The following is a 55,911-nucleotide window of genomic DNA, read 5'->3' on the forward strand; positions in this document are numbered from 1 at the left end:
CCGCGTCGACGCGGGCGGCCTCGAGGTCGGCGGCGGCCGGCTCGTCGTCGACGTGGCCTTCGAGGTTGCCGAGGCGGATCTTCAGCGCGGTCAGCGGGTTGCGCAGCTGGTGGGACGCGTCGGCGACAAACGCGCGCTGCGCGGCCAGCGCGCCGGACACGCTCTCGGCCATCCGGTCGAAAGAACGGCCGAGCTGACGCAGCTCCGGCGGCCCGCCGCTCTCCCCCACCGGCTCGGCCTCCCGGCCGCCGATCACCGACGCCACCAGCGCGCCGGTCGCGTCGTCGAGCCGCTGCACCGGCCGCAGGATCCACCGGACCACCGGGATCGCCACGGCCAGCGCGAGCGTGAAAGCGAGGATCCCGCCCGCGGCGAGCAGCAGCCACCACCACAGCACGTCGGCCCGCTCGGACCCGGTATCGGACACCGTGAGCACCGCGCCGTGCACCTCGCCGTCGGCGAGCACCGGTTCGGCGAGCACCAGCGGCGTCGAATCCCACGGCATCAGTACGCCGTCCGGCTGGGACCGGCGACCGGCGAGCGCCTCGTGGACCGGCTCGCTGATCCGCTCGTCCTCGAGGTGGATCCGCGCGGCGGACGGCCCGAGCGACGAGGCGAACAGCCTGCCGTCCTGGTCGACGACCGCCACCTGGACGCCGTACACCTCGTTGTAGCGCATCAGTTCCGGGTCGATCAGCCCCGGCTTGTTGTCCAGCAGCGGCCGCTGCGCCAGCGACGCGAACCGCGCGGTGTCGGTCAGCCGGTCGAGGAACAGGTCCTGCTGCGCGCCGGCGGCGATGCTCCTGGCCAGCGGGATGCCCAGGCCGAACACCAGCAACGCGACCAGCGTCAGCACGATGCCCTGCAGCCGGACGCGCACGTCCCCTCAGCTCCGGGCGACCTGGCCGCCGAGCCGGTAGCCGACCCCGCGGACCGTCTCGATCAGCGCCGGGCGGCCCAGCTTCGTCCGCAGCGTCGCGACGTGGACGTCCAGCGAACGGCTCTCCGCCGGGCCCCGGTGGCCCCACACCTCGGTGAGCACGTGCTCGCGCGAGCACACCGCGCCGCGGGCCCCCGCGACCAGCGCCAGCACCTGGAACTCCTTGCGGGACAGGGCGACCGCCTTCCCGCCGACGAGCACCTCGTGCCGGGATAGGTCGACGCTGACGTCGCCCACCCGGATCACCACCGGCTCGCTCGCCGGGTGCTCCCCCCGGCGGCGGCGCACGGCCTCGACGCGGGCGAGCAGCTCCTCGACGTCGTAGGGCTTGACGAGGTAGTCGTCGGCGCCCGCGCGCAGGCCCTGGATGCGGTCGTCGACCTCGCCGCGCGCCGAAACGACGATGATCGCGACATCGCTGACCGCGCGGATCTGACGACAGAGCGTCACGCCGTCGATGTCCGGCAGGCCGAGGTCGAGCAGGATGACGTCGACCTCGTGCACCCGGTCGAGCACCCCGGCGCCGGTGGCCAGCCGGGCGATCGCCAGGCCGCGGCGGGTCAGCGCCGGGATGAGCGCACCCGCGACCCGGTCGTCGTCCTCCACCAGCAGCACCCGCACCCGTCCGCCTCCCATGGTGACCTGCTTCACCGGCCGGTAGCGACGAACTCTAGGACGTCCGGGCCGGACCCGCACCGGCCACCCGAACGGTCACTCCCCGTGACCGGCGGGTGGACACCCCCAAAAGGGACATCGATACTCAGTTGAAACCCTAAGTATTGCTCAAGCGGCCTTGCCAGCCGGTGCAGCAACGGTAGGTTCTCGCCATCGCGTGGTGACCCATGCCCGATTTGCACGAACGACCCGGGAGGCCAGATGACCGCGGAGGTGGCGGCGCCGATGATCAAGGCGTCCGCCGTGAACAAGTACTTCGGCGACCTGCACGTGCTCAGGGAGATCACGCTCGAGGTGCCTCGCGGCCAGGTCGTCGTGGTGCTGGGCCCGTCGGGGTCGGGCAAGTCGACCCTGTGCCGGGCGATCAACCGGCTGGAGCCGATCAACTCGGGCGAGATCGCCGTCGACGGCGTCCCGCTGCCCGCCGAGGGCAAGGCCCTGGCCGCGCTGCGGGCCGACGTCGGCATGGTGTTCCAGTCGTTCAACCTGTTCGCGCACAAGACCATCGTCGAAAACGTCATGCTCGCCCCGGTGAAGGTCCGCAAGGTCGGCCAGGCCGAGGCCCGCAAGACGGCGATGGAGCTGCTGGAGCGCGTCGGCATCGCCAACCAGGCCGACAAGTACCCGGCGCAGCTCTCGGGCGGCCAGCAGCAGCGCGTCGCCATCGCGCGGGCGCTGGCGATGCGACCCAAGGTCATGCTGTTCGACGAGCCGACCTCGGCGCTGGACCCGGAGATGGTCCAGGAGGTCCTCGACGTGATGACGGGCCTGGCCAAGGACGGCATGACGATGGTCGTCGTCACCCACGAGATGGGCTTCGCCCGGCGGGCAGCCGATCGGGTGATCTTCATGGCCGACGGCGAGATCGTCGAGGACACGACGCCGGAAGCGTTCTTCACCGCGCCGAAGAGCGAGCGCGCGAAGGACTTCCTCGGCAAGATCCTTACCCACTGAGAAAACGTTCCGCGGCGCCGCTGGCGTCCCGGGTGACGACACACAGGAGAGATTCACATGAGGATCCGCACCCTCGCGGTGGGACTGCTCGCCGGTGGGCTGGCGCTGACCACGCTGACCGCCTGCGGCAAGGAAGGCACCCCGACCACGCCGGGCTCGGGTGAGCAGAGCGGCACGAACGCCGCGGCCCTGCCGACCTACCCGGTCGCGCAAGGCGTCGACCTGGCCGGCTCGCCGGTGTTCGCGAAGATGAAGTCGGCGGGCGCGCTGACCGTCGGCGCGAAGGACGACCAGCCCGGCCTGGGCCAGAAGGACCCGACGACCGGCAAGTTCGGCGGCTTCGACATCGAGATCGCGAAGCTCGTCTCGGCCGGCCTCGGCTTCGACCCGGAGAAGATCACCTTCCGCACGGTCGACTCCGGCGCCCGCGAGCAGACGATCGCGAACGGCGACGTGAACTACTACGTCGGCACGTACTCGATCACCGACAAGCGCAAGGGGCTCGTCTCCTTCGCCGGCCCGTACTTCGTGGCCGGCCAGGACCTGCTCGTGCGCAAGGACGACAGCTCGATCACCGGCAAGGACACCCTCAAGGGCAAGAAGGTCTGCTCGGTCACCGGCTCGACCCCGATCCAGAAGGTCCGCCAGGAGAACCTGACCGAACCGGGCAACATCGTCGAGTTCCAGAAGTACTCGCAGTGCGTCGAGAAGCTGCTGTCGAAGGACGTCGACGCGGTCACGACCGACGACGCGATCCTCAAGGGCTTCGCGTCCCAGGACCCGGACAACCTGAAGGTCATCGGCCAGACGTTCTCCACGGAGAAGTACGGCATCGGCCTGAACAAGGACGACAAGGTCCTGCGCGACAAGGTCAACGAGATCCTGCAGAAGGCGCTGGACGACGGCACCTGGGACAAGATCTACGCCGCGACGCTCGGCAAGTCCGGTTCGCCGGCCAAGAAGCCGACCCTCGAGAAGTACTGACGTTCGCGTGACGGCCGGTGGATCGGGCTTCCCGATCCACCGGCCTTCTCCATCCACCACCTGACCACGGACGCGGGGAAGGCTCCATGGACGTCCTGCTCAACAACCTGGACCTGTTCGGTCCGTTCTTCCTCACCACGATCGAACTGTTCCTGCTCTCGGCCGTCGGCAGCCTGGTCTGGGGCACGATCCTGGCCATGCTGCGGGTGAGCCCGGTCCCCGTCTTCCGCGCCGTCGGCACGGCGTACGTGACGATCGCCCGGAACACCCCCCTCACCTTGGTGTTCGCGTTCTTCGTGTTCGCGTACCCGCTGCTCGACATCGTCAAGCTCGACTACTTCCCGGCCGCCGTGACCGCGCTGACCGTGTACACCTCGGCGTTCATCTGCGAGGTCGTGCGCTCGGGCATCAACACCGTGCCGGTCGGCCAGGCCGAGGCGGGCCGGGCCCTGGGGCTGACCTTCGCCCAGATCCTCGGCCAGGTCGTGCTGCCGCAGGCACTGCGCTCGGTCGTGCCGCCGCTGATCAGCACCCTGATCGCGCTGCTGAAGAACACCACCATCGCCGCCGGTTTCTCCGTCGCGGAGGCCGGCGCGATCCGCTCGTACCTGTCCGAACGCGGGGAGAACCAGCTGATCGGGCTGCTGTGGGTCGCGCTCGGCTTCATCATCCTGGTCGCCGTGCTGTCGTTCGCCCAACGCAGCCTGGAGAAGCGCTGGAGCGTGGCCCGATGAGCAACGTCCTGTTCGACGTGCCGGGCCCGAAGGCCCGGCTGCGGTACCGCACGTACGCCGTGGTCGGCACGATCGTGGTCCTCGCGTTCGTCGGCTACATCGGGTGGCGGTTCTACGACAGCGGCCAGTTCACCGCCCGCAAGTGGGAGTGGCTGCAGTACACGCAGGTCCAGCAGGACCTCGCCAACGCGGTCCTGCAGACCCTCCAGGCGTTCGCCGCCGCCGCCGTGCTGGCCTTGGTCTTCGGCGCGATCTTCGCGGCGGGCCGGCTGTCCGACCACGCCTGGATCCGCAGGATCGCCGGGTTCGTCGTCGAGTTCTTCCGCGCCATCCCCGCGCTGATCCTGATGTTCCTGTTCTACTTCGGCCTGCCGACGGCCGGCGTGCCGACGACCCCGTTCCTCGGCGTGGTCCTCGGCCTGACGCTGTACAACGGCTCGGTGCTCGCGGAGGTCTTCCGCGCGGGCATCCAGTCGCTGCCGAAGGGGCAGAGCGAAGCCGCGTACGCGCTGGGCATGCGCAAGACGCAGGTGATGTTCCTGGTCCTGCTGCCGCAGGCGATCCGGGCGATGCTGCCGACGATCATCAGCCAGCTGGTCGTGCTGCTGAAGGACACCGCGCTCGGCTTCATCATCACGTTCCAGGAACTGCTGTACTACGCGCGCTACATCGGCTCGCAGGGCTCGTTCGGGCGGCCGATCGTGCCGTCGACGATCGTGGCGACCGGCATCTACGTCGTGATGTGCCTGCTGCTGACGGCGCTGGCGACGTACCTGGAGCGGCGCAACCGGCGCAACAAGAAGGTCGTGGCGGCCCCGCCCGCCGCGGCCGACGACCTCGTGGCCGCGTCGGCCTGAGTCACCCGTTCGAGGCCCCCGGGACACGTCCCGGGGGCCTTGTCGTGTCCCGGGCCGTCCCCTAGCGTCGGGCGCATGGGTGTCGCACTGGTGACCGGCAGTTCACGGGGCCTCGGGCGGGTGATCGCCAGGAGGCTCGCCCGCGACGGGTTCGCCGTCGCGGTCAACGGCGTCCACGACGACGCCGACCTCAAGACCGCCGCGGAGGGCATCCTCGCCGAAGGGGGCCGCGCGGCGGCGTTCGCCGCGGACGTGACCGACCGGCGCCAGGTCGGCGAGCTGGTCGACGCCGTCACGGCGTTGCTGGGCCCGATCGGGGTGCTGGTGCTCAACGCGACCGGCCCGCAGCCGGAAGCACCGCTGTCGGCCGTGGACTGGCCGGAACACCTGGCCCAGCTGGACTTCTTCGTGCGGTCGCCGGTGCTGCTCGGGCACGCGGTGCTGCCGGGGATGCGCGCCCGCCGTCACGGCCGCATCGTGCACGTGGATTCGGAGGTCGCGGACCGCCCGCCCCCCGGCCGCTCGGCGTACGCGACGGCGAAGAGCGCACAGATCGGCCTGGCCCGCGCGTGGGCGCGCGAACTGGCACCGGACGGCATCACGGTCAACACGGTGGCCCCCGGGTTCGTCCCGGTGGAACGGCACGCGGAGGTCCCGGCGGCCGAGCGGGAGCAGTACCGGGCATCGGTCCCGGCGGGCCGGTTGGGCACCCCGGAGGACGTGGCGGCGGCGGTGAGCTTCTTCGCGTCGGAGGAGGCGGGCTTCGTCACCGGCCAGCGCCTGCTGGTGGACGGCGGCCGCGCACTCGGCTGAGCCGTCCCGTGAGGTGGGGGACCCTACCGGCGCAGGACGCGGACTTCGCCCACTCGCCGCCGAGCGCGGGATGCGGCCGGTGCGGGCAGGGCGCGGCACCATCCCCGTCGCCGCCGCTCGGAGGCCGTGTCGGGGCACGGGGGTTGGCTGCTTTGCCGGTGCTCGGGTCGCTGACCGCCGTGCTCGTCCACGCAGGACTGTGGGCGAAACGGTGACACGCCTGGAAACGGAGATCACCCACAATGCAGGTAGCCGTTCCGGTTGGGATTTCGCTTCCCGTCGCATTCTTCCCGGACCAGTCGACCCATTAACTGCGATACCATATATCGTTTAAGAAAGCGCGAAGCGCCTTCACCGCGCGAAGCGGCTTCATAGCGCTTCGCGGTCGGATTCCATTGTCACACAGGCGGAACAGCGACCTCCTTGCGGTGAATCCCGCGCGCGGCGCCCGCCGTTTTGTCGGAGGTCCCCTCTACCGTCCGTGGCATGACCGAAAAAAGCACGGTGCGCACGCGGGAAATGGCCTTCGAACTGAAGGGCCAGCGCGAGCTGAAACGGCTGACCCTGCGCGAGCTGGCCCGCCGCGCGGACTGGTCGGCGTCCAGGGTGTCGGCCTGGGAGAACGGCCGCCGCATCTCGGCGATCGACGCGGCGATCTACCTCGCCCACTGCGGCACCAAGGCCGCCGAACGCGCGCGGCTCCTCGAGCTGACCAAGCCGCCCAGCGACCTCTACTGGGTGCGTCCCTACTTCGACAAGCTCGTCGACCCGATGAAATCGCTCATCGTCCAGGAGAACCTCGCCGACACCATCGTCTCGCACAGCCCGACCGCCATCCCGGGCATGCTGCAGACCGAGGACTACGTCAAGGAATTGCACGAACTGACCGGGCGCTACACCGCGGACCGCCTCAAGCTCCTCGTGCAGGCCCGGATCGACCGGCAGCAGCTCCTGCAGCGGCGGAATCCGCCGCGCTGCCTCTACTTCATCTACGAACGCAGTCTCCGGACCATCGTCCGCGATCCGGCGCTGATGCACGAACAGCTGCAGTACCTGGTGCTGTCGACCAACCTGCCGCACTGCTCCATCCGGATCTTGCCGGAGTCCGCGCTGCCCTACCACCTCGTGGGCAGCCGGTTCACCATCATGGAGTTCCCCGAACACCCACCGGTCGTCTACGAGGAAACCTACGCGGCCGGCCTGTTCATCGACGACCGGGTCGCGGTCGAGGCGTTCTACGTCCTGGCCACGAGGCTGGAACAAGCGGCCCTTTCCGAGGGACAATCGAGGGAGGTGCTCATCCGGCTGGCGGATGAGTTCGAGCGCATGAAGGAGTGACCGATGGCGGGCCGCGAGCAGAAGTGGTTCAAGAGCACTCACAGCGATGCCGACACCGAACACAGCACCTGCGTCGAAGTGGCACTCGACACCGGAACCACCGCGGTCCGCGACTCGAAGGCACCCGCCGCCGGGCAGCTGACCGTCCCCCACCCCGCGTGGAACGCCCTGCTCGGTTCGCTGCGATGCTGAGCTGATCGATACTGATCCGACCACAGTCACGGCCGTGCGGCTTCGTAGCAACGGGTGCGGAGCGGCCTATTTTCCGGCCGGATCGGTAACGCGGTTCCCGTCGTGCCAGACGGCCCGGATCCGCCCGGGCAGATCGGTCACGTCGAGCTCCGCGCCGTCCAGCAGCACCAGATCGGCGCGCAGGCCCGGCTCGATGCGGCCGCGGTCGTCGTCGAGGCGGAGCAGGCGAGCCGCTTCGGAGGTGGCCGCCTTCAGGGCGGCCACCTCGCCGAGCACCGCGGCCAGCAGCCGCAGCTCGGTCGTCAAGTCGACATGGGGACGCGGGGCGAGGTCGGAGCCCGCAGCGATGCGGACACCCGCCTCCACCGCGAGGCGCAGCGAGCGGCGGTGCGTCTCGGCGTGCTCGCTGTCGCTGATCGGCGAGAGCGTCGGCACGTACCAGGCGTCGGCCATGGCGGTGACCGCCGAGTCGTCGAGGAACGTGCCGTGCTCGATGCTGCGCGCTCCGGCGCGGGCCGCCGAGACGACCGCGGCGGAGGTGTGCGCGTGGGCCAGGACGTCCCGGCCGCAGCGGCGGGCCTCGTCGACCAGTGCGGCGAGCTCGTCGTCGGTCGGCCGGACGTCGGCACCCGAGCGCACCGCCCGCATGGCCCCGCTCGCGCCGACCTTGATCCAGTCGGCGCCCGCGCGGACCATCCGGCGGACGGCCGCGCGCGCCGCGTCCGGCCCGTCGAACAGCGGGTCGGGCAGCGACGGGTCGCCGTAGTGGTCAACGGCGCCCGCGGGTGGCTCCCAGCTGTCGCCGAGCCCGCCGGTCGGGCCCAGCTGACGCAGGCTGAGCAGCAGGTCGGGCCCGGTGATCCAGCCGGCGCGCAGGGCGTGCCGGAAGCCGGCGTCGGCGCCCCAGGCGTCGCGCACGGTGGTGATCCCGCGCGCCAGCAGCCCGCGCAGCACGGGCACGGCTTCGAGGATCCGCGCACTGCGCGGCAGCGGCTCGGGCCGCGGGAAGGCGACGTGCACGTGGCAGTCGATGAGCCCGGGAATCAGCAGGCCCCCGGAACAGTCGACGCGCTCGCCGTCGAGCCCCGCCCCGACCTCGGCGATCCGGTCGCCGTCCAGCCGGACGTCCGCGCGGGCGGTCTCCCCGGTCTCGGGGTCGAACACCAGCGCTCCGGCGAGCACCGTCACCCGAGGTCCTTGCGGTAGACGACGAAGTCGCACGGCGTGGCCAGCGCCGGCGCGAGGTGCGGGTAATCCCCGGCGAAGTCGGCGCGGTGCGTGACGCGGTAGCCGAGCCGTTCGTACCACCCGGCCAGGAACTGCTTCGACGGATGCACCCAGTCCCGCGGCACCAGCAGTTCGAGCTGCATCTCCCGGCACCCCGCGTCCCGGCTCGCCTCCTCGGCGAACCGCACGAGGTCCCGCCCGACGCCGAGGCCCCGGCACGCCGGATCGGCGGCGAGCATGCCGAACTCGCCGGTGCGGTCGTCGAGCCGCTGGATCCGCACCGCGCCGGCGAGCGCACCCTCGACGCGGGCGACGGCGACCTCCCCGTCCCGCACGAACCCGGCGACCTCCCCGGCGGACGTCCGGTCGGTGCTTTCCCGCCAGAGCCCCTTCTCGGACTCGGCGTAGACCTGGTTGACCAGCGCCGTGACCCGTGCGATCACGGCGTGGTCAACCGACGGGGGCAGCAGTTCGAGCTCCATGCCCCCACCATGCCAGGTGGGGCCCGTCACTTGTCCCGGCGGAAGAGCTTGTTGCCCAGCCACACGATCGGGTCGTACTTGCGGTCCGCGACGCGCTCCTTCATCGGGATCAGCGCGTTGTCGGTGATGTGGATGCCCTCCGGGCACACCTCGGAACAGCACTTGGTGATGTTGCAGTACCCGAGGCCGTGCTCGTCCTGCGCGGCGTCACGGCGGTCCGCGACGTCGAGCGGGTGCATCTCCAGCTCGGCGATGCGCATCAGGTACCGCGGCCCGGCGAACGCTTCCTTGTTCTCCTCGTGGTCGCGCACCACGTGGCAGGTGTTCTGGCACAGGAAGCACTCGATGCACTTGCGGAATTCCTGCGACCGCTCGACGTCCACCTGCTGCATCCGGTACTCGCCCGGCTTGAGGTCCGCCGGCGGGGTGAACGACGGGATCTCGCGTGCCTTCGTGTAGTTGAACGACACGTCGGTGACGAGGTCGCGGATCACCGGGAACGTCCGCATCGGCGTCACCGTGATGACCTCTTCCTCGGTGAACGTCGACATCCGCGTCATGCACAGCAGGCGCGGGCGGCCGTTGATCTCCGCCGAGCACGAGCCGCACTTGCCCGCCTTGCAGTTCCACCGCACGGCGAGGTCCGACGCCTGGGTGGCCTGCAGCCGGTGGATGATGTCGAGGACGACCTCGCCCTCGTTCACCTCCACGGTGAAGTCCTGCAGCCCACCGCCGGTGTCGTCGCCGCGCCAGACGCGGAAACTCGCCTTGTAGCTCATGCCTTGCTCCCGGGGTGCGTCTCGAGCTCCGGATCGGTGTAGTACTTCCCGAGTTCACCGAACTCGAACAGCTCCAGCAGGTCCTGCCGCAGCGGCACCTGCTCCTTCACCTCGACGCCGACGTCCGGCACCACCGGGTTTTCGCCCGGGGAGGCCGAACACACGAGGAGCTTGTTGCGCCACTGGGCGTCCAGGCCCGGGTAGTCGTCCCGGGTGTGCCCGCCGCGGCTTTCGGTCCGCATCAGCGCGGCCTTCGCGACGCATTCGCTGACCATCAGCATGTTGCGCAGGTCGATCGCGAGGTGCCAGCCGGGGTTGAACTGCCGGTGCCCTTCGACGGTGACGCGCAGGATCCGCTGGCGCAGCTCGGCCAGCTTCGTCAGCGCCTGCTCGATCTCCCCGGCCTTGCGGATGATGCCGACCAGGTCGTTCATCGACTGCTGCAGCTCGGTGTGCAGGGTGTACGGGTTCTCGGCCGTGGTGCCCTCGGGCGGGTCGAACGGCGCGAGCGCCATCTTCGCCGCGGCGTCCACATCGGACTCGAGCACGACGGGCCTGCCGTCCAGGCCCTGCACGTACTCGGCGGCGCCGAGGCCGGCGCGGCGGCCGAACACCAGCAGGTCGGACAGCGAGTTGCCGCCGAGCCGGTTGGAGCCGTGCATGCCGCCCGAGCACTCGCCGGCCGCGAACAGGCCGGGCACGCTCGCCGCGGCCGTGTCCGGGTCGACCTCGATGCCGCCCATGACGTAGTGGCAGGTCGGGCCGACTTCCATCGGCTCCGCGGTGATGTCGACGTCCGCCAGCTCCTTGAACTGGTGGTACATCGACGGCAGCCGCTTGCGGATCTCCTCGGCGGGCAGCCGGCTGGCGATGTCGAGGAAGACGCCGCCATGCGGGGAGCCGCGGCCCTCCTTGACCTCGGAGTTGATCGCGCGGGCCACCTCGTCGCGGGGCAGCAGGTCCGGCGTGCGCCGGTTGTTGTCCGCGTCGGTGTACCAGCGGTCGGCTTCCTCTTCGCTTTCGGCGTACTGGCCCTTGAAGACCTCGGGCACGTACTCGAACATGAACCGCTTGCCGTCGGAGTTCTTGAGCACGCCACCGTCACCGCGCACACCCTCGGTGACGAGGATGCCCTTGACGCTCGGCGGCCAGACCATCCCGGTCGGGTGGAACTGGACGAACTCCATGTTGATCAGCTTCGCGCCCGCCCGCAGGGCCAGCGCGTGGCCGTCACCGGTGTACTCCCACGAGTTCGACGTGACCTTGAACGACTTGCCGATGCCGCCGGTGGCGAGCACGACCGCGGGCGCCTCGAAGAGGATGAACCGCCCGCTTTCGCGCCAGTAGCCGAACGCGCCGGCGATCTTCCCCTCGGTGGTGAGCAGCTCGGTGACCGTGCACTCGGCGAAGACCTTGATCTTCGCCTCGTAGTCGCCGGTCTCGGCGAAGTCCTCCTGCTGCAGCGAAACGATCTTCTGCTGCATCGTGCGGATGAGCTCGAGCCCGGTGCGGTCGCCGACGTGCGCCAGCCGCGGGTAGGTGTGCCCGCCGAAGTTGCGCTGGCTGATCCGGCCGTCGGCGGTGCGGTCGAACAGCGCGCCGTACGTCTCGAGCTCCCAGACGCGGTCCGGTGCCTCCTTGGCGTGCAGCTCCGCCATCCGCCAGTTGTTGAGGAACTTCCCGCCGCGCATGGTGTCGCGGAAGTGGACCTGCCAGTTGTCGTTCGAGTTCGCGTTGCCCATCGAGGCGGCGCACCCGCCCTCGGCCATCACCGTGTGCGCCTTGCCGAACAGGGACTTGCACACGACGGCGACGCGGAAGCCGCGTTCGCGGGCTTCGATCACGGCGCGCAGACCGGCGCCACCGGCACCGATCACCACCACGTCGTAGCTGTGCCGTTCGACCTCGGTCATGAAGAGATTCCACCTCGGAACTGGGGACGTCTGTTGTTGGGAGAGCGGGGCGCTAGTTGACGAATCTCAGGTCCGAGATCGCGCCACTGGCCACGAGCATGACGTAGAAGTCGGTCAGCACCAGCGTGCCGAGCGTCGTCCAGGCCAGCGTCATGTGGCGGGTGTTGAGTTTCGTGACCTGCGTCCAGATCCAGTAGCGCACCGGATGCTTGGAGAAGTGCTTCAGCCTGCCGCCGGTCACGTGCCGGCAGGAGTGGCAGGACAGCGTGTAGGCCCAGAGCAGGATCACGTTGGCGAGCAGGATGATGTTGCCCAGCCCGAAGCCGAATCCGCCGGTCTTGCCGTGGAACGCCGTGATCGCGTCGTAGGTGTTGACCAGCGAGACGATCAGCGCCACGTAGAAGAAGTAGCGGTGGACGTTCTGGATGATCAGCGGCAGCCGCGTCTCGCCGGTGTACTTGGCGTGCGGTTCCGCGACGGCGCAGGCGGGCGGGGAGAACCACACCGACCGGTAGTAGGCCTTGCGGTAGTAGTAGCAGGTCAGGCGGAACCCGAGGAGGAACGGCAGCACGACGAAGCCGAGCGGGACGAACCCGGGCAGGTCGCCGAACCAGTGGCCGAAGTGGCTCGAGCCCTCGACGCAGGACGTGGACAGGCACGGCGAGTAGAACGGCGTCAGGTAGTGGTAGTCGGGCACCCAGTACGCGGTGCGCACGAACGACCGGACCGTCGCGTAGACGATGAACGCCGTCAGTCCGAGCACGGTCAGCAGCGGCTGGAGCCACCACCGGTCCGTGCGGAGGGTGCGCTCGGCGATCCGGGCCCGCTTGGGGGCCCGGACGCCGGTGCCGACGCCGTTGTCAGCGGGTGCGCTCACCGCTGGTCGCGCTTGTAGCCGCCGACGCCTTCGTCGTCGGCGCCGTGCCAGAGCGCCGGGTCGTAGGGCGTGTCGGGAACGGGGACGCGTTCCGCGGCCTTCGCCTGGGCGGGCACCGCGAGGGGCACGCCGTCGAGGTCCGCGAGGTCGATGTCGAGGCGCTCGACGTCGTTGGCGAGCCGGCGCACCGCCGACGCGTCGCCGTAGCGGGAGCGCAGTGCGCCGACGCACTGCCGGAGCTGGCCGATGGTTCGCCGCAGCTCGGCGATTTCGGAGGTGGACATCATGCCTCCCGGGTCGGTGGGGGCCGGCGGGGCCGGCCGGCGATCAACTCGCCAGTACCGACTCTGCCGCGCGTAGTGCAGTGTGACAAGTAGCACATTAGCCAAGGAGAAGCGTGACCGGGCTCACGGGGGACGATCTTCTGAATCGATTTTGATTCGCAGTTCGCGGCAGGTAGTGTGGCCAGAGTCACGACCCAGAGGCGCCAGCGCTGCCGTCCCGCGGACCACCACACACCAGTGATCCGGAGCCGGACATGAGCACCGTCCCCACCCCATCGTTGCACCCGGTCGTCGCCGAAGTCACCGCCCGCATCGCCGCGCGCAGTGCCGCCGCGCGCACGGCCTACCTCGACCGCACGGCCGCCGCGCACGCCGAAGGCCCGGTCCGCCGCGGCCTCGCGTGCAGCAACCTCGCCCACGGTTTCGCCGCGATGGACGGCGTCGACAAGGAAGCGCTGCGGGCCGCGCGCGCCCCCGGCGTCGCGATCGTGTCGTCCTACAACGACCTGCTCTCGGCGCACCAGCCGATGCAGGAGTACCCGGCGTGGCTGAAGAAGTCCGTGCGCTCGGCCGGGGGTGTCGCCCAGTTCGCCGGCGGCGTCCCGGCCATGTGCGACGGCATCACGCAGGGCCGCGCGGGGATGGAGCTGTCGCTGTTCAGCCGCGAGGTCATCGCGATGTCGACGGCGATCGCGCTGTCGCACGACATGTTCGACGCGTCGCTGCTGCTCGGGGTGTGCGACAAGATCGTGCCCGGGCTGCTGATCGGCGCCCTGTCGTTCGGGCACCTCCCGGCCATCCTCGTGCCCGCGGGGCCGATGAACTCCGGGCTGCCGAACAAGGAGAAGGCCCGCATCCGGCAGCTGTACGCCGAAGGCCTCGCGACCCGCGAAGACCTCCTCGACGCCGAAGCGGCGTCGTACCACTCGGCCGGCACCTGCACCTTCTACGGCACCGCCAACTCCAACCAGATGGTCGTCGAGGTGATGGGCCTGCACCTGCCGGGCGCCAGCTTCGTCCAGCCGGGATCGCCGTTGCGGCGCGCGCTGACCGAAGAAGCCGGGCGGCGGGCCGTCGCGTTGTCCCGCGGCGAGGAGTACACGCCGGTCTCGCGGATCCTCGACGAGAAGGCGTTCGTCAACGGTGTCGTCGCGCTGCTCGCCACGGGCGGCTCGACCAACCACACGATGCACCTGGTCGCCATCGCCGCGGCCGCGGGCATCCAGCTGACCTGGGACGACTTCTCCGACCTCTCGGCCGTCGTGCCGCTGCTGGCGCGGGTCTACCCGAACGGCAGCGCGGACATCAACCACTTCCACGCCGCCGGCGGCATCCAGTTCCTGGTCGGCACGCTGCTCGACGCGGGGCTGCTGCACGAAGACGTCCACACGGTGGCCGGGTTCGGGCTGCACCGCTACCGCGCCGAGCCGATCCTCTCCGACGGCGAGCTGGTCTGGCGGGACGTGCCCACCCGCAGCCTCGACGAAGACGTCCTGCGCCCGGCGTGGCGGCCGTTCGCCGCGGACGGCGGCCTGCGGATGGTCGAGGGCAACCTCGGCCGCGCGGTGGTCAAGGTGTCCGCGGTGGCGCCCGAGCACCGCGTCGTCCAGGCGCCGGCGCGGGTGTTCACCACGCAGGAGGGCTTCACGGCCGCGTTCAAGGCCGGCGAGCTGGACCGCGACGTCGTCGTGGTGATCCGGCAGCAGGGCCCGCAGGCCAACGGCATGCCCGAGCTGCACGGCCTGACGCCGGCGCTGGGCGTGCTGATGGACCGCGGGCACCGGGTGGCGCTGCTCACCGACGGCCGGATGTCGGGCGCGTCGGGCAAGATCCCGGCCGCGATCCAGGTGACGCCGGAAGCCGCGGCGGGCGGCCCGATCGCCCGCGTTGCGGACGGCGACGTCGTCCGGCTCGATGCGGCCGCGGGCACCGTCGACGTGTTCGTCGGTGACGAAGAACTCGCCCGCCGTGCGCTTGTGGACGCACCCCCGTCCGAAGCATCCTGGACCGGCACCGGCCGGGAGCTGTTCGCCGCGTTGCGCCGTGCCGTCGGCCCCGCCGACCAGGGCGCATCGGTGTTCGGCGGGCTCACTCCGGAGCACTTCGGTATCCCTACGCACTCGTTGGAAACCCAGGAGGTTGGTCAGTGACCACCGGTCAGGACCTGCTCGAGCTGTCCCCCGTGATGCCCGTCGTGGTGATCGACGACGCCGACGACGCGGTGCCCACGGCCCGGGCCCTGCTCGCCGGCGGGATCGGGGTCATCGAGCTGACCCTGCGCACCCCGGCGGCGCTGGCGGCGATCGAACGCGTCGCCGCGGAGGTGCCGGACATCGTCATCGGCGCCGGCACCGTCACTTCGCCGGACCAGGCGAAGCAGGCGGCCGACGCGGGCGCGAAGTTCCTCGTGACGCCGGGCTGCACGGACGCGGTCGTCGACGCGTGCTTCGAGTCCGGGCTGCCGTTCCTGCCCGGCGCGAGCACCGTGTCCGAGGCGATGCGGCTGGCCGAGCGCGGGCTTTCGGCGTTGAAGTTCTTCCCGGCCGAGGCCAGCGGCGGGGTGGCGTACCTGAAGTCGATCGCGGGTCCGCTGCCGTCGCTGCGCTTCTGCCCCACCGGCGGGATCACGGTCGCCTCGGCGCCTTCGTACCTGGCCCTGCCGAACGTCGGCTGCATCGGCGGCTCGTGGCTGACGGCCCCGCTCGCCACCCGCGACTTCGCGACGATCGAGAAGCTGGCCGCCGAGGCCGCGGCGCTGTAGCGGAGATCACCCCAAGTCGGTGCCGCACCCGAACGGCGGAATAGGCGTCCGCATTCCGGGAGCACCGTTCCAGTGCGCTGGAACGGTGCTCCGAGCGGGTGTGGCGGCGGTCATGGGAACCGACGCCGTCCGCTGAATGGCGCAACCGGCCGTCCGGGTGGGTTGTTTACCGGCCTGTTATCGTTCCCCCTCGCTATTCCAGCGAGGAGAATTCGTGTCCCTGACCAGCGTGGTCGCGCCCAGTCCTGCGCCCGAGACGGTTGCCGCACTCGTCGGCGAAGATCTACTTCCTGAACCGCGCGCGACATTCCTTTCACGCGATCTATATCGGCGAAGAGATCCTCGGCGTCGGGGAAGAACGCGTGCGCGCCGAGATCGACGCGCACAACAAAATCTTCTCCCACGCACCGGACCGCCGGTTCATGCTCGGCATTCCCGCCCGGCATCCGCAGATGCTTTTGCTGGAGACGGTCGAGGTCGACATGATGCCGGTCGACCCGTCGCTGCCGCTGCTGTTCAAGCCGGCCAACCAGCTGCAGGAGCGAATCGTCTCGTGCAGCTGCGCCCCTATCCGGCCTGACTTCCCGGGAGACACACGATCATGCTGGGCCTCCGTCTGCCCGCGAAACCCGACGTCCAGCGCGCCGTCCGGCTGACCTACGGGTTCCAGTTCTTCTTCGGCCTGCTGCTGTGGGTGCCGATCTTCTACTCCTACCAGAAGCTCATCGGGCTGTCCGACGGCGAGATCTTCGGCATTCAGAGCATCTACTACCTCGTGTTCTGCCTGCTGGAAATCCCGACCGGGATGATCGCCGACCGCTTCGACTACCGCACCTCGCTCGCGGCGGGCGCCGGCGTGCTGGTGGCGGCGAACCTGGTGCCGGTGTTCCTGGGCTCGTACACCGGTTTCCTGGTGCACTTCGTCCTGATCGCCTTGGCCCGCTCGCTGGTGTCCGGCGCGCAGAGTGCGTACCTGTACGAGTACCTGCACGCTTCCGGGGCGGGGGAACACTACCTGCGCGTGGAAGGCGTCGGCCGCGCGTACAGCCTGGTCGGCAAGATCGGGCTCTGGCCGGTCATCGGCCTGCTGATGGCGTGGAGCTTCCCTTCCCCGTACTGGCTGACGGCGATCAACGCGGGTATCGCGCTCATGTTCGCGTGCCGGCTCCCGCCGATCCCCGGTGGCCGCCGCGTGACCGGCAAGACGGCGTCGCTGCTCGCGGGAGTCGGCGGCGCGCTGTCGGCGCTGCGGTCGTCCCGGTGGCTGGCGCTGCTGATGGTGCAGGGCATCGCGATGGTCACGCTGGTGCGGATCTGCCAGGTGAACCTGTTCCAGCCGATCCTGGAGGCGAAGGCGCTGTCGGTGAACTGGTACGGCGCCGTCCTGGCCGCGATGGCGGTCTTCGAAGCACTGGGCGCGGCCCGCCCCCATCGGCTCCGCCGCGCGATCGGCCCGGTGGGTTCGGTGTTCACGCTGACGATCGTGATGGCGCTGTGCCTCGGGGTGATCGTGTTCGTCGGCTCCTTCCCGGCGGTGGTGCTGCTGTGCGTGTTCGCGGTGGCGACGGGGATCGCGTTCCCGGTCCAGAAGCAGCTGCTGAACGACTCCATCCCGGATTCCCGGTACCGTGCGACCCTCCTGTCCATGGAGTCCATTGTGGACCGAGCGGTGTGCGCCGTGGTCGCGGTGGCACTGGGCGCGTACCTGGCAGCCGGGCAGCTGAACGCGTTCCTGGTGCTGACGGCCATCGTGACGTGTGTGGTGATGGCGCTGCTCGCGGTGTTGTTGCTGGCCGTCCGCAAGCACCGCTCGGACCGCCGGGTGCCCACCGCCCGCCGTCCCGGCGCGGGCTTCCCACCGGCCGGCCTGGAACGCCGCACGCGGCGCCAGGTGGGCGAAGTCCGCCACTGACCGGCTTCGCACCCCGGCCCACGCGGCCGGGGAAGGCGGGCGCCGGTCAGTCGATGACGGCGTCGTCGAGCAGGGTGGACTCCGCGCCGTACTCGCGGAGTTCCTCCCTGATCACGGTGTACGCCAGCCCCTGCGGGTAGCCCTTGCGCGCCAGGAAGCCGAGCAGCCGCCGCAGGGCTGTCTGCTCGTCGACGTTGCCGAGCGAGCCGAGGCGCTTGCGGACCAGTTCCCTGGCCATCTGCTCCTCGGACTCGCGGTCGACCTCGCCCGCGGCCTGCACGGCGACCTCGTCGTCGACGCCTTTGCGCCGCAGCTCGGCCACCAGCGCGGTGCGGGACAGGCCCTGGTTCGCGTGGCGGGACTTGACCCACAGTTCCGCGAACTCCGCGTCGTTGACCAGCCCCGCCCGGTCGAGCTTGCCGAGCAGGGTCTGGCTGGTTTCCTCGTCGAACCCCTTGCGGTGCAGCGCCTGCCGCAGCTCTTCCCGGGTGCGCGGACGAGCGGCCAGGAGATCGAAGCAGATCTCCTTGGCCTTCTTGTACCGCTCCTCAGGAGGAAGCTCGGCCGGCGGCACCTTCGGCGCCCTGGCCACCTGAGTCACTCCTCGTTCGTCACGAACCCGCCACGATCACGCGGGCTCCGGATCTCAGAAGTCGACCGGCGCCGGCACGGCCTCGACGGCATCCGCGTCGAGCTGCGGGCCGATGCCGAGCTTCTCCTTGATCCGCTTCTCGATCTCGTTGGCGATGTCCGGGTTGTCGCGCATGAACTTCCGCGCGTTCTCCTTGCCCTGGCCGAGCTGGTCGCCCTCGTAGGTGTACCAGGCGCCGGACTTGCGCAGGATGCCCTGTTCGACCCCCATGTCGATGAGCGAACCCTCGCGGGAGATGCCGTGGCCGTACAGGATGTCGAACTCGGCCTGCTTGAAGGGCGGGGCCATCTTGTTCTTGACGACCTTGACGCGGGTGCGGTTGCCGACCGCCTCGCCGCCGTCCTTCATCGTCTCGATGCGGCGCACGTCCAGGCGGACCGACGCGTAGAACTTCAGCGCCTTGCCACCGGTGGTGGTCTCCGGGGAGCCGAACATGACGCCGATCTTCTCGCGCAGCTGGTTGATGAAGATCGCGGTGGTGCCGGAGTTGTTCATCGCACCGGTCATCTTGCGCAGCGCCTGGCTCATCAGCCGGGCCTGGAGGCCGACGTGCGAGTCACCCATCTCGCCCTCGATCTCGGCGCGGGGCACGAGCGCGGCCACGGAGTCGATGACCAGGATGTCGAGCGCGCCGGAGCGGATCAGCATGTCCGCGATCTCCAGCGCCTGCTCACCGGTGTCCGGCTGGGAGACGAGCAGCGCGTCGGTGTCGACGCCGAGCTTCTGGGCGTAGTCCGGGTCCAGCGCGTGCTCCGCGTCGATGAACGCCGCGATGCCGCCGTTGCGCTGCGCGTTCGCCACCGCGTGCAGGGCGACCGTGGTCTTACCGGAAGACTCCGGCCCGTAGACCTCGATGACCCGGCCGCGGGGCAGCCCGCCGATGCCGAGGGCGACGTCGAGGGCGATCGAGCCGGTGGGGATCACGGCGATGGGTGGCCGGGTGTCCTCGCCGAGGCGCATCACCGAGCCCTTGCCGTACTGCTTGTCGATCTGCGCGAGCGCGAGCTCGAGCGCCTTGTCCTTGTCGGGTGCTGCAGGCATGGAAGTCCACCTCGCTGGTCGGAGCCCCGTCGAGGGCTCTCTGTGTCGGTTCTTCAGCTGTCCGGTCCGACGCTAGCGGCGGGGACCGACAATTCCAGGCGCGGCGCCCAATCTGTGGATCGCTGGACCCGATGTGGACAACACCTTAGACGAACACCTGTTCGAGGCCGGCAGCGACACACCCTTGCGGTAGGGTTTTCGCCCGCCCGAGTCGGCGCCGCCGGTGTTGCCGCAGGTCAGCGGCGTTCCGCCGGGACGTCGAAGGCGTCGCAGACCTCGCGCCAGATCTCCTTCGCCGGAATTCCCGCGGTCAGCGCCTGGTCGATGGTGCGCCCGCCGAGCCCGCTCAGGACGTGGTCCCTGGCCAGCACCTGGGCCCGCCCGGGGCCGAACTCGTCGGCCATCAGCCGCCGGAAAACCGTGATCCGCATCGGGCCCACTCTAACCGGCGGGCGCGAACGGCCCGTTCGCTACTCCCCGGGCTGGACGCTCGCCTCGAAGTAGTCGGCCAGCGTGCCCGGCGTCGTCACCTGGGCCTGGTCGCTCGTGTTCAGCTGGTAGATGAACCCCGCCAGCGGCCGGTCCGCCACCGTGAACACGAGCACCGCCGACGTTTTGCCCGCCGCCGAGGAGTAGCGCCCCTTGAGGCCGTTGCCGCCCCAGTCGGCCTCGGTGCGGTCGCCGCCCGCCGAGGCGAGCAGGCCGTCGGTGTACTGCTTGAGCGCGTCGGCGTCGTCCCCGTGGACGTAGGTCACCTGGGTGCCCGCCCGGCCCGGCGCGGAGCAGGTCGAGGCGGCACCGAGGCGTTGCGCCGGCGCCGCCGGGCCGTTGCCCATGCCCGGCTTGCAGTCGCCGGTGTCGGCGATCTTCCCGGCGAGCTGGCGCAGGCAGCCGGTGAGGCCCTTGGCGTCGGCCTGGCCCGGCGTCTTGCACTGGTCCGCGGTGTAGGTCGGCACCGAGGACGACGACGTGAGGAAGACGGTCAGGCCCGCCGCGAGCACCACGACGACCGCGGCCGCGATCCCGATCAGCAGCTTCTTCTTGCCGCCCGCCTTCGGCTCGGCCTTCTCCGGCGCGGGCGAATAGGAGGGGAAGTTCGACGGCACCGGCTGCGGTCCGCTGGGCGGGAAGTTCGACGGCGCGTACCCCGGGTACTGCGGCGGCGGTGGCGGCGCGTACTGCGGGCGGTGCGGGGCCCCCGCGGCCACCGCCCCTTCGACGTGCTGCGTCCGCGCGCCCAGGCCGTCGCGGGCCACGTGCTGCGCGCCGAGCGCGACGGCGGTCTCCGGCTGGTCGAGGCTGCCCGGCACGACACCGAGCTTCTCCGCGATCATGGTGCCGACCAGCGGCAGCCTGCTCGACCCGCCGACGAGGTAGATGCCGGCCAGCCGGTCCGGGGTCAGCCCGGACGAGCGCAGCGTCCGCGCCAGCAGTTCGACGCTGCGCAGCATCGCCGGCCGGACCAGGCCTTCCAGCTCGCCGCGGGTGACCAGGACGTCCTTGAACGGCTCGGGCATCGGCACCTCGGTCTGCGGGTGCCGCGACAGCGCCTCCTTGGCCGCCTTGACGTCTTCCTGCAGCGCGCGCCGGGTGCGCCGGTCGGCGGTGGACTCCGGGCGCAGCAGCCGCTGCCAGCGCTGCGGGTCGGAGTGCGAGACCTCGCGCCCGACGTGCACCATCAGCGCCTGGTCGACGTCGAGGCCGCCGAGGTCGGGCAGGCCGTCCTCGGCAAGCACGGTGAACCCGTTCTGCGTGGCGCCGACGACGGCGACGTCGAAGGTGCCCGCGCCGAGGTCGTAGACGGCGAGCGCCTGCCCGGGCGCGAGGGACTTGCCGGGGAACGACGCGAAGTGCGCCGCCGCGGCGACCGGCTCGGGCACCAGCAGGATGTTCGGGCCCATCCCGGCGAGCCGCGCGGCGGACATCAGCACGTTGCGGCGGGTCTGGCCCCACTGCGCGGGGTGGGTCAGCCGGACTTCGTCGGGCTGTTCGCCGCCGAGCTGGCGGGAGGTCTCTTCCAGCACGCGGCGCAGGATGGCGGCCAGCGCGTCGGTGACCGGGACGACGTCGGTGCCGAGCAGCAGGGTCTGCTCGTCGATGCGGCGCTTGGGGTTCGGCTCGAAGCGCGTCGGGTCGAGCCGGGCGCGGCGCTCGGCGTCGCGGCCGACCATGATCGTGCCCTCTTCGGTGGCGAACACCGCCGACGGCATGTTGGCCGAGCCGTCCACCTCGACGACCCGGGGCGGCCTCCCGTGCGCCGAAAGCACGGCGACGGTGTTGGACGTCCCGAGGTCCACGGACAGGATCCGCACAGCACTCCGCCTTTCGCGCGAACACGCCTCGACGGCGCTCGCGGTGATGCTGCCATGCGCACGGTCACCGTGCGTGCAGACCCGGGAAAGTCACTGCTCCTTGACGCGGGCGGTGATCAAGGTGCACGATAGTTGCACAGTTCGGTCAACTCAGTTGCTCGAATCACGCAGGAAGGGAGGGTCGGTGCCGAAGCTGCTCGTCCTCGGGAACGACCTGACCGGCAGCAATGCGACCGGCGCGCTGTACGCCCGCTTCGGGCTGCGCGCGGTTTCCGTGAACGCGCTGGCGGTGAACGTGGGTACCCGGCACGCCTCGCCACCACACGCCACCCGGGCGGTGCGGGAGGCCGTCGAGCTCGTAGGAGGCCGCCCGGCTGGTGCTCGGCACCCACCGGATCGGCGGGCTCTACGCCACCGGCGGCGAGTACTGCCCCTGGCGGTCACCGGCCGTCTGTCCGGCGGCCCGCACGCCGGGCTGCCCTTCGCCACGAAGGGCAGCCTGATCGGCGGGCGCGACGGCGCGGTCGCCCGCCTGGAACACCTCGACACGTCCTGGCCACCGGAAGGAATCCGAATGACCGTGCCAAGCCGCCGGGGTAACAGCGGGCGGCGCACCGCAGCAAATCCGCATCGGCGGCCCGGGGCTTCCAGGACGGCAAGGCCGCCGTTCCTCTGAGCCACCGCGCGGCGAAGAACCCATCAGCCACCTCCCCTCGACCCGGACCCCAATCCCGGACACCAGCCACCGGAAGGAAGAACCCGTGAGCGACCTCCCCGTCCTCGCCGTCACCCTCGGCGACCCCGTGGGCATCGGCCCGGAGATCACCCTGAAGACCCTCGCCGAGCCCGAAGCCCTGCAGATGGCGCACGGGGTGGCGGTGGGCGACGCGATCGTGCTGGAACGCCTGGTCCGGCACCTGGGCCTGCACCTGGAGATCAACCCGATCGCCACGGTCGCCGACGCGCGCTTCACCACCGGCGTGATCGACGTGCTCAACCTCGGCGTCGTCACCGAAGACCTGCCGTGGGGCGAGGTCAACGCGACCGCGGGCGCCGCGGCGGTCGGCGCGATCGAGGTCGCCACCCGGCTGGCGCTGGCCGGCGAGGTCGACGCGATCGTGACCGCGCCGATCAACAAGGAGGCCATCTGGGAGGCGGGCTCGCAGCACCTCGGGCACACCGAGATGCTCGGCGAGCTGACCGGGTCGACCCGGTTCAACACGATGTTCTGGGTCTCCGGGCTGAAGATCTTCTTCGCCACGCGGCACCTTTCCCTGCGCGAAGCGATCAACCAGATCACCCGGGAGAACATCGAATACGCGATCCGAGAGGCCTACACCGCGCTGGAGGTGTTCGGCACGGAAAAACCGAGGCTGGCCGTGGCAGCGCTCAACCCGCACGGCGGGGAAAACGGCAAGTTCGGCGACGAGGAGATCATCGCGATCGCCCCGGCGGTCGCCGCCGCGCGGGTGGCCGGGCTGGACGTGGTCGGCCCGATCCCCGCGGATTCCGTGTTCCACCAAGGGATCCAGGGCCGGTTCGACGGGGTCCTCTCGCTCTACCACGACCAGGGGCACATCGCGTCGAAGACGTACGACTTCGACGGCACGGTGTCGGTGACGGTCGGCCTGCCGATCCTGCGCACCTCGGTCGACCACGGCACGGCGTTCGACATCGCCGGCACCGGCCGGGCGTCGCACGGCACCATGCGGGCGGCGTTCAAAGCGGCGGCGAACCTGGCTCCGTACGCGCGGAAACTGCCCGCCATCTACCCACCGGGGGTCCGGTGATCCCCGGCAAGCGCTGGGCGTACGTCATCCCGGTCGCGGTGGTCATGTACATGCTGGCCTACCTCGACCGCACGAACGTCGCGGTGATCCTGCCCTACATCGGCGACGACTTCCCCTTGTCCGCCGGCGCGAAGGGGCTGGCGAGCGGCATCTTCTTCGTCGGCTACCTGGTGCTGCAGATCCCCGCGGCGGTGCTGGCGGCGAAGTGGAGCGCCCGCAAGACGGTGGTGCTGCTGATGATCGCCTGGGCGGTCGCGGCCGTCCTCTGCGGCTTGGTGCGGAACGAGACCGAGCTGCACCTGGCCCGGCTGCTGCTGGGGCTGTTCGAGGGCGGGGTCTGGCCGGCGGTGCTGATCCTGCTGGCGTCGTGGTTCCCGCAGGCGGAACGAGCCCGGGCCAACGCGTTGTGGATGACGTGCCTGCCGATTTCGGCGATCCTCATGTCGCCGCTGTCCGGGTTCATGCTCGACCACATGTCCTGGCGCTGGGTGTTCGTCCTGCAGGGGCTGCCGCCGCTGCTGTGGGCGGTCGTCTGGTGGTTCGCGGTGGCCGACCGGCCGGCGCAGGCCCGGTGGATCTCCGCGGCCGAACGCGAGTACCTCGAATCCACCCTGCAAGCCGAAGAAGACGCGAAGCCGGCCTTCGCCGAGCAGGGCTGTGACAACCGGGGCTTCGCCTCGGGCCGGGGGCTTCGCCACCCGGACCCCCGAAAAACGGGCTACCGGCAGGCGCTGGCGAACCGCCAGGTGCTGCTGCTGGTCGGCGTCTACTTCTTCTGGATCACCGGCTTCTACGGCTTCTCCTTGTGGCTGCCGAGCGTCGTGAAGACGATGACGGGCGGCTCGGCGACGTCCGTCGGCTTCCTGTCGGCCATCCCGTACGTGCTGGCGCTGGCCGGGATGGTCGCGTGCGCGCACTGGTCGGACCGGACCGGCAACCGGCGGCTCGCGGTCACGGTGCCGCTGCTCGTCGCGATCGCCGGGCTGCTGCTGGGCAACCTCGTGCACTGGCCGGCGGTCGGGCAGCTGGTGCTGCTCTGCGTCGTGGCCACCGGCGTCTACATGCCGTACGGGCCGTTCTGGGCCATCCCCAGCCGGGTCCTCGGCCTCGAGGTGGTGGCCGTGGCGATGGGCCTGATCAACGCGCTGGGCAACCTCGGCGGCTTCGCCGGCCCCTACCTGGTGGGCTGGCTCACCGACGTCACCGGCACCACGACCACCGGGTTCGTCGTGCTGGCCGCGTTCCTCGCCGTGGCCGCCGGGCTGGCGTTCTTCGGGCTGAAACCCTTCACTGTGGAAGGCTTGGCGCATGTCCCAGCCGCGACCAGGAACCCGTGACCGGCGGGCGATGCTGCTCGAAGCCGTCCGCGACGGCTCGGGTGGCATCGCGGAGCTCGCCGAGGAGTTCGGCGTCTCGGAGTCGACGATCCGCCGCGACCTCGCGTCGCTCGCCGGCGCCGGGCACGTCGTCCGCACCTACGGCGGCGCGCTCGACACCGAACGCAGCCCGCTCGAGAAGGACCGCGAGCACGCGGCGGCGAAGGACGCCATCGCCCGGGAAGCCGCCACGCTCGTCCAGGACGGCGAAGTGGTGCTGCTCGACGCCGGCACGATCACCGGCAGGCTGGCCCGCCACCTCGCCCACCGCGAGGGGCTGACCGTGGTCACGAACGGCGTCAACGCGATCCGCGAGCTCGCCGGGTTCGCCGGCATCGACCTGATCGTCCTCGGCGGCCGGCTGCGGCACCCGGACGAAGCGATCCTCGGCGAGAGCGTGCTCGCGCAACTGCGGCACATCTCACCCGATCGGGTGTTCTTGGGCGCGGACGGCCTGGTGGCCGGGCGCGGGCTGTGCTGCCCGTCACTGGAGCAGTCGGTGGTCAAGCACGCCATGCTCCACGCGGGCGCCGAGGCGTACGTGCTGGCCGACCATTCCCAGCTGGGCCAGGCACCTTTTCCCTACTGGACGCCGCTGGACCGCGAGTTCCGGCTGGTCACCGACCGCACGGGAGTCGACGTCCAGTTCGCGCCGTTCGCCGAGAGCGGAGGCGTGCTGCTCGCCGGAGCGCCGGAAACTGTCGGGGGTGCCGCGCATCATGGACGACGTGGCAACTGACGTTCTCGACCTCTTCTCGCCCGCGACCCGGGACTGGTTCGCGGGGGCCTTCGCCGCGCCCACCGCGGCTCAGGAAGGGGCTTGGCGGGCGGCGCACGCGGGTGAGCACGCCCTCGTCGTCGCGCCGACCGGGTCCGGCAAGACGCTGTCTGCGTTCCTCTGGGCGCTGGACCGGCTCTCGGTGGAGCCACCGCCGGCGGAAGCGACGAAACGCTGCCGGATCCTCTACGTCTCGCCGCTGAAGGCCCTGGCGGTCGACGTCCAGCGGAACCTGCGGGCCCCGCTCGCCGGCATCTCGCAGGCCAGCCGCCGGCTCGGGCTGCCGGTGCCCGGGATCGAAGTGGGCATGCGCACCGGCGACACCACCGCGGCCGAGCGCCGCGCGTTCGGCAAGACCCCGCCGGACGTGCTGGTGACCACCCCGGAGTCGCTGTTCCTGATCCTCACGTCGTCGGCGCGGGAGTCGCTGCGCGGCGTCGAGACCGTGATCGTCGACGAGGTGCACGCGGTCGCCGGCGGCAAGCGCGGCGCGCACCTGGCGCTCTCGCTGGAGCGGCTGGACTCACTGTTGCCGAAGCCCGCGCAGCGGATCGGCCTGTCGGCGACGGTCCGCCCGATCGACGAGGTGAGCGCGTTCCTGGCCGGCGGCCGCCCGGTGCGCGTGGTCCAGCCGAAGCTGGCGAAGACCATCGAGGTGCGGGTCGAGGTCCCGGTCGACGACATGAGCAACCTCGACGCCCCCCGCAGGGGTCCGGCGCCGAGCCCGCTGGACGCGCTGGAGTCGCTGAAGTCGCTGGATCCCCTGGATTCACTGGAGTCGTTGACCGAGGCGTTCCCGCCGGGAGACTCCGACCCCGGTTCGGGAGAGACGGCCGGCAACCCGGTGCAGCGGCCGTCGATCTGGCCGGCGGTCGAGGAGCGGGTGCTGACCCTGATCCGCGCGCACCGCTCGACCATCGTCTTCGCCAACTCGCGCCGGCTCACCGAGCGGCTCACGGCTCGGCTGAACGAGCTGGCCGCCGAGCAGACGGAGCTCGCCCCGGCCGACGCGTTCCCGGCGGAGGCCGTCGGGCAGTCGGGGGTGACCACCGGCGCGGCGCCGGTGATCGCCCGGGCCCACCACGGGTCGATGTCGCGGGAGCAGCGCACGCACGTCGAAGAGGCGCTCAAGTCCGGGCAGCTGCCGTGTGTGGTGGCCACCTCGTCGCTGGAGCTGGGCATCGACATGGGCGCGGTCGACCTGGTGGTGCAGATCGAGGCACCGCCGACGGTGGCCTCCGGGCTCCAGCGGGTCGGCCGGGCCGGGCACCAGGTCGGCGCGATCTCGTCCGGGGTGATGTTCCCGAAGTTCCGGGGGGACCTCGTCTCCTGCGCGGTCGTCGCGGAACGGATGGCGAGCGGGGCGATCGAGGCGGTCCGCTACCCGCGCAACCCCCTGGACGTCCTGGCGCAGCACGTCGTCGCCATGGTGGCGCTGGAGCCGTGGACGGTGCCGGACCTGGCGTCGCTGGTCCGGCGGGCGGCCCCCTTCGCCGCGCTGCCGGACGACGCCCTGCACGCGGTGCTCGACATGCTCGCGGGCCGCTACCCGAGCGAGGAGTTCGGCGAGCTGCGGGCGCGGATCACGTGGGACCGCATCAGCGGCGAGCTGCGCGGGCGGCCCGGCTCGCAGCGGCTGGCCGTGACCTCCGGTGGCACGATCCCGGACCGCGGCCTGTTCACCGTGATGACGCCGGGCGCGGACGACAAGCCCGGTTCGCGCGTCGGCGAGTTCGACGAGGAGATGGTGTACGAGTCGCGGGTCGGCGACACCATCCTGCTCGGCACGTCGTCGTGGCGGATCACCGACATCACGCACGACCGCGTCATCGTGGTGCCCGCCCCGGGCGAGCCGGCGCGGATGCCGTTCTGGAAGGGCGACGCCCCGGGCCGCCCGCTGGAACTCGGCCGGGCGCTGGGGAAGTTCGTCCGCGAACTGTCCACTTCGGACGACACGAAGGCGCGAGAGCGGGCCGAGGCCGCCGGGCTGGACGAGCGGGCGTGCGACAACCTCCTCGCCTACCTGGCCGAGCAGAAGGCCGCCACCCGGCACGTCCCGAACGACCGGACGATCCTGCTGGAGCGCTACCGCGACGAGCTCGGCGATTGGCGGATCATCGTGCACTCGCCGTTCGGCGCGCAGGTGAACGCGCCGTGGGCCCTCGCGATCGCCGCGCGGCTGCGGGAAAACCGCGGGGTGGACGCGCAGGTGGCGCACTCCGACGACGGCATCGTCCTGCGGCTGCCGGACGCGCTGGACGCCGACGGCGGTGACATCACGATCGGCGCGGACGACATCCTGCTCGATCCCGAAGAGGTGGAGCAGCTGATCGTCGCCGAGGTCGGCGGCTCGGCCGTGTTCTCGGCACGGTTCCGGGAGTGCGCGGCGCGGTCGCTGCTGCTGCCGCGCCGGGACCCGCGGCGCCGGACTCCGTTGTGGCAGCAGCGGCAACGCGCGTCACAGCTGCTGTCGGTCGCGGCGAAGTACGAGCGGTTCCCGGTCGTGCTCGAGGCGATGCGAGAGGTCCTGCAGGACGTCTACGACGTCAGCGGCCTGCGCGAGCTGATGGCCGACGTCCGGGCCCGCAAGGTCCGGCTGGTGGAGGTCGAGACGCCGACGGCGTCGCCGTTCGCGCGCAGCCTGCTCTTCGGCTACATCGGGATGTTCCTGTACGAGACGGACGCACCGCTGGCCGAGCGGCGGGCGGCGGCGCTGTCGCTGGACTCGACGCTGCTGGCCGAGCTGCTGGGCACCGAGGCGATCCGGGAGCTGCTGGATCCCGAAGCCGTCGCCGAGGTCACCCGGTCGCTGCAGCGGCTCGACCCCGACCGGCACGCGCGATCGGCCGAGGACGCCGCCGACCTGCTGCGGTTCCTCGGCGACCTGACCGTCGAGGAGGCCGCGGAGCGCGGGATCCAGGCCGGCTGGCTCACCGAGCTGGAAGCGGCCCGGCGGGCGATCCGGGTGCGGATCGGCGGCACGGAACGGTTCCTGGCGATCGAGGACGCCGGCCGGGTGCGCGACGCGCTGGGCACCGCGCTGCCGGTGGGTGTGCCCGAGGCGTTCACCGAACCGGTGGCGGACCCGCTCGGGGACCTGCTGTCGCGGTACGCCCGCAGCCGGGGCCCGTTCGCGGCGGCGGACGCGGCCGCGCGGTTCGGGCTCGGCACGGCGGTCGTCACCGGGGTGCTCGACCGGATGACCGGGGAAGGCCGTCTGGTGCGCGGCGAGCTGAGCCCCGTCGGGCACCCGGACACCCACGGCGCCGGGGTCGAGTACTGCGATTCGGCCGTGCTGCGGCGGCTGCGGCGGGCGTCGCTGGCGAAGCTGCGGGCCGAAGTCGAGCCGGTCGAACCGGCGGCGCTGGGCCGGTTCCTGCCGTCGTGGCACGGGTTCGGCGGACGCGTCCGGGCGGCTCCGACGGCGGACGACGTGCTGTCGGTGGTCGAGCAGCTCGCCGGGGCACCGTTGCCGGCGAGTGCGGTGGAGTCGCTGATCCTGCCCGGGCGGCTGCCGGGCTACTCCCCCGCCCTGCTGGACGAGCTGACGACGGCGGGCGAGGTCACGTGGGCGGGTTGCGGCGCGCTGTCCGGTGGCGACGGCTGGATCGCGCTCGCGCCGACCGACGTGGCCGACCTCCTGCTGCCCGAAGTCGTCGAGGACATCCCGACCGGTCCGCTGCACGACGCAATCGTGTCCACTTTGGAGGGTGGCGCGTTGTTCTTCCGCCAGCTGGTGGACCGCGCGACCGTGCTGGTGGACAAGGCTCCCGGCGACGCCGAAGTGGTGGCGGCGCTGTGGGACCTGGTCTGGGCGGGGCTGGTCACGGGCGACACGCTGGGGCCGTTGCGGGCCCAGGTCGCCGGGCACGGGGCGCACAAAACCCGGCGTCAGGCGCCCCGCGGCCGCTACGCGCGGCTGCGGGCGGGGCGGCCGCAGATGCCGTCGCGGTCCGGGCCGCCGACGGTCGCGGGCCGGTGGGCGCTGACCCCGCCCCGCGAAACCGACGCGACCCGCCGCGCCCACGCGCGGACGGAGGCGTTCCTGGAACGCCACGGCGTCCTGACCCGCGGCGCGCTCGACACCGAGCGCGTCACCGGCGGGTTCTCCGGGATCTACAAGGTGCTCCGCGGCATGGAGGACACGGGCCAGGTGATCCGCGGCTACGTGGTGGAGGGCCTCGGTGCGGCCCAGTTCGCGGCGAAGGGCGCGGTGGACCGCCTGCGCGCGCTGTCGGGCCCCGGCCGCCCGGCGCCGGGCCGGGCGGTGGTCCTGGCGGCGGCGGACCCGGCCCAGCCCTACGGCGCGGCCCTCCCCTGGCCGGCGGCGACGGGTGACACAAAACACCGTCCGGCCCGCAAGGCCGGCGCATTGGCCGTTCTGGTCGACGGGGTACCGGCACTTTATGTGGAACGAGGAGGCCGATCACTGCTGAGCTTCACCGAAGAACGTCCGGCGTTGTCGGAGGCGGCCAAGGCCCTGTCGGCCGCGGTCCGCGAGGGCTGGCTGGGTCAGCTGTCGGTCCAGCGCGCGGACGGCGAGCAGGCGCTGACCTCGGAGCTCGCGGAAGTGCTGCAGGAGGCGGGCTTCCGGGCCACGCCCTCGGGCCTGCGCTTGCGGGCTTGAGGCGCAGCCTCGTCACGGACGGGTCCGATCGGGCCGGCGCACCTCGCGGAAACCTCGCGCTCGGAACCGGGATCGGGAGCCCGGGCGGTTCCCCGGCAGCACCCGCGGCTCAGCCCGCCCGGCGGCGGAAGCGGTTCGCCGGCAGCGCCCGCGGCTCCACCCGCCCGGCGGCGGAAGCGGTTCGCCGACAGCACCCGCGGCTCCACCCGCCCGGCAGCGGAAGCGGTTCGCCGAGCCGGGTTGCCGATTCCCGCGCAGCGGCGTTCGGGGCTGGCCTAAGCTGCCAGTCCACACGCACGAAGGATGTTCTGCTCATGGCGATGCGCGAACTGCGCTATTTCGGCGATCCGATCCTCAAGTCCGTCTGCGATCCGGTCACCGTGTTCGACGAGAAGCTCGAGGCGCTCGTGCGGGACCTGGTCGACTCGGTGAAACCCGCCGGGCGGGCCGGGCTGGCCGCCCCGCAGATCGGGGTGGGGCTTCGCGTTTTCAGCTACGACGTCGCCGGGCTGACCGGGTACGTCGTCAACCCCGAGATCGTCGAGCTGTCCGAAGAGACGCACGAGATCAACGAAGGCTGCCTGTCGGTGCCGGAGCTGTGGTTCCCCACCAAGCGGGCGAAGCACGCGAAGGTCCGGGGCGTCGACGTCCACAACGAGCCGATCGAGGTCGAAGGCGAGGACGTGCTGGCCCAATGCCTGCAGCACGAGACCGACCACCTCGACGGTGTTCTCTACCTCGACCGGCTCACCGCCGAGCGCAAGAAGTCCGCCCTGCGTGAAGCGCGCGAGAAAGACTGGTTCTGGAAGCGCTGAGCTCAAGCGGGCAGGAACAGCCTCAGCCGGGCGCCGTCCTCGACGCTGCGTTCCGTGCGCAGGCCGGCGCGGGCGGCGGTGCGGGGCAGGATGTCGTCGCCCGCGAGGCAGTCGGCGAACAGCTCCGTGATGCCCTGGGCCTCCGCGAGCACCGCGAGCCGCGCCAGCAACGCCGTGCCGATTCCCTGCTGCTGCCAGTCGTCCTCCACCAGCAGTGAGATCTCGGCGCCGCCCGAGAGCAGCGGGATCAGCTGGGCCAGGCCGATCACGTCGCGGCCGAAGACGGCGAGCACGCTCGTGCCGCGCGGGGGCACCAGCAGCCGGTGCAGCCGGCGGCGCGGCACCGTCCGCACGCCCGTGTGGTAGCGGCGGAACAGCGTGGCCATCGAGCAGCGGCGGTGCAGTTCGGCCACCGCGTCGGCGTCGCCGGGGACGCCCTTGCGCAGGACGATCGCCGCGCCGTCCGGGCGGTCGAGGACCACGGGGCCGGCCGCGTTGCGGGCCGCCGCCGCGAGCAACGTCACCAGCGCTTCGGCGCGGGTCAGCTCCAGCTGCACGAACGGCGCCCACCGGCGGCGCGCCACCAGCGCGCTGCCGCCGCCCAGCGCGAACACCGCGCGGTGCCCGCTTTCCGTGCGCGCCGGGTTCGCCTCGGCGGCGGGGACGAGCGTGACGACGTCCGCGGCCAGCACGTCCTTCAGCACTTCGGCGAGGCGGGCCGGGTCGTCGACCGCGCGGCGGGCCGCGAGCAGCGTCGACGCGGACGGGTCGACCAGCTCGTGGACGTCGGCGTCGATGATCGCGGTGCATTCGCAGCCCTCGGCGCGGATGGCGTCGGCCAGGTGCCGCCGGGGCAGGCCGGTCGCCGGACGCAGCACGATCTCGTCGAGCACCCCGCCGGGCACCGGCAGCACGGACAGCCCGAGGATGTTGCACTCGAGGTCGGCGAGCCGGATCGCGATGCGGGCGAGGGTGCCCGGGTGGTCGTGCATCCGGATCCGCACCCGCCAGGCCGACGGCGTGGCCGGCTCCTCGACGACGGCCGTCCGGCTCTGCTGGGTCAACGCTCGGGAGGTCTCCATGCCTCCACGGTGCCCCGGGGTTGTTGCCTCGCCAGGACGCCGGTGTTTCGCGCAGGTCAGCGTTCGACGCGCCCCGGCAACGCCGGCGAAACACTCGGCCGGACCACCGCTCGTCACCGGCCGTCCGCGAAGCCCGGCGGCGAGCCGCTGACCGGCGGGATCCGCGCGCCCCCGAGGGGACGGTTCATGATCAGCACACCACTGCGTGCGGGGTCAGCGTGGGGTCAGCACGCAGAACTCGTTGCCCTCCGGGTCCGTCAGCACGCGCCACGGGACCGCGGGACCGCCCGGATCCACCGGCGCCGCACCGGCCGCGACGACCTCCGCCACCGCCGCGGCGTGCCCGGCGCCCGCCGGCGGCGCGACGTCGAGGTGCACGCGGTTTTTGACTCGCTTGACGTCGTCGTTGCGGAGGAACTCCAGCCACGGCCCCCGCCCGGACGGCGCGCGCAGCCCCACCAGGACACCGCCTTTGCGGTCCTGGACCGGCCAGCCGGTGATCCGCGCCCAGAAGTCCGCCAGGACTTCCGGGGCGTGGGCGTCGACCAGGATCGACGCGACCGCGCCGGTGTCCGCGTACCGCTCGCGGGGTTCGAGGACGCAGAACTCGTTGCCCTCCGGGTCGGCCAGCACCGCCCACGGCACCGCGCCCTGCCCCAAGTCGACCCGGCGGCCGCCCAGCTCCAAGGCGCGCGCCACCAGCTCGGCCTGGTGCGCGCGGGTCTTGCTCGCCAGGTCCAGGTGGATGCGGTTTTTGCCCTCCTTGGGTTCGGGTACCGGCACAAAAACGAGGTCGAGGTCCCAGCCGTCGGTTCCCGGGGCGCGCACGTCGACCTCGCCGGGCTCCTCGACGGCGACGTGCCAGCCGAGCAGGGCGGCCCAGAAGTCCGCCAGGACCCTCGGCCGCGCTGCGTCGATCACCAGGTTCACCAGCCGTGCAGACATGTGCCGCAGGCTAACCGCCACCTCCGACGATTCCGGTTCGGCTTCCCCACCGGCCGGGTCATCGGGTCGCGAGCCGCAGCAGCGCCCAGAGCTGGGCCGCCTGGTCGTGCACGCCGCGCACGGTCACCGAGGTCAGGGACGCCCGGCCCCAGAGCCACAGGTAGATCTGCGCGGGTCCGGCCGTGACGACGTCGTCCGCGGCCTCGGCCTCCTCGGCCGAACAGCGCCAGGCGTCCGTGGTGACGGGTCCGGCCCGCGCGATCCAGCTGTGCGCGCCGGCCCGGACGCCGACCGAGCCCGCTTTGGTGCCGGTCAGGCCGAGCATCGGCAGCTTCTGCCCGAACCACAGGGTCAGGACCTCGTCGATGCCGTCGATCGCGACGTCGTCGGGCACGCCACGCGGTTCGGCGCCTGCCGCCTGTTCGACGTCCACCCGGTGGACGACGGTCTCGTGCAGCATCCGCCGTCGCCAGAACCCGTAGGTCCGGTCCGCGGGCCACCAGGTGTCGGCGCGCTCCTCCGGATCGTGCGCGGCGAGCTCGTCGAGCAGTTCGGTCAGGCCCGTTTCCAGGAATGCCTGCAGGCTCTGGCCCGGCTCGGGGTCGCGGGGCCAGTCGTCGGGGCTCCGGCCGTCGGTCAGCCGGCGCCGGACCATCCGGTAGAGGCTCCCGACGTGCCGGGCGACCTCGCCGAGCGACCAGCCGGGGCAGGCGGGCACCGGCGCTTCGGTCGGCGCCGCGTGCACGGCCTCGGCCAGCAGCCTGCCTTCGATTCCCAACGCCGTGAGCAACCGCCCCTGGTCGACCGGGCCGTGCTCACGCGACATGGGCTTCCCCGGTGATCGGCAGGCCGTGCACGAGACGGCGGACGAGCTCGAGGAACGACGTGGCGGCCCGGAGGAGCCCCTCGGCCGACTCGGCGGTGACTTTCCCGGTGATCCCGGCCTGCGCGGCGGCGCGCGCGGCCGAATTGCTGGCGAAGAAGGCAGACCATTCCCGCAGTTCGGGGGCCACGGAGTCGAGCAGCACCCAGGTGCTGGCGGGCCGGGCCCGCCCCCGGTGCGGCCGCCCCCGCGCGGCCAGCACGGCAGCGGCTCCCCGAAGGGCGGCGAGGTAGGCGCCGATGAAGCGTTCGGCGGGCCGGGATTCCCGCTCGGCCTCGGCCAGCCCGCGCCGCGCCTGGCCGAGCAGCCCGGCAGCGGCCGGAGACGCGGGAGGCCGGAGCGACATGGGCAGCTGCGACTGTGCGGAGTCCGCACCGGGCGGGCGCAGCGCCATCGGCAGCGCGGAGCCGGCTTCGGCGGCCGAAGCCGGGGACGGGCTCGGCTCGGACGAGCTGGACTGCGCGGGGATGGGCAGCTCGGGCTCACCGGAGCCGGTGTCGGCAACCGCAGGCCGGGACTGCTCCTGAGCCGGAACCGACACACGCGGCGGAATCGGCAGCTCGGACTCGCCGGAGCCGGTGTCGGCAGCCCGAGCCACAGACGGCAGGGGCCGACTGGAGTCCGCAGCGATCGGCAGGTCCAAGCTCCCCGCCACCACGGGCCGGGACTGCGGCGCGTCCGCACCGGCTGCCGCCGGCCGGGACTCCGGCGGTTCTGCCGCGACCGGGGTCGAGGTGCACAGGGAAATCGGCAGCTGGGGCTGCCGGGAGTCCGTCCCCGAGGCCGATGAACGCTGGCGGGGCTCCGCTCCGGCCGTCAGGCACTGCCGGGACCGCCCGCGGTGCGTGCCGGCCGGGGCCGGCTGCGGGCGCAGCGACATGGGCAGCTCGGGCTGCCCGGGATCCGTGGGGGACACGACCTTGACGGACATGACGACCCTCCTCCTGCGCGGGGTGAGCCCGATCAAGGGCCCGGTGCCGAGACGCTTCCCCCGTCCCGGTACCGGGCACCCGACCGGTGCGCGCTCACCAGATGTCGAACGCTTGTTCGAACAATTTCCAGAGTAACCCCGGACCCGGTGCGCGCTCAACCCCGGGGAGCAATCCCCGGACGTGGTACGGGACACCAGGTCGGTGGCGTGATCTCATAGGTTCATGAGTTCGCTGGAGCACCCCGCCGTCGCCAAGGTGGCGGCCGCGCTGGCCGAAGCCGGGCAGCACGCCGCCGCCGAGGGCATCCGTGTCCTGCCCGCCGAGGTCCGGACCGCCGCTCAGGCGGCCGATGCGCTCGGCGTGCCCGTCGGGGCCATCGCCAACAGCCTCATCTTCCGCCTGGGGTCCGACAAAAAAGCGCTCCTCGCGCTGACGTCCGGTGCCCACCGCGCCGATCCGGCCACCCTCGAACGGCTGGCCGGCGGCGAAATCGGCAAGGCCGACGCCGATTTTGTGCGGGCGCACACCGGGCAGCCGATCGGCGGGGTCGCCCCCGTCGGGCACCCCGAACCGCTGCCCACCCTCGTCGACACCGCGTTGCGCGCCCACGACGTCGTGTGGGCGGCGGCCGGGCACCCGAAGGCCGTGTCCCCCACGACCTTCGCCGGGCTGGTGGCGTTGACCGGGGGCACCCCGGGCGCGCTCGCCGGCGCGGAGGAAGATGGACAGCCGTGACCGCGATGCCCGCCGGCTGCTCCCGTTACGTGCAGCTCTCCTCGGACGAGTTCCGCGCCCGCCTGCCCGAAGCGCTCGACATCTACGTGCGGGCGATGCGGTACCCGGCGGGCACCGCCGAGCAGCGCGCGCCGATGTGGCTCACCCACGCGCTGCGCGAGGGCTGGCGCTGCATGGCCGCGCTCGACGCCGACGGCGTCCTGCTCGGCGTGGCGTACGGCTACCGCGGCCGGGCCGGGCAGTGGTGGCACGAGCAGGTGCGCCACGGCCTGAGCCGCCGGTCCGGGGCCGCCGAGGCCGACCGCTGGCTGTCGGACTACTTCGAGCTGACCGAGATCCACGTCCGGCCGGAGAACCAGGGCCACCAGATCGGCGAAGACCTGCTGCGCAGCCTGCTGGACGGCGTCCCGAGCGCGAACGTGCTGCTGTCGACCCCCGAGGGCACCAGCCGGGCGTGGAAGCTCTACCGCCGCACCGGGTTCGTCGACGTCCTGCGCGATTACCACTTCGCCGGCGACCCGCGGCCGTTCGCGATCCTGGGGCGTGCGCTGCCCCTCGACCCGCGCTGAGCCGAGGGGCAGCGGCCGTCACCGCGGTTCCGGGCGCCAGTAGCCGACGACCAGCGCCGCGACCAGCACGGCGGCCCCGCACCACGCCGTGACGCTCAGCCGTTCCCCGAGCAGCAGGGCGGACAGCACCGCGGCCGTCAGCGGCTCGAGCACCGCCGACAGCGCGCCGAGCACCGGGTGCGCGTCCGCCAGCCCGCGCAGGTACGCGGCGTAGGCGAGCGCAGTCGGGATCGCGCCGAGGTAGCAGACGAGCGCGAGCACGTCCGCGTGCAGCGGGATCGCCATGCCGGACCAGCTCGCGGCCGGCAGGAGCAGCAGGCCGCCGGTGAGGCAGCCGAACGCCGTCGTCGACAGCGGCTCGAGGCCTTCGACGGGCTTCGCGGTGACCAGGGTGAGGGTCGCGAAGCCGGCCGCCGCGAGCAGGGCGAAGCCGAGGCCGCCGAACGAAATCGCTTCGCCCGGTGACCACTGGAGCAGCACCAGGCCGGCGAGGGTGCCCGTCACGGAGACCACCGTCCAGCGACGGAGTTTCCGCACCGACGCGAGGGTGACGATGACGGGCGCGGCGCCGATCGTGGTCATGGTGGCGACACTGACCGAGCTGAGCGCGACGGCGGCGAAGTAGCTCGCTTGGAAGAGGGCGAAGAGACCGCCGACGGCGAGGATGCGCTTCACCGCTTCGGGCGTCCGAGGGAGGGTGCCGCGTTTCAGGAAGGCGATCCCGACGGCCCCGCCGACGAGCAGCCGGTAGTCGGCGACGGCGAGCGGGTGGAGGCCGGCCAGCCGGCCGAGCAGCGAGCCGGCGAGGCCACCGGTGCCCCAGAGGACACCGGCAAGGATCAGCGCGGCCGACGAGCGGGCGCGCGTGGGAAGGACGAGGGACATGAACGCTCCTGCGTCTGCGTCGAAGGAAAGGGAGTTCGACGAACGCGGGGCGGTGCGCAAGCCAAATCAGCCGCGGGCTGCAAAAGCCACGCGGCGAGGGACCACCCCGCTCAGCCGCGGGGCGGTGGGGTGACGAAGAGGATCCGGCGCACGAGCGGAACCTATCGGGGAGACGCGAAGCGGGGCCACCGGTTTTCCGGTGACCCCGCCCACGTACTCAGTCCAGGTGGGACAGCTGCTCCCGCAGCGTGTCCAGCCCCATGCCGCCCATCTTCAACGCCTCCGTGTGGAACCGCTTGATGTCGAACCCCGCTCCCGCGCGGGCCTGGGCCTCCGACCGGGCCGCCAGCCAAAGGCGCTCGCCGATCTTGTACGCCGGGGCCTGGCCCGGCCAGCCCAGGTACCGGTCGATCTCGTCGCGGATGTGCGCCTGGTCGGTGATCGTGCGGGTCAGCATGAACTCCAGGCCCAGCTCCGGGGTCCACCGCGCACCCTCGTGGAAGCCCGTTCCGGCCGGGATCGGCAGCTCCAGGTGCATGCCGAGGTCGACCACCACGCGGGCCGCGCGGAACAGCTGCTCCGACAGCATTCCCAGCAGGTCTCCGTCGTCGGACAGGTAGCCCAGTTCCTCCATCAGGCGCTCGGCGTACAGGGCCCAGCCCTCCGCGTGGCCGGACGTGAACGCCATCAGGCGCTGGTACTTGTTCAACCCGCTCGATTGGTCCACCGCCGTCGCGATCTGGAGGTGGTGGCCCGGAGCTCCCTCGTGGTACACCGTGCTCGTTTCGCGCCACGTGCTGAACTCGTCGCGGCCCGCCGGCAGGGACCACCACATGCGGCCCGGACGGGCGAAGTCCTCGCTGGGCGCCGTGTAGTACGCGCCGACGCCGCCGCCCGGCGGGGCGATCTTGCACTCCAACGCCATCACGCGGTCGGAAATCTCGAAGTGCTTGCCGCGCAACGACTTCAGGGCGTCGTCGGACAGGCGCTGCATCCACGCCTCGAACTCGGCCCGGCCGCGGACGCGGTAGCGGGGGTCGGCGTCCAGGACCGCCGCGGCCTCCGACGGTGTCGAACCCGCCTTGATCCGGTGGGCGACCGCGCGCATTTCGGCCTCGATCCGGGCGAACTCCGCCCAGCCCCACTCGTAGGCCTCCCGCAGGTCCAGCGCCGCGCCGACGAAGTACCGCGACCACAGGCGGTAGCCGTCCTCGCCGACGGCGTCCTTGACCGGTGCCTTCGGCGCCAGCTCGGCGCGCAGGAACCCGGCGAACTCCGCGAACGCCTCTTCCGCGGCCCGCGCGCCGCGCCCGAGGTCGGACACCAGCGCTGAACCCTGCGCAGCCGCGCCGCCGACGAGCTCGGTGAAGAAGCCCTTCTCTTCCTTGAGACCCGCCCACGTCTCGCACTGCTCCGCCACCTTCGCGACCTGCCGCAGCGCCGCGACGTGCCCCGCGTCGGACGCCGACAGCAGGCCGCTGCGGAGGCCCGCGAGCGCGCGCGGGACCTCGCCGATGCGAGCCGAGACGACCGACCAGTCGTGCTCGGTGTCCAGCGGCATCAGGTCGAACGCCATCCGCAGGTCCTGCACCGGGCTGGCGATGACGTTGAGGCTCGCCACGTCCAAACCGGCCTCGTGGATCTCCAGCTCCAGGCCGATGCGCTCGGTGAACACGGCCTTCGCCGCGCGTTCGGCGGCGTCGCGCGGTTCGGCGGCGGTGACGGCGGCGTGCGCCCGCGCGGCCAGCCCGGCGCGCTCGGCGAAGCCGTCCGCCGAGTAGTCGGTCAGCCGGTGGTCGTGGCCGACGACGCCGTGGACGGTCGCCGAGACCGGGTCCGCGGCCACGTAGTCGTCGACGTAGCGGTCACAGATCTCGTGCACGCCTTCGGAAGGAGTAGAAGCCATGCGCCGCACGCTACCGGGCCGCACGTACCCGGTGGTACGTACTTAAGCACGGGCCGGGACGAGTCCCAGGCGGGCGATCACCTCGCGGGTCGCCTTCGAGCGGTTGAACGTGTAGAAGTGCAGGTTCGGCACGCCCTCGGCGATCAGCTTCTCGCACAGCTCGGTGATCACGTCGATGCCCGCCGCGCGGAACGCCTTCGGGTCGTCGGCCAGCGGTTCGAGCCGGTCCAGGAGCTTCCGGGGGGCCGGGGCGCCGGACAGCTTGATCGTCGTCTGCAGCGTCCGCCACGTCGTCAGCGGCATCACGCCGGGCAGCACCGGGACGTCGCAGCCGGTCGCGGCCACCCGGTCGCGCAGGCGCAGGAAGTCCCCGGCGTCGTGGAACAGCTGCGCGATCGCGAAGTCCGCGCCCGCCCGCAGCTTGCGGACCAGGTACTTCGTGTCGGTCTCGAGGTCGGGCGAGCGCGGGTGGCCGTAGGTGGACGCCGACACGCCGACGCAGAAGTCGCCCAGCTCGCGGACCAGCTGCACCAGTTCCTCGGCGTAGTTGAGGCCCTCCGGGTGCGGGATCCACTCGCCGTAGACGTCGCCGGGCGGGTCGCCGCGCAGCGCGAGGATGTTGCGGACGCCGACCGAGGCGTACCAGCCGATGACGTTGCGCAGCTCGGCGACGGAGTGGTTGACCGCGGTCAGGTGGGCCATCGGCACCAGCGTCGTCTCGGTCGCGACGCGGGCGATGCTGCGGATCGTGCCGTCGCGGCTGGAGCCGCCGGCCCCGTAGGTGATCGACATGTAGGCCGGGTCGTACGGCTCGAGCTCCCGGATCGCCTTCCAGAGGACGGCCTCGTCCGCCGTGTCCCGGGGCGGGAAGAACTCGATGGAGAACTTGGGCCCGTCTCCGCGCAACCGCTCGATCACCGACGTCATACCCGCATGTTAAGGGCCGCCGCCCGGTATCCGGGAGCCCCTGTCCGCGTCGCGAGACAGTCATTCGAGTCACCTTCGAGGCCTAGACTGGGGCGGTGCGGGACGACGACGCGAGCTGGGACGAGGACGTGCGCCTCGCGGTCTACCGCGCCTTCGCCCGCCACGGCCGCGCGCCGGCGGCGCCGGAGCTGGCCGACGCCGCGGGCGGGTCGCTCGCCGTCGCCAAGCAGGCCCTGCACCGCCTCGCCGACGCCCGCCACCTGGTGCTCGACGAGTGCGAGCACGTCGTGCTGGCCCACCCGTTCGCCGCGAGGTCGCTCGGCTTCTCCGTGATGGGCTCGCACACGTTGTGGTGGGGCGGCTGCGCGTGGGACTCGTTCGCCATCCCGCACCTGGTCGACGGCGAGCCGGAGGTCCTCGTCGCGACCCGTTGCCCCGGCTGCGGGCAGCCGCACGCGCTGGTCGTGGACCGCGCGGCGCCGCCGCCGGGCCGCCAGGTGGCGCACTTCCCGGTGCCCGCGGCGCGGATGTGGGACGACGTGCTGCTGACGTGCGCGAACCAGCGCCTCTTCTGCTGCGAGTCCTGTGTGGACGCCTGGCTGGCGGAAACCGGCCTGGCCAAGGGATCCGTGCTGGACCTGGTCACCCTCTGGCGGCTCGCGCGCGGCTGGTACGCGGGCCGGCTGGAGCGCGGCTACCGGCGGCGCGCACCGGAAGACGCCGTCGCCTACTTCGCCGAGGCGGGCCTCACCGGCCCGTTCTGGGCGGCCACGGCCGGAGTCTGATTCGCCACATCGGGGTGACCCGGCGGCCCGCGCGCCCGCGGGTTCGGCGAGTATTACGGGCATGAACGCGCCCGCCGCCGACACCGACCTGCCCGTCCACGTCGAGCGCGCGCTGGCCGGGTTCCTCGATCGGGCGGGCACCGCGATCCTGGCCACCGAGCCGACCGTGGCCGCCGGGATCGACGCGCTGCGCGGGTTCGTGCTGAACGGCGGCAAACGCCTGCGTCCGACGTTCGCCTGGTGGGGCTGGCGCGGCGCGGGCGGCGATCCGGCGGGCCCGGACGCCGAGGGCGTGCTGCAGGCGGTGTCCAGCCTGGAGCTGATCCAGGCGTGCGCGCTGATCCACGACGACCTCATCGACTCCTCCGACTCCCGCCGCGGCTTCCCGACCGTGCACATCGCGGGCGCGAAGCTGCACGCCGACCGCGGCTGGCTCGGCTCGCCCGCGACGTTCGGCCTGGCCACCGCGGTGCTGGTCGGCGACCTGGCGCTGGCCTGGGCGGACGACATGTTCGCCGACGCCCCGCTGCCGGCGGAGACCCTCGCCGCGGCCCGCCCGGCCTGGCGCGCGATGCGCACCGAGGTCCTCGCCGGGCAGTACCTCGACGTCCGCACGCAGGCCACCGGGGACGCCTCCGTCGAGGCCGCGCTCAAGATCGACCGGCTCAAGACGGCCGCCTACACCGTGCAGCGGCCGCTGCACCTCGGCGCCGCGCTGGGCGGGGCCTCGCCCGAACTGATCGCCACGCTGCTGGAGTTCGGTGGCGAGGTCGGCGTGGCGTTCCAGCTGCGCGACGACCTGCTGGGCGTGTTCGGCGACCCCTCGGTCACCGGCAAGCCCGCCGGCGACGACCTGCGCGAGGGCAAGCGCACGCTGCTCGTCGCGCTCGGCCTGCAGCTCGCAGCGGAGAAGGACGAGCAGGCCGCGGCCACGGTGATCGCCGACGCGATCGGCGACGCGGACCTGTCCGACGAGGGCGTCGAGACCGTCCGGATGGCGTTGCAGCAGGTCGGCGCGGTCGACGCGGTGGAGCGGCGGATCGACGAGCTGACGACGGCGGCGATGGCCGCGCTGGACCGCGCGCACCTGGCCGAGCCGGCGCCCGAGGCGCTGACCGGGCTGGTCGTCAAGGCCACCCAGCGGACGTACTGACGTGCGGACGACAGACGGTCCCGCCGACCACGTCGTCGTGATCGGGGCCGGGCTGGCCGGCTTGTCGGCGACGCTGCACCTGCTCGGCGCGGGACGGCAGGTCACGCTGCTGGAGCAGGCGGACGTCCCAGGGGGCCGGGCCGGGCAGCGCAGCTTCGACGGCAACGCCGTCGACACCGGCGCGAGCGTGCTGACCATGCCGGAGCTCCTCGAAGAAGCGTTCGCCGCCGTCGGCGAGCCCCTGGCCAAGAACCTGCGCCTGACCAGGCTCGACCCGGCGTACCGGGCGCGGTTCGCCGACGGCCGCGAGCTGGCGCTGCGCACCGACGGCGACGCGATGGAGGCCGAGATCCGCGCCTTCGCCGGCGCCCGCGAAGCGGCGGGCTACCGGGCGCTGCGGCGCTGGCTGACCGAGCTGTACACCGTCCAGAAGGACCACTTCCTGGCGGCCAACTTCGACTCGCCGCTCGACCTGGCCCGCCCCGAGCTGGCCAAGCTCGCCGCGCTGGGCGGGTTCGGCAGGCTCGGCCCCCGCGTCGCCCGCTACCTGCGGGACGAGCGGGTCCGGCGGCTGTTCACCTTCCAGGCCCTCTACGCGGGCCTGGACCCGGCACGCGCGATGGCCGCGTACGGCGTCATCGCCTACATGGACACCGTCGGCGGCGTCTACTACCCCGAAGGCGGGATGGGCGAAATCGGCCGCGCGCTGACCGGGGCCGCCGCGCGGGCGGGCGCGGACGTGCGGTTCGGCACCGAAGCCGCGTGGCTCGAACGGGTGAATTCGCGGGTGCGCGCGGTCCGGACGCGCTCGGGCGAGCGGATCGCCTGCGACGCCGTCGTGCTGGCCACCGAGCTGGGCACGGCCTACCGGCTGCTCGGCGCGCGGCCCCGCCGTCCGCTGCCGCTGCGCTACTCGCCGTCGGCCGTGGTGCTGCACGGGCGCGCGACGCAGAAGTGGGACCTCGGCCACCACACGATCTTCTTCGGCGGCGCCTGGGAACGGACCTTCGCCGAGATCGTCCGCGAAGGCAAGCTGATGAGCGACCCGTCGCTGCTGGTCACGCGGCCGACGGCGACCGACCCGGGGCTGGCCGGGCGCGGTGGAGAGATCGTCTCGGTGCTCGCACCCGCGCCGAACCTGCGTCGCGGGCCGATCGACTGGGACCACGTCCGCGGGCCGTACCGGGAAGAGCTGCTCCGCACGCTCGAAGCCCGCGGGCTGACCGGGTTCGCCGGCGAATTCACCGTCGACGAGACGATCACCCCGGCGGACTGGGCGGCGCGCGGGCTCACCGCCGGAACGCCGTTCTCGCTGGCGCACACGTTCGCGCAGACCGGCCCGTTCCGGCCGGCGAACCTGGTCCGCGCGGCGGGCAACGTCGTGCTGGCCGGCTGCGGCACCACTCCCGGCGTCGGCATCCCGCCGGTGCTCATCTCCGGACGGCTGGCGGCGGAACGGATCACCGGCCGGTGAACGAACTCGACGCGGCGGGCATCACCGGGCCCGCCCTGCGCGCCGCCTACACCGAATGCCGCCGCATCAACGCCCACTACGGGCGCACGTTCTTCCTGGCGACGCGGCTGCTGCCGGCCCGGGCCCGGCCCGCCGCCCACACGCTGTACGGCTTCGCGCGGATGGCCGACGAACTGGTCGACAACCCCTCGCCCGGCAGCGATCCGGCGGCCGAGCTGGACCGCGTCGCGGCCATGGTCGACGTCGTCTTCACGGGCGGGACCCCGGACGACCCGGTGCTGGTGGCGCTGTCGGACACGGTGCGCCGGTACGGCATCGGGCGCGACCTGTTCGACGCGTTCCTGAAGTCCATGCGGATGGATCTCCAGCCCGCCGAGTACCCGACCTTCGCCGAGCTCGGCGAGTACACGTACGGCTCCGCCGCGGTGATCGGGCTGCAGATGCTGCCGGTGTTCGGCACGACCGGCCCGCTCGCCGACGCGGAACCGGGCGCGATCGCGCTGGGCGAGGCGTTCCAGCTGACGAACTTCCTGCGCGACGTCGGCGAGGACCTCGACCGCGGGCGGCTGTACCTGCCGGTTTCGGAGCTGGCCGCGTTCGGCGTCTCGCGCGAGCTGCTGGAGCGGCGGCGGCCCGACCCGCGGATCCGGGCGGCGCTGGCGTACTTCGTCGCGCGGACGCGGGCGGTGTACCGGCGGGCCGAAGCCGGCGTCGCGTTGCTGCGCCCCGAATCGCGGCCCTGCGTGCGGACGGCGTTGACGCTGTACGAAGGAATCCTCGACGAGATCGTCGCGCTGGACTACGACATCCTGACGCGGCGGGCCGTGGTGCCGAAGCGGCGGAGGCTGTTAGTCGCACTACCCCCCTTGGCCGCGGTCTGGGCGAGCGAGACGTTCCAGGGCGGTCGTAGGCTGCGATCATGACCGAACGACGCATCCGGATCGGCCTGCAGCTCCAGCCGCAGCACGCCGACTACGACTCCATCCGGCGCACCGCGTCGGCCGCCGAGGACCTCGGCGCCGACATCGTTTTCAACTGGGACCACTTCTACCCGCTGTACGGCGACCCCGAGGGCATGCACTTCGAGTGCTGGACGATGCTCGGCGCCTGGGCGGAGTCGACGTCCCGGGTGGAGATCGGCGCGCTCGTCACGTGCAACAGCTACCGCAACCCCGAGCTGCTGGCGGACATGGCCCGCACGGTCGACCACATCTCCGGCGGGCGGCTCATCCTCGGCATCGGCTCCGGCTGGTTCGAGAAGGACTACGAGGAGTACGGCTACGAGTTCGGCACGGCGGGCGGCCGCCTCGACGACCTCGCCGAGGCCCTCCCCCGCATCGAGTCGCGCCTCGGCAAGCTGAACCCGGCGCCGACCCGCAAGATCCCGGTCCTGATCGGCGGCGGGGGCGAGAAGAAGACGCTCAAGCTGGTGGCCAGGCACGGCGACATCTGGCACGGCTTCGGCGACCCGGAGGTCGTCGCCCGCAAGGTCAAGATCCTCGACCAGCACTGCGCGGACGTCGGCCGCGACCCGGCCGAGATCGAGCGTTCGTGCGGTGTCCAGGGCGAGCCGGACGAGCTGGGCCCGAAGCTCCTGGAGCTGGGTGTCACGACGTTCACCGTCGGTGTCGGCGGCCCGGACTACGACCTGGACGCGCTCAAGTCCTGGATCGCCTGGCGCGACAAGACCCAGGGCTGAGCCTTCAGCTTCGCGCCCGGTGCGCGGCGACGCGTTCGCGGGTCGCGCACCGGGGCGAGCAGAACTTCCGCGGGCTGCCGCCCCCCGTGTGCGCGAACGGCTTCCCGCACGACGGCGACGCGCACAGCCCGCCCGGCACGTCCTGGCGGTCCGCCAGCAGCGCCGCCAGCCCCAGCGCCGACGACGTCACCAGCCACGCGCCCCACGGCCCGTCGTCGGCCGCGTCCACGTGCAGGTGCCAGCCGTAGCCCTCCTCGTGGTCGGTCAGCCGCGGCGGGCCCGCGTACTTCGCGAACAACGCGTTCAGCACCGAAGCCGCCGAAGCGACGTCAGGCGCCGCGAAGACTTCGCGCAGTTCGAGGGCCGCCGCACGCAGTTCCGAGACGTCCTCCGCGGACAGCGAGACGTCCGGTTCGCCGTGCTCGCGCAGGACCTGCGCCACCGAGGCCGGGTCGGGGGACGGGACCAGCAGGACACCCAGCAGATCGACCGCGCGCTGCACGGAATCCCGGTGCGGAAAGGTCATGCCCCACTGTAACGTCTTGTCAGTGATAAGACGTTACCTGGTCGGTGCCACACTCGCCCGGACCGGCGACGAGCTGTCCGGGCCCGCCCTGCTGCTGCTCGGGATGACCGTGGGCCCGCACGCCGGGGCGGCCTTGCTCGCCGGGCTGACCGCAGCCGCCGCGTTCGGGGGGCCGGTGCTCGGCGCCCTGCTGGACCGCAGCGCGGCGCCGGGACGGCTGCTCGCCGTCGCGCTCGGCGGCTACGCCGGCGGGATCGCGCTGGTCACCGCCGTCTTCGGGCACCTGCCGCTCGAAGCCGTCGTCGCGGTGGCGGTCGTCGCCGGCCTGCTCAACCCCGCCATCGCCGGCGGCTGGACCGCGCAGCTGCCCGCGGTCGCCGGGCCCGCGCTGCCGACGGCCAGCCGCCTCGACGCCATGACGTTCACCGCCGCCGCTCTCGCCGGTCCCGGTCTCGCCGGGCTCCTCGGCGGTCCGGCCGGACTCGTGGTCGCCGTCGGCATGGTCGCCGCGGCGATTCCGGTGGCGTGGTTCCTGCCGAAGCGGACTCCCCGGAAGTCGCGCCTCAAGGACGGCTTCCGGGTCCTGGTCCGCAACGCGCCGCTGCGGCGGGCGACCGTCGCTTCGACGATCTCCTGCGCGGGGATCGGCATGGTCACCGTGTGTTACCCGCTGCTGGGCGCGGCGCACCTGCGCGGCCCGGCGGACGGCGCCCTGCTGCTGACCGTCCTGGCGGTGGCGTCGCTGCTGGCCAACGCCGTCTTCGCGAAGAAGCCGCTGCCGTGGGCGCCCGACCGGACCGTCTGGCTGAGCACGCTCCTCCTGGCGGCGAGCTGCCTGCTGGCCGCCAGTGGGCACGGCATCTTCGTCGCGGCCGTGCTCGCCGGATTCGCCGAAGGTCCGCAGCTCACGGCGTTGTTCGCCATCCGCCACCGCGAGGCACCCGAGCACGTCCGGGCCCAGGTGTTCACGACGGCGGCGAGCGTGAAGATCACCGGCCTGGCGGCGGGAGCGGCGCTGGCCGGCCCGCTGGGCGCGTGGTCGCTCCCGGCGTGCCTGCTCGTCGCCGCGGCCGTCCAGCTGACCGCGGCTGTGACCTGTCTGCGCAGGTCAGAACGCCATGGCCTGGGCGCGCCGCTTGACCTCGGTGCCGTGGCTGGTCCGCAGCGCGTTGACGGGCGTGCTCCCGGGCAGCGTGTCGTCGGTGGTGAACAGCCACCGCAGCATCTCGGTCCGGGAGAACCCGGAGTCGGCGAGCACGGTGATCGTCCCCGCCAGCCCCTTGACGACGCCGTCCTTGACGAAGAAGGCGCTGGGCACGCACAGTTCGCCGCCGCGCTTGAGCGCGATCAGCTGCCCTTCGCGCAGCATCTGCCGGACCTTGTTGGTCGAGGTCCCGAGGACGTTCGCCACCTCCGGCAGCGGAAGGACCGCGATGGCGGTGTCGAGGATGTCTTCGGCGACAGGAATCCCACTCACAGGTGACACTGTGCCACATTCCGTCCCCTCACCCGCTAGTGCGCACGGGTGAGCCGCGAGGTCTCCTCCACGAGGCGTGCGCGGTTCCGTACGATCCATACTCGTGACACGCACCCAACCCAGCCTGGTCGGCACGCTCTTGGAGCGGCGCTACCGGGTGGACCGGCTGCTCGCCCACGGCGGAATGTCTTCCGTCTACCGGGGGACGGACACCCGGCTGGACCGTCCGGTCGCGATCAAGATCATGGATCCGCGGTTCGCGGACGACCGGTCGTTCGTGGACCGGTTCGTGCGGGAGGCGCAGTCCGCGGCCCAGCTGCACCACCCGCACGTCGTGGCGGTGCACGACCAGGGCTTCGACCTGCCGCAGGGTGCGGAGTCGGGGCTGGCGTTCCTGGTGATGGAACTGGTGGACGGCGGGACGTTGCGCGACCTGCTCGACGACCGGGGCCCGCTGGACGTCGCGCTGGCGCTGAGCGTGGCCGAGCCCGTGCTGTCGGCGCTCGCCGCCGCGCACCGGGCCGGGCTGGTGCACCGGGACGTGAAACCGGAGAACGTGCTGATCGGCCGGGTCGGGCAGCAGACCGGCGGGGCGGTGAAGGTCGCGGACTTCGGCCTGGTGCGGGCCGTGGCGAGCGCGGGCACGACCAGTGCGAGCGTCATCCTCGGCACGGTCGCCTACCTGTCGCCGGAGCAGGTCGCCACCGGCGCGGCGTCTTCGAGCGGGGACGTCTACTCGGCCGGGATCCTGCTGTACGAGATGCTGACCGGCCGCGTGCCCTACACCGGGGACACCGCGATCTCGGTGGCGTACCGGCACGTGAACGACGACGTGCCGCGCCCGAGCGAGCTGCGCCCGGACCTGCCGCCCGCCCTGGACGACCTGGTCGTGCGCGCGACGCGGCGGGACCCGCTGCTGCGCCCGGCCGACGCCGGGGAGTTCCTCACCGAGCTGACCGCGGTGCGCGCCCAGCTGGGGCTGCTGCCGGTGACCGTGCCGATCCCGGTGTCCCACGGCCAGGGCGACCTCGCCGACACCGAGCGCACGCTGCCGCGGATCCCGCAGGTGCTGCCGGACACCGAGAAGACGATGCCAGTGCACCGGCCGAACGCGACGCGGGCGCTCACCCACGCCGGTCCCCCGGTGACCACCCGGGTGCCCCCGGTACCACCGGCGCCGCCGCGGCAGCGGAGCCGGCCCGAGCCGGAGAAGCCGGCGGACACCCGGAAGCGGATCTTCGTGATCGCCGCCGCGGTGCTGCTGCTCGGCGGGCTGCTCACGGCGTTCGTCTTCATCCTCACCGACACCGGCGGCGACAAGACCGCGCGGGTGCCGAAGCTCGTCGGGCTGAACCAGGCCGCGGCCGGCGACGCGCTGCGGGCGGTGAAGCTGAACCCGAGGTTCAGCCAGGAGTACGACAACACGGCGCCGTCGAACACGGTCCTGCGCGCCGACCCGGCGGAGGGCACGACGCTGGCGCCGAACGCGACGGTGTCGGTGGTGCTGTCGAAGGGCCGCCCGGTGGTGCCGGACATCCGCCCCGGCACCGCGTTCCCCGACGCCGAGCAGGCGATCAAGGCGTCCCAGCTGACCCCGGTCCGCGGACCCGACGACTTCGACGCCGAGGTCCCCCAGGGCGCGGTCATCCGCACGACGCCGTCGTCGGGCAGCCAGCTCACCATCGGCGGCCAGGTCACGGTCATCGTGTCGAAGGGCCCGATCCCGCTGCCGCCGGTCCCGGACGTCACGGGCCGGTCCAAGGACGAGGCGTTCCAGCTGCTGCAGCAGGCCGGGTTCGAGCCGTTCCAGGCGGGCGAGGAGTTCAAGCAGGACGTCCCGGGCGGCGCCGTCACCCGCACCGACCCCCCGGGCGGCTCGCAGGCGAAGGCGAAGCGGATCGGCGTGTTCGTCAACAACGCCGTCCAGGTGCCGGACGTCCGGTTCAAGTCGTTCGAGGACGCCCAGCGGATCCTCGAGCAGGCCGGTCTGAAGGCCGACCGCGACGGCGGCCGCGGCCGCGGCGGGTTCGACTTCGTCTTCCAGCAGGACCCGGAGCCGGGCACGTTCGTGGCGAAGAACTCCAAGGTCAAGCTGAAGGGCTTCGGAGGATGATCGGCAGCCGGGGCCGCGTGACGGGCACGATCGGCCCCGGCCTCATCGGCGAGGTGCTGTTGAACGTCCGGGGCGGCACGGAGGCGTTCTACGCCTACCCGGCCGACCCGGAGGAGACGTTCACCTCGGGCACCCAGGTGCTGGTGGTGGATTTCGAGCCGCCCCGGACGGTTTACGTCGAACGGTGGCGCTCCCTGAGCCGCTGACGGCGAAGCGGCCCAGGGCCGGCCACGACTATGACGTCTAAAGCGTCGTCGCCCGAGAGCCCTCACAGCCTCCGTCGATGACTGACGGCCCGAGGCCGCGCGGCCGACCCAGCTGCGCACGAATGACCTGCAGCTCGGGGCCGCGCAATCGACCCCGGCCCCCGTGGTCACGACCGTCTTGAAACCTGACACACAAGTTCCGCCGAACCGTGGCAACCCCCGGGCCGCCGGCGGCGTCGAAGGGGCACCAACACAACGCACAACAGAAAAGAGCGAGGGGGTCGGTGCCATGAGCCTCGTGGAAATCCTGCTGTTTTCCGCCGGTGGAATCATTGCCGTGCTGATCTTGGTCTTCGGGGTCCTGCGGCTGCTGTACAAGGTCGCCGAGCCGAACGAAGCGCTGATCATCTCCGGGCTGGGGGTTCGCGTCGATCGTGCGGACACCGCGGACAGCCTGGGCTTCAAGATCATCACCGGGCGCGGCGTGAACGTCATCCCCGGGTTCCAGACCGCCCGGCGGCTGTCGCTGGACACGCGCGGGGTCAACCTGCAGGTCTCCTGCGTGACCAAGCAGGGCCTGCCGGTCACCGTGCGGGCCGTCGTCATCTACAAGGTCGGGGACGACTTCGCCTCGATCGCCAACGCCGCCCGCCGGTTCCTGGACCAGCAGAAGGGCATGAACGACACCATCCACGAACTCTTCTCGGGGCACCTGCGCTCGATCGTGGGCGGGCTGACCATCGAAGAGATGATCCACAACCGGGACGCGCTCACCGGTGAGGTGCGGCAGTCCTCGGCCACGGAGATGATCAAGCTGGGGCTGATCGTCGACTCGCTGCAGATCCAGGAGATCGACGACGAGTCCGGGTACATCCTGAACCTCGGCAAGCCGCACGCCGCCGCGGTGGCCGCGTCGGCTCGCATTGCCGAGGCGCAGCGGGACCAGGAGGCCGCCGAGGTCGAGCAGGTCTCCGCCGCGAAGAAGGCCGCCGCGGTGCGCGGGAGCCAGATCCAGCAGGCCGGCTACCAGGCCGAGGTGGACCAGGCCCGGGCGAAGGCGTCGCAGTCGGGTCCGCTGGCCGAGGCGACCGCGCGCCAGGAGGTCGTCGTCCAGGAGACGCGGGCCGCCGAGCTGGAGGCGGCGCTGGCCGAGCAGCGGCTGCAGTCGCAGGTCCGCAAGCCGGCCGACGCGAAGGCGTACGACACGCGTACGGCGGCCGACGCGGCCCGTGACGCTTCGATCGCCAAGGCCCAGGCCGAGGCGAAGGAGACCGAGCTGCGGGCCGCGGCGGACGCGACCCGCGTGAAGACGGCCGCCGAGGCCGAGGCGCAGGCCACGAAGGCCCGTGCCGAGGCGATGGCGGGCGCGACCCGGGCGACCGGTGAGGCCGAGGCCGCCGCGGCCAAGGCCCGCGGTCTGGCCGAGGCCGAGGCCGCGAAGGCGAAGGGGCTCGCCGAAGCGGAGTCGGCCCGGGCGAAGGGGCTCGCCGAGGCGGACGCGATCAAGGCGCGCGCGGCGGCGCTGGCGGAGAACCAGGAAGCCGTCGTCGCGCAGCAGCTGGCCGAGCGCTGGCCGGAGATCGTCGAGGCGGGCGCGAGCGCGTTCGGCAACATCGACCACATGGTCGTGCTCAACGGCGCCGACGGCATGTCCGACATGTTCGCGAAGGCGCTGTCGCTCGGCGGGACCGGCCTCGGCCTGGCCCGCCAGCTGATGGACGCCATGGGCAAGCCGGCGGACAAGGAGCTGGACGAGGCCGCCAAGCGCAATGGCGAGCTGAAGCTCAGCGACTGATCCGTCACGCTCGGTGTACGGCCCTTGTGTCCCGGATCACGGGTCGCGGGGGCCGTACCCCCGTTCGGGGGCGGAAATTCCCGCTCTCTTGTCCTACCGTGGGCGCATGGTGCCGGACCGTGCGTCGCGGGCCGTCCGATGAGCTTCTTCACCGGCGGTCCCCGTGAGCGTCCCCTGTTCCCCGTTCCGGAGCAGGAGCTTTACGCCTTCAACGGACGGCACTGGACCGACCCTCCACGCGAGCACATCGTCCCGGCCGTTTTGCCGTGGGCGCAGCCGCTGGGCCGGTCCGAGCGCACGGTGGTGGCGCTGCGGACCATCGAGGTGTGGCCCCAGGCGCTGACACTGCGCGTCACGGTCTACTCCCGGGACAGCCTGGTCGAAGACCCCGCCGAGGGGCTGATCGACCACCGGCGCAAGCCCGACTACAACGGGTTGCTCGTCGGCGTGCTCTACGCCGACGGCAGCCGGGCGAGCTCCGAGACGATCTCGGTGCCGTCCGCGTCCGAACCGGAGGCCCCGGTGCTGCGGGCCCAGCCGGTGGGCGGCACGCGGTTCGCCGTCGAGCACGAGGTGTTCCTCTGGCCGCTCCCCTCGGCCGGCCCGCTGAAGCTGGTCGTGCAGTGGACGGACCGCGAAATCCCGGAAACCCGCACGACGCTCGACGGCGGCGCGATCCGGGCCGCGGCGAAGGACGCCGCGGAGATCTGGCCGGGCCTCGGCAAGCGGCAGGTGAACGGCCTGCCCGTGCGCCGCGTCGGCAAGCAGGTCGCGTTCACCCCCGATTGGGGCACGCCGGTGGCCCGTGCGGAAGAACCCGAGCATGCTCCGGGGGAATGAGCCCTTGTTCGACCTGTGAGCCGGGGCACCACGGCCTGGGGTGTCTCGAATGGCGGAACGGTGTCGCTCGTTAGCGTGGTGGAAACACCCCGACCACCCGGCTGTCACGCCGGGCTGGTGCAGTGGGTTCCTTCCCTTCCGACGCACGTGGCCGTGCGCCCCCCGCGAACCCGGAAAGGTCGCCCATGGCAGGCTCGCCGCTCAGCGCACTCGACGTCGCTTTCCTTTGCCTGGAAAGCGAAACCACCCCGATGCACATGGGAGCGGTGGTCACCTTCACCGCCCGCGGCCCGGTGGATCCGGCCGCGCTGACGGCGTTGCTCGCGCAGCGGGCCGCCCGGCTGCCGAAACTGCGCCAGCGGGCGCGCGCTGAACTGTTCCCGCCGGGCTCGGCCAGCTGGGCCGACGCCCCGGGTTTTGCTGCCGCCGACCACATCCACCACGTGCCCCTGAGTTCGCTGTACGAGCCGGACCCCCTGTCCGCGTACGCGTCGCAGTGGATCGCCGAGCCGCTCGACACGTCCCGGCCGCTGTGGGACCTCACGCTCGTCACCGGACTGCCGGACGGGAAGTTCGCGCTGCTGCTGAAACTGCACCACGCGCTGACCGACGGCGCCGGGGCGTACGCGGTCGCGGCCGGGCTGCTCGACGGCGTCGAGCAGCCCGAGCGGCTCCCCGCGCCGTCCCGCCCGATCCCCGCCCCGCGCTCCACTTTGGACACGGTGAAGGGTGCACTGGGCACGGTGTGGGGCCAGGCGAACGAGGCCGCCGGGATCGCGTCTTCGGTGGTGCGGGCCGCGCGTCCGCAGCTGTCCCCGGTTTCGGCGCCGCCGTCGGCCGAGCGACGGCTCGGGTTCGTGCGCCTGCCGCTGACCGAGCTGCGCCGGGTGCGCCGCGCGCACGGCGGCACGACCAACGACGTCGTGCTGGCGGTGCTGGCGGGCGCGCTGCGCGAATGGCTGGTCAACCGCGGCCAGCGCGCCGACGGCCGCACGCTGCGCGCGCTGATCCCGGTGAGCGTGCGCGGCCGCGCGGGTGCTCAGCTGGGCGGCAACAAGCTTTCGGGTTACCTGTGCGACCTGCCGGTCGGCGAGGACGACCCGGTCGAGCGGCTGCGGGTGGTCCGCCGGGCGATGACCCGCAACAAGGCGGCGGGCCCGAGCCGCGGCGCGGGGGCACTCCCGCTGCTCGCCGGGCGCGTCCCCCCGCTGCTGCACCGCCTGGGCACGCGCACGGCGGGCCAGGCGGCGCCGATGCTGTTCGACCTGGTGATCACGACGGTCCCGGTGCCCCCGGCCCGCCTGTCCCTCGACGGCGCCCGCATGGCGGCGATCTACCCGTTCGTGCCGCTGGCCCCGCGCCACGCGGTCGGCATCGCGGTGGCGGCGTACCGGGATTCGGTCCACATCGGGCTGCAGGTCAACGGCGCGGCGGTGCCGGACATCGGCTCACTGCGGGACGCGGTCCTGAAGTCCACGGCCCGCCTCCTCGACGCTTCCTGACGCCGGGCGTCCGCCTCGACCAGCGCCTACCTGCCCCTCACCCGCGCAGGAGCCAAACGCCCCAATGTGGCGTTCGGTGCGTCCAACGCACCCAATGTGGCGTTCGGTGCGTTGGACGCAACCAACGCCACATTGGGGCGCTCGGGCCGGTCTCAGCCGCGGAGCATCTCCGCCACCAGGAACGCCAGCTCCAGGGACTGCTGGGTGTTCAGCCGCGGGTCGCAGGCCGTCTCGTAGCGGCCCGACAGGTCGACGTCCGAGATCTCCTGGGCGCCGCCCAGGCACTCCGTGACGTCCTCGCCCGTCAGCTCCACGTGGATGCCGCCCGGGTAGGTGCCCAGCTGGTTGTGCACCTCGAAGAAGCCCTGGACCTCGTCGACGATGCGGTCGAAGTGGCGGGTCTTGTACCCGGTGGACGACTCGTGGGTGTTGCCGTGCATCGGGTCGCACTGCCAGATGACCTTGTGCCCGGACGCCTCGACCTTCTCCACGATCGCCGGCAGCACCTCGCGGACCTTGCCGTTCCCCATCCGGGAGATGAGCGTCAGCCGCCCCGGCTCGAAGCGCGGGTCGAGCCGCTCGACGTACTCCACGGCCATGTCGGGCGTGGTCGTCGGGCCGATCTTCAACCCGATCGGGTTGGCCAGCAGCTCGGCGAAGGCGATGTGCGCGCCGTCCAGCTGGCGGGTCCGCTCGCCGATCCAGAGGAAGTGCGACGAGAGGTTGTACAGCTTCGGGTTCGCCGCGTCGGCGTTGTCCAGGCGCAGCATCGAACGCTCGTAGTCGAGCAGCAGCGCTTCGTGGCTGGCGAAGATCTCGGTGGACTGCAGCGACGTGTCGGTGACCCCGCACGCCGACATGAACCGCAGGCCGCGGTCGATCTCGTTGGCCAGTGTCTCGAAGCGCTGGGCCGCCGGCGACGCCGACACGAAGTCCTTGTTCCAGTCGTGCACCTGGTGCAGGTCGGCCATGCCGGCGCCGGTGAGCGCGCGGACCAGGTTCATCGCGGCGCCCGCGTTCGCGTAGGCGCGGATCATCCGGCCGGGGTCCGGCACGCGCAGCTCGGGCTTGGCGACGAGGGAGTTGATGATGTCGCCGCGGTACACCGGCAGGCCCAGCGCGTCCGTCCCGGCCGAGCGCGGCTTCGCGTACTGGCCCGCGATGCGGCCGACCTTGACCACCGGCAGGCTCGCGCCGTAGGTGAGCACGACGGCCATCTGCAGCAGCGTGCGCAGGTTGGCGCGGATGTGCGGCTCGGTGTTGGACTCGAACGTCTCCGCGCAGTCGCCGCCCTGCAGGAGGAAGGCCTCGCCGCGAGCGACCATCGCCAGCCGGCTCTTCAGCCGGTCGATCTCGGCCGGCACGGTGATCGGCGGCACGCTCTCCAGGACCCCGCGGACCCGGCGGGTCGCCTCTGGGTCGGGCCACTCCGGCTGCTGCGCGGCCGGGAGGGCCAGCGCCTTGTCGAGCCGCGCCCGCAGGTCGGGCGGCAGCGGCGGCAGCTCGGGCAGTGTGTCGACGGGGACGTCCACAGTCCAGTTCACACCCACCAGGATAAGGTTCGCGCCGTGCTGCGCGTCGCCCGGTTGGCCACCGAGGTCCTGACCCCCTGGGTGTGGGTGCTCACGCTGCCCCTCGCCGTCGCCTGGCCGGGCCGCTCCCCACGCCGGGCTGGGGACTGCTGATCTCCGTCACCGATTCGCTGATCCCCATGGCGGTGATCGTCGGGCCCGGCCGGCCGCCGGGGTGGCGTGGTCGCGCGTCGCGCTGCGCGACCACACCACCCCGGAGGTGCCGACAGGTCGTCAGCAGGGCCGCGCCGAGGCGACCGTCAACCACACGTTGGCCCGCGAAAACGCCGGGATCCGCACCGCCGGACCGAAATAGTTCGGCTGGGTGTACACACACCAGGCGTTCTGGCTGCCGTTGCTTTCGGAATACGCGGTGAACGGCGGCGTGATCGACGGATTCGGCGCCGCCATGCAGATCGCCGTCCCGTTCGGCCCGTTCAGCCAGAGTGCTTCCGGAATGCAGATCGGGCCTGGGCGCGCGGGCTGCGCGGACGCCGAAGGCGCAGCCAGCAGGACCGCGGCCAGCACGGACACGACGAAGAACATCATCCTTTTCATATTCTTTTCCCCTCATTCCCCCGAGGGGGAAATGTCCCCCTCACCGAGCAGACTGACAGGAACCGTCCGCCGCGGGGAAGACCCCGTCACGCAGATAGCCCAGCACTGCTTCGTTTCCGCAAGCATTTTCCCGCGTGAAGACACCGTGGCCGCCGTCGTCGACGGTCACCAGCCGCGCGCGGGGCCCGAACGCCGCTCGCGTCTCGCGCGCGCCGGACAGCGGCGTCGCCGGATC

At 72.1% G+C, this 55,911-nt stretch carries 54 protein-coding genes (2 of these 54 cut by a window edge); 29 read left to right on the forward strand and 25 right to left on the reverse strand.

Annotated elements, in window-relative coordinates; all coding sequences use genetic code 11:
• On the reverse strand, positions 1–880 hold the 5' portion of the coding sequence (locus Q5425_RS01370; RefSeq protein ID WP_308670181.1) for a HAMP domain-containing sensor histidine kinase. It extends 518 nt beyond the left edge of the window; the window shows 880 of its 1,398 coding nt (coding positions 1–880); it begins with the start codon at positions 878–880; its stop codon lies off the left edge, out of view.
• 6 nt (positions 881–886) lie between these two features.
• Positions 887–1,561: a response regulator transcription factor gene (locus tag Q5425_RS01375; protein WP_308670287.1), complete on the reverse strand. Its 675-nt coding sequence runs from the start codon at positions 1,559–1,561 to the stop codon at positions 887–889.
• Positions 1,562–1,840: 279 nt separating this feature from the next.
• Here Q5425_RS01375 and Q5425_RS01380 point away from each other — a divergent pair, with 279 nt between their 5' ends.
• The 7 genes from Q5425_RS01380 (at position 1,841) to Q5425_RS01410 (ending at position 7,487) form a co-directional block, all read left to right on the forward strand.
• A complete protein-coding gene (locus tag Q5425_RS01380) occupies positions 1,841–2,569 on the forward strand; it encodes an amino acid ABC transporter ATP-binding protein (RefSeq protein WP_308670288.1) in 729 nt (242 codons plus the stop codon).
• 57 nt (positions 2,570–2,626) lie between these two features.
• The gene (locus tag Q5425_RS01385; protein ID WP_308670182.1) at positions 2,627–3,553 is read left to right on the forward strand and encodes a glutamate ABC transporter substrate-binding protein; all 927 of its coding nucleotides are present in this window, start codon (positions 2,627–2,629) and stop codon (positions 3,551–3,553) included.
• An 86-nt stretch (positions 3,554–3,639) separates the two neighbouring features.
• The gene (locus tag Q5425_RS01390; protein WP_308670183.1) at positions 3,640–4,287 is read left to right on the forward strand and encodes an amino acid ABC transporter permease; all 648 of its coding nucleotides are present in this window, start codon (positions 3,640–3,642) and stop codon (positions 4,285–4,287) included.
• A complete protein-coding gene (locus Q5425_RS01395; protein ID WP_308670184.1) occupies positions 4,284–5,144 on the forward strand; it encodes an amino acid ABC transporter permease in 861 nt (286 codons plus the stop codon). Before Q5425_RS01390 ends, Q5425_RS01395 begins: the two co-directional genes overlap by 4 nt.
• A gap of 75 nt (positions 5,145–5,219) precedes the next feature.
• On the forward strand, positions 5,220–5,957 hold the full coding sequence (locus Q5425_RS01400; RefSeq protein ID WP_308670185.1) for an SDR family oxidoreductase: 738 nt from the start codon (positions 5,220–5,222) through the stop codon (positions 5,955–5,957).
• A gap of 486 nt (positions 5,958–6,443) precedes the next feature.
• The gene (locus tag Q5425_RS01405; RefSeq protein WP_308670186.1) at positions 6,444–7,295 is read left to right on the forward strand and encodes a helix-turn-helix transcriptional regulator; all 852 of its coding nucleotides are present in this window, start codon (positions 6,444–6,446) and stop codon (positions 7,293–7,295) included.
• Between the two features lie 3 nt (positions 7,296–7,298).
• On the forward strand, positions 7,299–7,487 hold the full coding sequence (locus Q5425_RS01410) for a DUF397 domain-containing protein (RefSeq protein ID WP_308670187.1): 189 nt from the start codon (positions 7,299–7,301) through the stop codon (positions 7,485–7,487).
• Between the two features lie 66 nt (positions 7,488–7,553).
• On the opposite strand, the gene Q5425_RS01415 is transcribed toward Q5425_RS01410, so the two are convergent.
• Genes Q5425_RS01415 through Q5425_RS01440 form a run of 6 tightly spaced genes read right to left on the reverse strand, consistent with a single transcriptional unit; the run spans position 7,554 to position 13,049 of the window.
• The gene (locus Q5425_RS01415) at positions 7,554–8,675 is read right to left on the reverse strand and encodes an amidohydrolase family protein (RefSeq protein ID WP_308670188.1); all 1,122 of its coding nucleotides are present in this window, start codon (positions 8,673–8,675) and stop codon (positions 7,554–7,556) included.
• Positions 8,672–9,196, reverse strand: coding sequence for a GNAT family N-acetyltransferase (locus Q5425_RS01420; protein ID WP_308670189.1), 525 nt, complete (start codon positions 9,194–9,196; stop codon positions 8,672–8,674). Before Q5425_RS01420 ends, Q5425_RS01415 begins: the two co-directional genes overlap by 4 nt.
• Before the next feature lie 26 nt (positions 9,197–9,222).
• On the reverse strand, positions 9,223–9,975 hold the full coding sequence (locus tag Q5425_RS01425) for a succinate dehydrogenase/fumarate reductase iron-sulfur subunit (RefSeq protein WP_308670190.1): 753 nt from the start codon (positions 9,973–9,975) through the stop codon (positions 9,223–9,225).
• Positions 9,972–11,888, reverse strand: a complete 1,917-nt coding sequence (locus tag Q5425_RS01430) for a fumarate reductase/succinate dehydrogenase flavoprotein subunit (RefSeq protein WP_308670191.1) — start codon at positions 11,886–11,888, stop codon at positions 9,972–9,974. Before Q5425_RS01430 ends, Q5425_RS01425 begins: the two co-directional genes overlap by 4 nt.
• 52 nt (positions 11,889–11,940) lie before the next feature.
• The gene (locus Q5425_RS01435) at positions 11,941–12,765 is read right to left on the reverse strand and encodes a hypothetical protein (protein WP_308670192.1); all 825 of its coding nucleotides are present in this window, start codon (positions 12,763–12,765) and stop codon (positions 11,941–11,943) included.
• A complete protein-coding gene (locus tag Q5425_RS01440) occupies positions 12,762–13,049 on the reverse strand; it encodes a hypothetical protein (RefSeq protein WP_308670193.1) in 288 nt (95 codons plus the stop codon). The genes Q5425_RS01435 and Q5425_RS01440 overlap by 4 nt, the downstream gene beginning before the upstream one ends.
• Positions 13,050–13,303: 254 nt before the next feature.
• Between Q5425_RS01440 and edd the strand changes: the two genes are divergently transcribed.
• The 4 genes from edd to Q5425_RS01460 all read left to right on the forward strand — a co-directional run bounded on the left by edd (position 13,304) and on the right by Q5425_RS01460 (position 17,722).
• Positions 13,304–15,199, forward strand: coding sequence for a phosphogluconate dehydratase (edd, locus tag Q5425_RS01445; protein ID WP_308670194.1), 1,896 nt, complete (start codon positions 13,304–13,306; stop codon positions 15,197–15,199).
• Complete coding sequence (eda, locus tag Q5425_RS01450) at positions 15,196–15,810, forward strand: bifunctional 4-hydroxy-2-oxoglutarate aldolase/2-dehydro-3-deoxy-phosphogluconate aldolase (protein WP_308670195.1); 615 nt, start codon at positions 15,196–15,198, stop codon at positions 15,808–15,810. Before edd ends, eda begins: the two co-directional genes overlap by 4 nt.
• 260 nt (positions 15,811–16,070) lie before the next feature.
• Positions 16,071–16,466: a hypothetical protein gene (locus tag Q5425_RS01455; protein WP_308670196.1), complete on the forward strand. Its 396-nt coding sequence runs from the start codon at positions 16,071–16,073 to the stop codon at positions 16,464–16,466.
• Positions 16,412–17,722 carry an MFS transporter gene (locus tag Q5425_RS01460; RefSeq protein WP_308670197.1) on the forward strand — a complete coding sequence of 437 codons (1,311 nt, stop codon included), beginning with the start codon at positions 16,412–16,414 and terminating at the stop codon, positions 17,720–17,722. The genes Q5425_RS01455 and Q5425_RS01460 overlap by 55 nt, the downstream gene beginning before the upstream one ends.
• Before the next feature lie 46 nt (positions 17,723–17,768).
• Here the strand turns inward: Q5425_RS01460 and Q5425_RS01465 are convergent, their stop codons facing one another.
• From Q5425_RS01465 to Q5425_RS01480, 4 genes are all read right to left on the reverse strand, one after another.
• Entirely contained in the window at positions 17,769–18,296 is a 528-nt protein-coding gene (locus Q5425_RS01465; RefSeq protein WP_308670289.1) for a regulatory protein RecX, read from the reverse strand.
• A gap of 72 nt (positions 18,297–18,368) precedes the next feature.
• A complete protein-coding gene (gene recA, locus Q5425_RS01470; protein ID WP_308670198.1) occupies positions 18,369–19,415 on the reverse strand; it encodes a recombinase RecA in 1,047 nt (348 codons plus the stop codon).
• 236 nt (positions 19,416–19,651) lie between these two features.
• Positions 19,652–19,846, reverse strand: coding sequence for a DUF3046 domain-containing protein (locus Q5425_RS01475; RefSeq protein WP_308670199.1), 195 nt, complete (start codon positions 19,844–19,846; stop codon positions 19,652–19,654).
• A 39-nt stretch (positions 19,847–19,885) separates the two neighbouring features.
• Positions 19,886–21,727 carry an Hsp70 family protein gene (locus Q5425_RS01480; RefSeq protein WP_308670200.1) on the reverse strand — a complete coding sequence of 614 codons (1,842 nt, stop codon included), beginning with the start codon at positions 21,725–21,727 and terminating at the stop codon, positions 19,886–19,888.
• Positions 21,728–21,911: 184 nt separating this feature from the next.
• Here Q5425_RS01480 and Q5425_RS01485 point away from each other — a divergent pair, with 184 nt between their 5' ends.
• The 6 genes from Q5425_RS01485 to def all read left to right on the forward strand — a co-directional run bounded on the left by Q5425_RS01485 (position 21,912) and on the right by def (position 31,113).
• On the forward strand, positions 21,912–22,403 hold the full coding sequence (locus Q5425_RS01485; protein WP_308670201.1) for a four-carbon acid sugar kinase family protein: 492 nt from the start codon (positions 21,912–21,914) through the stop codon (positions 22,401–22,403).
• An 85-nt stretch (positions 22,404–22,488) separates the two neighbouring features.
• Complete coding sequence (pdxA, locus tag Q5425_RS01490; protein WP_308670202.1) at positions 22,489–23,517, forward strand: 4-hydroxythreonine-4-phosphate dehydrogenase PdxA; 1,029 nt, start codon at positions 22,489–22,491, stop codon at positions 23,515–23,517.
• Positions 23,514–24,854: an MFS transporter gene (locus tag Q5425_RS01495; protein ID WP_308670203.1), complete on the forward strand. Its 1,341-nt coding sequence runs from the start codon at positions 23,514–23,516 to the stop codon at positions 24,852–24,854. Before pdxA ends, Q5425_RS01495 begins: the two co-directional genes overlap by 4 nt.
• Positions 24,826–25,632, forward strand: a complete 807-nt coding sequence (locus tag Q5425_RS01500) for a DeoR/GlpR family DNA-binding transcription regulator (RefSeq protein WP_308670204.1) — start codon at positions 24,826–24,828, stop codon at positions 25,630–25,632. The genes Q5425_RS01495 and Q5425_RS01500 overlap by 29 nt, the downstream gene beginning before the upstream one ends.
• Positions 25,613–30,298, forward strand: a complete 4,686-nt coding sequence (locus Q5425_RS01505; RefSeq protein WP_308670205.1) for a DEAD/DEAH box helicase — start codon at positions 25,613–25,615, stop codon at positions 30,296–30,298. Before Q5425_RS01500 ends, Q5425_RS01505 begins: the two co-directional genes overlap by 20 nt.
• A 314-nt stretch (positions 30,299–30,612) precedes the next feature.
• Positions 30,613–31,113, forward strand: coding sequence for a peptide deformylase (gene def, locus Q5425_RS01510; RefSeq protein WP_308670206.1), 501 nt, complete (start codon positions 30,613–30,615; stop codon positions 31,111–31,113).
• Between the two features lie 2 nt (positions 31,114–31,115).
• Here def and Q5425_RS01515 read toward each other — a convergent pair whose 3' ends face one another.
• From Q5425_RS01515 to Q5425_RS01530, 4 genes are all read right to left on the reverse strand, one after another.
• Positions 31,116–32,177, reverse strand: coding sequence for a GNAT family N-acetyltransferase (locus Q5425_RS01515; RefSeq protein WP_308670290.1), 1,062 nt, complete (start codon positions 32,175–32,177; stop codon positions 31,116–31,118).
• A gap of 231 nt (positions 32,178–32,408) precedes the next feature.
• Positions 32,409–33,140: a VOC family protein gene (locus Q5425_RS01520; RefSeq protein ID WP_308670207.1), complete on the reverse strand. Its 732-nt coding sequence runs from the start codon at positions 33,138–33,140 to the stop codon at positions 32,409–32,411.
• 58 nt (positions 33,141–33,198) lie between these two features.
• Positions 33,199–33,966 (reverse strand): maleylpyruvate isomerase family mycothiol-dependent enzyme, encoded by a 768-nt coding sequence (locus tag Q5425_RS01525; RefSeq protein ID WP_308670208.1) that lies wholly within the window; start codon positions 33,964–33,966, stop codon positions 33,199–33,201.
• Entirely contained in the window at positions 33,956–34,954 is a 999-nt protein-coding gene (locus Q5425_RS01530; RefSeq protein ID WP_308670209.1) for an SAV_6107 family HEPN domain-containing protein, read from the reverse strand. Before Q5425_RS01530 ends, Q5425_RS01525 begins: the two co-directional genes overlap by 11 nt.
• A gap of 223 nt (positions 34,955–35,177) precedes the next feature.
• Between Q5425_RS01530 and Q5425_RS01535 the strand changes: the two genes are divergently transcribed.
• Positions 35,178–35,690: a YbaK/EbsC family protein gene (locus Q5425_RS01535; RefSeq protein ID WP_308670210.1), complete on the forward strand. Its 513-nt coding sequence runs from the start codon at positions 35,178–35,180 to the stop codon at positions 35,688–35,690.
• Positions 35,687–36,259 carry a GNAT family N-acetyltransferase gene (locus tag Q5425_RS01540; RefSeq protein ID WP_308670211.1) on the forward strand — a complete coding sequence of 191 codons (573 nt, stop codon included), beginning with the start codon at positions 35,687–35,689 and terminating at the stop codon, positions 36,257–36,259. Before Q5425_RS01535 ends, Q5425_RS01540 begins: the two co-directional genes overlap by 4 nt.
• Positions 36,260–36,277: 18 nt before the next feature.
• Here the strand turns inward: Q5425_RS01540 and Q5425_RS01545 are convergent, their stop codons facing one another.
• The 3 genes from Q5425_RS01545 to Q5425_RS01555 all read right to left on the reverse strand — a co-directional run bounded on the left by Q5425_RS01545 (position 36,278) and on the right by Q5425_RS01555 (position 39,977).
• Positions 36,278–37,144: an EamA family transporter gene (locus Q5425_RS01545; protein WP_308670212.1), complete on the reverse strand. Its 867-nt coding sequence runs from the start codon at positions 37,142–37,144 to the stop codon at positions 36,278–36,280.
• 217 nt (positions 37,145–37,361) lie between these two features.
• The gene (locus Q5425_RS01550; protein WP_308670213.1) at positions 37,362–39,050 is read right to left on the reverse strand and encodes a DUF885 domain-containing protein; all 1,689 of its coding nucleotides are present in this window, start codon (positions 39,048–39,050) and stop codon (positions 37,362–37,364) included.
• Between the two features lie 42 nt (positions 39,051–39,092).
• On the reverse strand, positions 39,093–39,977 hold the full coding sequence (locus Q5425_RS01555; RefSeq protein ID WP_308670214.1) for a methylenetetrahydrofolate reductase: 885 nt from the start codon (positions 39,975–39,977) through the stop codon (positions 39,093–39,095).
• Positions 39,978–40,072: 95 nt separating this feature from the next.
• Here Q5425_RS01555 and merB point away from each other — a divergent pair, with 95 nt between their 5' ends.
• The 5 genes from merB (at position 40,073) to Q5425_RS01580 (ending at position 45,088) form a co-directional block, all read left to right on the forward strand.
• Positions 40,073–40,762: an organomercurial lyase gene (merB, locus tag Q5425_RS01560; RefSeq protein ID WP_308670215.1), complete on the forward strand. Its 690-nt coding sequence runs from the start codon at positions 40,073–40,075 to the stop codon at positions 40,760–40,762.
• A gap of 61 nt (positions 40,763–40,823) precedes the next feature.
• Entirely contained in the window at positions 40,824–41,915 is a 1,092-nt protein-coding gene (locus Q5425_RS01565) for a polyprenyl synthetase family protein (RefSeq protein WP_308670216.1), read from the forward strand.
• Position 41,916: 1 nt separating this feature from the next.
• Complete coding sequence (crtI, locus tag Q5425_RS01570) at positions 41,917–43,389, forward strand: phytoene desaturase family protein (RefSeq protein WP_308670217.1); 1,473 nt, start codon at positions 41,917–41,919, stop codon at positions 43,387–43,389.
• Positions 43,386–44,312, forward strand: coding sequence for a phytoene/squalene synthase family protein (locus tag Q5425_RS01575; RefSeq protein ID WP_308670218.1), 927 nt, complete (start codon positions 43,386–43,388; stop codon positions 44,310–44,312). Before crtI ends, Q5425_RS01575 begins: the two co-directional genes overlap by 4 nt.
• Positions 44,309–45,088, forward strand: a complete 780-nt coding sequence (locus Q5425_RS01580; RefSeq protein ID WP_308670219.1) for an LLM class F420-dependent oxidoreductase — start codon at positions 44,309–44,311, stop codon at positions 45,086–45,088. Before Q5425_RS01575 ends, Q5425_RS01580 begins: the two co-directional genes overlap by 4 nt.
• A 4-nt stretch (positions 45,089–45,092) precedes the next feature.
• On the opposite strand, the gene Q5425_RS01585 is transcribed toward Q5425_RS01580, so the two are convergent.
• The 3 genes from Q5425_RS01585 to Q5425_RS01595 all read right to left on the reverse strand — a co-directional run bounded on the left by Q5425_RS01585 (position 45,093) and on the right by Q5425_RS01595 (position 47,091).
• Positions 45,093–45,614: a CGNR zinc finger domain-containing protein gene (locus tag Q5425_RS01585; protein WP_308670220.1), complete on the reverse strand. Its 522-nt coding sequence runs from the start codon at positions 45,612–45,614 to the stop codon at positions 45,093–45,095.
• A gap of 19 nt (positions 45,615–45,633) precedes the next feature.
• Entirely contained in the window at positions 45,634–46,545 is a 912-nt protein-coding gene (locus Q5425_RS01590; RefSeq protein ID WP_308670221.1) for a hypothetical protein, read from the reverse strand.
• Between the two features lie 177 nt (positions 46,546–46,722).
• Entirely contained in the window at positions 46,723–47,091 is a 369-nt protein-coding gene (locus Q5425_RS01595) for an Rv2175c family DNA-binding protein (RefSeq protein WP_308670222.1), read from the reverse strand.
• Between the two features lie 103 nt (positions 47,092–47,194).
• On the opposite strand from Q5425_RS01595, the gene pknB reads away from it, so the two are divergent.
• From pknB to Q5425_RS01620, 5 genes are all read left to right on the forward strand, one after another.
• Positions 47,195–49,204 (forward strand): Stk1 family PASTA domain-containing Ser/Thr kinase, encoded by a 2,010-nt coding sequence (gene pknB, locus Q5425_RS01600; protein WP_308670223.1) that lies wholly within the window; start codon positions 47,195–47,197, stop codon positions 49,202–49,204.
• Positions 49,201–49,410 carry a hypothetical protein gene (locus Q5425_RS01605; RefSeq protein ID WP_308670224.1) on the forward strand — a complete coding sequence of 70 codons (210 nt, stop codon included), beginning with the start codon at positions 49,201–49,203 and terminating at the stop codon, positions 49,408–49,410. The genes pknB and Q5425_RS01605 overlap by 4 nt, the downstream gene beginning before the upstream one ends.
• Positions 49,411–49,699: 289 nt before the next feature.
• Positions 49,700–51,205, forward strand: a complete 1,506-nt coding sequence (locus tag Q5425_RS01610; RefSeq protein ID WP_308670225.1) for an SPFH domain-containing protein — start codon at positions 49,700–49,702, stop codon at positions 51,203–51,205.
• 138 nt (positions 51,206–51,343) lie between these two features.
• Positions 51,344–52,045, forward strand: coding sequence for a hypothetical protein (locus Q5425_RS01615; protein ID WP_308670226.1), 702 nt, complete (start codon positions 51,344–51,346; stop codon positions 52,043–52,045).
• A 185-nt stretch (positions 52,046–52,230) separates the two neighbouring features.
• On the forward strand, positions 52,231–53,547 hold the full coding sequence (locus tag Q5425_RS01620; protein WP_308670227.1) for a wax ester/triacylglycerol synthase family O-acyltransferase: 1,317 nt from the start codon (positions 52,231–52,233) through the stop codon (positions 53,545–53,547).
• Between the two features lie 152 nt (positions 53,548–53,699).
• Here Q5425_RS01620 and Q5425_RS01625 read toward each other — a convergent pair whose 3' ends face one another.
• From Q5425_RS01625 to Q5425_RS01635, 3 genes are all read right to left on the reverse strand, one after another.
• On the reverse strand, positions 53,700–55,091 hold the full coding sequence (locus Q5425_RS01625; RefSeq protein ID WP_308670228.1) for a class II 3-deoxy-7-phosphoheptulonate synthase: 1,392 nt from the start codon (positions 55,089–55,091) through the stop codon (positions 53,700–53,702).
• Positions 55,092–55,352: 261 nt separating this feature from the next.
• Complete coding sequence (locus tag Q5425_RS01630) at positions 55,353–55,664, reverse strand: hypothetical protein (protein ID WP_308670229.1); 312 nt, start codon at positions 55,662–55,664, stop codon at positions 55,353–55,355.
• 52 nt (positions 55,665–55,716) lie between these two features.
• A protein-coding gene (locus tag Q5425_RS01635) for an alpha/beta hydrolase (protein WP_308670230.1) crosses the window boundary here: on the reverse strand, positions 55,717–55,911 show its 3' portion. The gene runs 1,200 nt beyond the window's last position; the window shows 195 of its 1,395 coding nt (coding positions 1,201–1,395); its start codon lies off the right edge, out of view; the stop codon is at positions 55,717–55,719.

Origin of the sequence: Amycolatopsis sp. A133 (assembly GCF_031082405.1) — a bacterium.
Taxonomy (GTDB): domain Bacteria; phylum Actinomycetota; class Actinomycetes; order Mycobacteriales; family Pseudonocardiaceae; genus Amycolatopsis.

What these genes read in the sequence shown, in the direction of transcription:
- Q5425_RS01460 (WP_308670197.1), top strand. Translation starts at nt 16,412, where the DNA reads ATGCTGGGCCTCCGTCTGCCCGCGAAACCCGACGTCCAGCGCGCCGTC.
- Q5425_RS01545 (WP_308670212.1), bottom strand. Translation starts at nt 37,144, where the DNA reads ATGTCCCTCGTCCTTCCCACGCGCGCCCGCTCGTCGGCCGCGCTGATC.
- Q5425_RS01605 (WP_308670224.1), top strand. Translation starts at nt 49,201, where the DNA reads ATGATCGGCAGCCGGGGCCGCGTGACGGGCACGATCGGCCCCGGCCTC.
- Q5425_RS01395 (WP_308670184.1), top strand. Translation starts at nt 4,284, where the DNA reads ATGAGCAACGTCCTGTTCGACGTGCCGGGCCCGAAGGCCCGGCTGCGG.
- Q5425_RS01380 (WP_308670288.1), top strand. Translation starts at nt 1,841, where the DNA reads ATGATCAAGGCGTCCGCCGTGAACAAGTACTTCGGCGACCTGCACGTG.
- recA (WP_308670198.1), bottom strand. Translation starts at nt 19,415, where the DNA reads ATGCCTGCAGCACCCGACAAGGACAAGGCGCTCGAGCTCGCGCTCGCG.
- Q5425_RS01430 (WP_308670191.1), bottom strand. Translation starts at nt 11,888, where the DNA reads ATGACCGAGGTCGAACGGCACAGCTACGACGTGGTGGTGATCGGTGCC.
- Q5425_RS01610 (WP_308670225.1), top strand. Translation starts at nt 49,700, where the DNA reads ATGAGCCTCGTGGAAATCCTGCTGTTTTCCGCCGGTGGAATCATTGCC.
- Q5425_RS01555 (WP_308670214.1), bottom strand. Translation starts at nt 39,977, where the DNA reads ATGACGTCGGTGATCGAGCGGTTGCGCGGAGACGGGCCCAAGTTCTCC.
- Q5425_RS01620 (WP_308670227.1), top strand. Translation starts at nt 52,231, where the DNA reads ATGGCAGGCTCGCCGCTCAGCGCACTCGACGTCGCTTTCCTTTGCCTG.
- Q5425_RS01505 (WP_308670205.1), top strand. Translation starts at nt 25,613, where the DNA reads ATGGACGACGTGGCAACTGACGTTCTCGACCTCTTCTCGCCCGCGACC.
- def (WP_308670206.1), top strand. Translation starts at nt 30,613, where the DNA reads ATGGCGATGCGCGAACTGCGCTATTTCGGCGATCCGATCCTCAAGTCC.
- Q5425_RS01580 (WP_308670219.1), top strand. Translation starts at nt 44,309, where the DNA reads ATGACCGAACGACGCATCCGGATCGGCCTGCAGCTCCAGCCGCAGCAC.
- Q5425_RS01530 (WP_308670209.1), bottom strand. Translation starts at nt 34,954, where the DNA reads ATGTCCGTCAAGGTCGTGTCCCCCACGGATCCCGGGCAGCCCGAGCTG.
- Q5425_RS01385 (WP_308670182.1), top strand. Translation starts at nt 2,627, where the DNA reads ATGAGGATCCGCACCCTCGCGGTGGGACTGCTCGCCGGTGGGCTGGCG.
- Q5425_RS01390 (WP_308670183.1), top strand. Translation starts at nt 3,640, where the DNA reads ATGGACGTCCTGCTCAACAACCTGGACCTGTTCGGTCCGTTCTTCCTC.
- Q5425_RS01565 (WP_308670216.1), top strand. Translation starts at nt 40,824, where the DNA reads ATGAACGCGCCCGCCGCCGACACCGACCTGCCCGTCCACGTCGAGCGC.
- Q5425_RS01425 (WP_308670190.1), bottom strand. Translation starts at nt 9,975, where the DNA reads ATGAGCTACAAGGCGAGTTTCCGCGTCTGGCGCGGCGACGACACCGGC.
- edd (WP_308670194.1), top strand. Translation starts at nt 13,304, where the DNA reads ATGAGCACCGTCCCCACCCCATCGTTGCACCCGGTCGTCGCCGAAGTC.
- Q5425_RS01410 (WP_308670187.1), top strand. Translation starts at nt 7,299, where the DNA reads ATGGCGGGCCGCGAGCAGAAGTGGTTCAAGAGCACTCACAGCGATGCC.
- Q5425_RS01520 (WP_308670207.1), bottom strand. Translation starts at nt 33,140, where the DNA reads ATGTCTGCACGGCTGGTGAACCTGGTGATCGACGCAGCGCGGCCGAGG.
- Q5425_RS01440 (WP_308670193.1), bottom strand. Translation starts at nt 13,049, where the DNA reads ATGTCCACCTCCGAAATCGCCGAGCTGCGGCGAACCATCGGCCAGCTC.
- Q5425_RS01525 (WP_308670208.1), bottom strand. Translation starts at nt 33,966, where the DNA reads ATGTCGCGTGAGCACGGCCCGGTCGACCAGGGGCGGTTGCTCACGGCG.
- Q5425_RS01535 (WP_308670210.1), top strand. Translation starts at nt 35,178, where the DNA reads ATGAGTTCGCTGGAGCACCCCGCCGTCGCCAAGGTGGCGGCCGCGCTG.
- Q5425_RS01475 (WP_308670199.1), bottom strand. Translation starts at nt 19,846, where the DNA reads ATGCGGATCACGGTTTTCCGGCGGCTGATGGCCGACGAGTTCGGCCCC.
- Q5425_RS01630 (WP_308670229.1), bottom strand. Translation starts at nt 55,664, where the DNA reads ATGTTCTTCGTCGTGTCCGTGCTGGCCGCGGTCCTGCTGGCTGCGCCT.
- Q5425_RS01400 (WP_308670185.1), top strand. Translation starts at nt 5,220, where the DNA reads ATGGGTGTCGCACTGGTGACCGGCAGTTCACGGGGCCTCGGGCGGGTG.
- Q5425_RS01585 (WP_308670220.1), bottom strand. Translation starts at nt 45,614, where the DNA reads ATGACCTTTCCGCACCGGGATTCCGTGCAGCGCGCGGTCGATCTGCTG.
- Q5425_RS01550 (WP_308670213.1), bottom strand. Translation starts at nt 39,050, where the DNA reads ATGGCTTCTACTCCTTCCGAAGGCGTGCACGAGATCTGTGACCGCTAC.
- Q5425_RS01500 (WP_308670204.1), top strand. Translation starts at nt 24,826, where the DNA reads ATGTCCCAGCCGCGACCAGGAACCCGTGACCGGCGGGCGATGCTGCTC.
- Q5425_RS01405 (WP_308670186.1), top strand. Translation starts at nt 6,444, where the DNA reads ATGACCGAAAAAAGCACGGTGCGCACGCGGGAAATGGCCTTCGAACTG.
- Q5425_RS01420 (WP_308670189.1), bottom strand. Translation starts at nt 9,196, where the DNA reads ATGGAGCTCGAACTGCTGCCCCCGTCGGTTGACCACGCCGTGATCGCA.
- Q5425_RS01615 (WP_308670226.1), top strand. Translation starts at nt 51,344, where the DNA reads ATGAGCTTCTTCACCGGCGGTCCCCGTGAGCGTCCCCTGTTCCCCGTT.